Genomic DNA, 55,017 nt, shown 5'->3' on the forward strand with positions numbered 1-55,017 from the left:
AGAGACACTGCTGGACGGCGAGGAAGGCGATCGCCATGCCGGGCGGCAGCACCAGGAACAGTGCGGTCAGGTAGACCACGAAGTGACCGATGAGCAGCGTCCCCTCCAGCCGTCGGTGCTTGAGCGAGCGGTTTGCCAGTGCCCGCACGCCCGACACATGCAGGTTGAACGCCTCCAGGGTGATCAGGGGGAAGAACAGATAGGCCTGCGAGCGGCCGATCAGCCGGGGCAGCCCCTTGGCCGAGCGGGCCTGGTCCTGGGACCAGACGATCAGGTCGGGTTCGATGTCGGGGTCGAGCTCGTCGTGGTTGGGATTGGCGTGGTGGCGGGTGTGTTTCTCCTGCCACCAGCCGTATCCCATGCCGATGCCGACGTTCGCGGCGATCCTCCCGGCGACCTCACTGGCCTTGCGCAGCCGGAACACCTGACGGTGGGCGATGTCATGTGCCAACAAAGCCACTTGGCCGAAGACCATGGCCAGGAAGGCGGCGACCGCCAGGGTCCACCAGCTGGCACCGACGAGGACGAAGGCGGTCCAGCCTCCTGCGTAGAGTGCCGTCACGGCCGCGATGCGGGCCGCGTAGTAGCCGGGACGCCGGACCATCAGACCATGGTCGGCGATCTTCTTCGACAGCCGGGAGAAATCACTCCCGGTCGTCCGCTCGGGGCGGACGAGGACTTCTGCGGTCATGAGCGCGAACCTTTCTCGGCCCGACACCCGGGCATTCCGCTGATGGGCGGTCACCGTGGTTCGGGGGAAAGCCAAGAACGTGACCGGTGTCGATGCGAACGGTGAATTGCGGAGGTGACCGTCTGCCACGCTCCGCGGGTCGGTGAGCTGTTCGTCCGCCGAGCCGACGGAAGAGGCCGTCACCGTTTCTGCGGATTCAGCCCGTCCGGAGCGTTGCGCGGGGATTTGTGAGCCTGGGGGGAGGACCGCTGCTGCTCAGCGTGATCGGTATTCGCTGCTCGGCGTCTTCCGGCTCCCGGGCGACCACGGCGTCCCGCTCGTGTGTCCTGCTCGGAATTGATGAGCTGTCGCACCGGTTCGGCCCCCAAAGAGCGATCGAGCGGCACGCACCGGGGGCTGGGGTGCCGTCGCGTCTGCGAGCGAGTTCGAGAACTCGTACGCGCTGATGTCTGCTTTCCCGCCCGTGGACAGCGGAGTGATGGTCGTCCGTGGTACGGGTAGTCCGTCCACCGTCTCACACGACTGGCCTGGTGACCAGGGAAAAGCGGTGGGTGAGCAGGATTTGTCGCTGTGAGGTGTTCGATCTCCTGGCCGCCGCCGACCACATCTCTACCTGAACGGGCCGGGGGGCGAGGCCGTCCATGACTGGGGGCGTGCGCACGAGCACTTCCACGAGGTCGTGCTCATCGACCGCTCAGCTGGACGGATCACGCTCCTCGTCGCTGCCGCGGTTCTCCGGCGTGCGGAAAGGACGACGTGCGCGGGGCGTATATCCCCATCGGTCCGGCTGCGGGAACACGAAAAAAGGGCCGGGGACCGGGAAAACCGCTTCCCGGCCCCCGGCCCCCGGCCCCGACCGCGAGACCGGCCCGCGCTATGAACAGGGACGCCGGTACTGCCACGAAGGGCAGAACCGCCGCAGTCAGCAGGGCGACGCCCCATCCCAGTGAGGCGGTCGCTCCCTCGGGCATTGTCGCTCGGCCCAGAGCGCTCAGCGTGTGCTGCGCGCCGTTGAACGCGAGGGGAAGTGCCGCGATCAGTCCCGGCAGAAGCGCTGCCCCGACCAGGGCTACTGCTCCGGCGGTGCGGGTCAGCGGACTCGTCGTCGTGCTTCCCACGTTTCTGCTCGTTTCCCGGTATTGCCGATTCGTTACCATCGCGGCGCGTACCAGCTGATGTTGTTGGCGAAAAGGGTCCACATTACTTCGGCGAAGACGTTGTTCGCCTTGGAGCAGGGCTTGTTCCGATTGCACCAGGTGTTGTTGGGTCCCCATGCCTTCACATCCAGCTGGAGTATCCCGTACTTCTTGCCCAGCCAGTTCGCACGTCGGCGGCGTGACGCCGAGTAGTCCCAGCACTCAACAGCCGCCTACCGGCGCATACCGGTTCCCGCCCGGGACGGCTCCCGGGCGGGGACTGCTCGTGCCCGTTCGGTGCTCTGCCGCTGCACGACCGGCCTCGCGCCGGCCGGGCGATTCGTTCAGGCGCCGGCCCGGAGGCGCAACCCTGCGAGGGTCAGGTCCAGCGCGGCGCGGAACTGCTCGATGTCGTCGTGCCCGTCGAACTCGTCGACGATCTCGTGCACGAAGGGGAAGTCGTCGGCGTCGAGCTCCCGCCACGTCGCGGCGAAGCGGCCGAGAAACTCGTCGCGGCCGACGGCACCGTCGAGAACCTCACGAGGCGGTTCCTGCCCCAGGTCGACCGCGGAGCCGACGACGACCGTCGTGATCGCCGAGACGGCGTGGAACCGCTGGCGCGCGGTGAGGTTCAGCCGGAGGATCGGCTGCCCCAGCTTGGCGTACAGGCGCAGGGCGTTGCCCTGGACGTCGGTGTTGCGCATGAAGTAGTTCCCGAGCCAGGGCCGCACCAGGATCGCGTCGAACAGCGTCAGTGACATCGCGCGCAGGTCGTCGATCGGGTCGTCGGCGGGCTTGAGGGCCTCGATGTCGGCGAGGACGCCGCCGATGACGTGATCGGTGGCACGGTCGAGCAGCTCGTCCTTGCTCGCGACGTACCAATAGACGCTGGCGACGCCACCCCCGAGACGCTGCGCGAGCGACCGGAACGTCAGCGCCGAAGGACCCGCCTCGTCGAGCAGCGCGACCGCCTCGGTGAGTACGGACTCCATCGAGTGCGAAGCTCGGCGGCGGCCGTTGGCGGCGGCACGGTTCTGGTGGCGCGGCATGGCCTCTGCCTCTTCGTTTGCATCTCTATCGAACGCTGTTCCATCGCACCGTATGGAACATCGTTCGATAGTCGAGCGGCGTTCGCTAGAAAGGAGCGCCGCCATGACGACCGCGATGCTGAAACCCCCCGCCTCCCGTACCTATCCCTCCCTGCGCGCCGCGTGGATCCCGCTGGCCGCCCTCTGCCTGGCCTTCTTCGTGGAGATGGCCGACAACACCCTGCTGTCGATCGCGCTGCCCACCATCGGACGCGACCTCGGCAGCAGGACCACCGCGCTGCAGTGGGTCACCGGCACGTACTCGCTGACCTTCGGCGGTCTGCTGCTCACCGCGGGTTCCATGGCCGACCGGCTCGGCCGCCGCCGCGTCCTGCTCGTCGGGCTCGCCGTGTTCGGCGCGCTGAGCCTGTGCGTCGTCCGGGTCACCACCGCGGGTGAGCTCATCGCCCTGCGCGCCGCGCTCGGCATCGCCGCCGCGGCGATGGCCCCGATCACGAACTCCCTGGTCTTCCGCCTCTTCGACGACAAGGCGCTGCGGATGCGCCCCATGACGCTGATGATCGTCGTCGGTATGTCCGGCTTCATCCTCGGACCGCTGATCGGCGGCACAGTCCTGGCCCACGTGCGCTGGGAGTGGCTGCTCGTCGTCAACGCCCCGATCGCGGTGATCGCCTGGATCGGGGTCCGACTCGGCGTCCCGGCCGACCGGCCCGAGGACCTGACCCGCGACCGGCTCGACCTACCGGGCGCCGCGCTGAGCCTCGCCGCCATCGGGCTGGCCTGCTATGCCCTGACCAGCGGCGTCGAGAACGGCTGGCTCTCCGTCCTCACCATCGGTTCGGTCGCGGGCGCGGTCGTCGCCACGACCGCCTTCATCCGGAACGAGCGCCGCAGCCCCGCCCCCATGCTGGACCTCTGCCTGTTGTCCAACGGCACGGTCCGCGGCGCCGCCGTGGCGCAGGTCGGTACGTCCATCGCGATGGCCGGCGTGATGTTCGGGCTCATCCTCCACTTCCAGTACGCGTACGGCTGGAGCCCCGTACGGGCCGGCCTCGCCAACCTGCCGCTGATCGTGACCATGCTGCTCGCGACGCCCGTGTCCGAGGGGCTGGCCCGCCGCTACGGCCACCGCGTCGCCTGCCTGGTGGGCGCGGCCTGCCTGGCCGTCGCACTGGCGGGACTGTCCTGGGGTGTCGAGCACGGCTACCTCGTCATCGCGCTCCGCATGGTGCTCATGACGATCGGACTCCGGACCGTCATGACGAACTGTGCGGTCGCGCTCGTCGACGCGATGCCGGCCAACCGCACCTCAATGGGCACCGCGCTCAACGACACCGCGCAGGAGGTCGGCACCAGCGTCGGCACCGCCACCGTCGGCACGCTGACCGCCGCGCTGGTCACCACCCAGCTCCCGGCCGGCGTGTGGAGCAGCGACCTCGTCGACTCCTTCTTCCACGGTGAGCGGATCGCCTACGCCGTGCTGGCCTTCGCCGTCGGCCTGATCGCGACGGCCGGTGCGCTGAGCCTCACGGACTCCCGCAATGTGGAGGAGGCAGCGCCCGCGGAGGCCACCTGACCGGACCACGATCCGTCCGGGCGGGCCGTACGCCTACGGACCGGGGGAATTCGGCGTACCGCAGCGCGGGAGCACAGAGCCGCCCGGCCAACGGCACGCAGCCTTACAGGTGTCCCTTGGTCGGGGTCGCTGATGATAAGTCAGATGGTGCCGACGTCCGGCCCCGGTGTGGTCATGGCGACGCGCACCTTCCGCCGCGCGCTCTCCCTCCGCCGGTGGCCATCGCGCAGACCTGGCCGGGACCCGGACGACGGAGGCTAGGACACCGCCTGGCCCTTGCCGAGGGCGATGACGCCGTTGTGCGAGACGGTGTAAAGCTCGCGGTCCCGTTCGGGGTTGACACCTATCGTCGCCCCGGGCGGGACGTCGACGTTCTTGTCGAGGATCGAGTTCCGCACGACCGCCCCCCTGCCGACGCGCACACCGTGGTGCAGCACGGAGCCCTGGACCACCGCGCCCTGCTCGACGATCACACCGGGCGAGAGCACCGACCCGGTGACCTGGCCACGGATCACGCAGCCCGGACTGACGATCGACTCACCGGCGATGCCTCCGGAGACGAAGCGGGCCGGGGCCTGGTGGCCCGCGTGGGTGTACATGGGCCAGCGTTGGTTGTAGAGGCTGAACAGTGGCTGCTCGGAGATGAGGTCCATGTGGGCCTCGTAGTAACTGTCCAGAGAACCCACGTCCCGCCAGTACCCGTGCTCGCGCTGCGTTTCGCCCGGCACGTGGTTGTCGTCGAAGTCGTAGACGTGCGCGGCCCCGCGCTCGGTGAGCATGGGCAGGATGGATCCGCCCATGTCGTGGACGGAGTCGTCGTCCTCGGCGTCCTGGTGGAGGGCGTCCACGAGAACCTTCGTGGAGAAGAGGTAGTTGCCCATCGAGGCGAAGACCTTGGTCGGGTCGTCGGGCAGGCCGGGCGGGTCGGAGGGCTTCTCCAGGAAGCGTTCCACGCGTGAGCCGTCGGAGGCCGGGGTGATGACGCCGAAGGCAGGGGCTTCCGCACGGGGCACCTTGATGCCGGCGACGGTGACGCCGGCGCCGCTCTCGATGTGCCGCTCCAGCATCTGGCGTGCGTCCATGCGATAGACATGGTCGGCTCCGAACACCGCTATGTAGTCGGGCTGTTCGTCGTGGACCAGGTTGAGCGACTGCAGGATGGCGTCCGCGCTGCCGAGGTACCAGCGCGGGCCGAGGCGCTGCTGGGCCGGGACCGGCGTGACGTAATTGCCGAGCAGGCTGGACATCCGCCAGGTGGTGGTCACATGGCGATCCAGCGAGTGTGACTTGTACTGGGTGAGAACGCAGATCCTCAGGATGTCCGCGTTGACGAGGTTCGACAGGACGAAGTCGACCAGCCGGTAGGTCCCGCCGAACGTCACCGCGGGCTTCGCCCGGTCGGCCGTCAGCGGCATCAGCCGTTTGCCCTCTCCTCCCGCAAGTACGATTCCGAGCACCGAAGGTCCAGCGCGCATGGCCACTCCCCCTCCTGAAACACCGAACCGTTCCCGGCTACACCTTTTTGACGATCTCCTCGTACACCTCGAGAGTCCGCCGGGCAACCATGTCCCAGCCGAACTCCCGCACCGCACGTTCACGTCCCGCCTCACCCATCCGCCGGGCCGCCGGAAGGTCGGCGAGCACCTGGCCGATCGCTTCGGCGAGATCCGCCTCGAACCGGGCCGGTTCGTCGGCCTCGTACGGTACGAGCAGTCCCGTGCCACCGTCGGAGACGACCTCGGGGATGCCGCCGACCGCGGAGGCGACCACCGCGGTGCCGCAGGCCATCGCTTCGAGATTGACGATGCCCAGAGGCTCGTACACGGACGGGCAGACGAACACGGACGCTCTGCTGAGGAGTTGGATGACGTCGGGGCGCGGAAGCATGTCCGGGATCCAGTGGACCCCGTCGCGCGAACGCTTCAGTTCGCCGACGAGTTCGCGGAACTCGGCCTCGATCTCCGGGGTGTCGGGCGCGCCCGCGCAGAGCACCAGCTGTGCAGAGGGATCGAGCCGATGGGCGGCGCGCAGCAGGTGCGGGACACCCTTCTGGCGCGTGATGCGGCCGACGAACAGGACGAAGGGGCGGTCCGGGTCGACACCCAGGCGGCGCAGTACGTCGACTCCGGGAGCGGGCCGGTACAGGCGGGTGTCGATGCCGTTGTGGACGACCCGGACCCGGTCGGGATCCAGCTGCGGGTAGCAGCCGAGGATGTCGGCACGCATTCCGTGCGAGACGGCGATCACCGCGTCGGCGGACTCCACGGCGGTGCGCTCGGCCCAGCTCGACAACGCGTAACCACCGCCGAGCTGTTCGGCCTTCCAGGGCCGCAGGGGCTCCAGCGAATGGGCGGTCACCACATGCGGGATGCCGTAGAGCAGTCCGGCGAGATGGCCCGCGAGGTTGGCGTACCAGGTGTGCGAGTGGACGAGGTCGCGGCCTTCGAGCGCGGCGGCGATGGACAGGTCCACGGAGAAGGCGCGCAGCGCGTCGTTGGCACCGTCCAGCTCCCGGCCGGGCCGGTGCCGGACCAGCCCGTCCGAGGCCCCTTCGCCCCAGGAGTGGACCTGCAGATCGGTGAGCGGGCGCAACTCCCTTGCCAGGAACTCGACATGGACACCGGCGCCCCCGTAGACGTCCGGCGGGTACTCACGACTCAGCAGTCCCACCTTCACGGCTGTCCCCCTCGTGTCGTCGATGACCTTCTTCCCTTGATGGCCACTCACATGCCTCTGCGGAGGAAGAACACAGCGGCGCACGGTCTCCAGGCCCCGCATGGCGCGATAGGCGCAGGGGTTGGTGCGGCACACCGGGCACAACCCGCCGCCGTCACAGCGTCGGTGACAACGGCAGAGCAGATGTGGCGACCACCATTCTGGTGACGCCGCGGCTCGCGCAGCTCGGGCAGCTCGTGGAGATCAGCTTCACGGCCAGGCTGAGGGCGTAGGCGACGGGATCGGCCGCACCCATCGAGGTGGTCGATCCGTGGACCCCCGTGGTGCGCCGGCTCGCGTTGTCCAGGTCTTTCGGGACGCGCCCGCGGTGATCGGCGATCCGCAGTCGGTCGATCCGCACGGCCCGGTCGGTAGCCTGGTCACACAACCGGCAGGCGCAGCGGAGGCGCCCCGGCGGTAGAACGCAGCACACAGTCCGGACGCACCCCGCGCCCGAAGTCAGTGGTGCGAACGGAGAGGCAAGAATGCGGTCCATCATTCCCGACTATCTGGCCGAGGCACTGGGAGATGTGGAGCCGGACGACTCCGGAGAACCTGCGGCCTACATCCCCGAGCTGGCGGCGGCGGACCCCGAGCGCCTGGGCGCGGCCTTCGCCACCGTCGACGGTCAGGTCTACGGCGCCGGTGACATTGATGTCCCGTTCACCATTCAGTCGATCTCCAAGCCGTTCGCGTACGCGCTGGCCCTCGCCGACCGCGGGTTCGCTCCGGTGCTGGCCAAGGTCGGCGTCGAGCCGTCAGGAGAGGCGTTTAACGAGATCTCCCTCGAAGGCGGCACCGGACGACCGTTCAACCCCATGATCAACGCCGGCGCCATCACCGTTCACTCACTGGCCGGCGCGGAGGGATCACGTCCGGCGGAGCGGGTGGAACGCGTAATCGACGGCCTTTCGGCCTTCGCCGGCCGTCGGCTGGTGATGGATGAGGAGGTGTGCGCGTCGGAGATGGCGCACGCGCACCGCAACCTCGCGATAGCGCACATGCTGCGCAGCCACGACGTCCTGACCGAGGACGCCGGGGCGGTCGTGGACGGCTACACGCGGCAGTGCTCCGTGCTCGTCACGACGCGGGATCTGGCCATGATGGCGGCGACGCTGGCCAACCGCGGCGTGAACCCGCTCTCGGGTGAACAGGTGGTGCCGGAACCGGTGGTGCGACAGGTGCTGAGCGTGATGTTGAGCTGCGGAATGTACGACGCGGCCGGTGACTGGACAACCCAGGTCGGCATCCCCGCGAAGAGCGGGGTGGCCGGTGGCCTGATCGGTGCGCTTCCCGGACGCATCGGCATCGCCACGTTCTCGCCGCGTCTGGACCGTCACGGCAACAGCGTACGCGGGGTGTCTCTGTTCGAGCGGTTCTCCTCGGACATGGGCCTGCACGTGATGGAGGTACCCTCCGCCGGACGGGCGGTCCTACGGTCCAACCACGTCGTCGGCAGCGGACCGGGCGCGCTCCGCGTCCTGGAACTCCAGGGCGGCATCGGCTTCGCGGGAGCCGAGCGCGTGGTGCGGGAGGTCCTGGAGACGGCTGCCCCGGAGACGCGGGTGGCCATCGACCTCACACGCGTCCACGCGATCGACGACGTGGCACGGCGGATGGTACTGGAAATCGCGCGCCGACTGACGCTGGACGACCACGAGGTCTATCTCGTCGATCCGGAAGCGGTCATTCCCGACCCCGAACCCGGAGACGGCGGCCAGGTCACTGTCGTCCGCGAGGTGGATCAGGCGATGCTCCCCTCTGCCTGAGCACCTCTCTTTCGGTACGGGCTGCTGCGTGGTTCCGCGCCCCGGGCGTCGGGCCGGCCGTCGCGCGTCGACATATTCGGCACAGCACGTCTCCTGGCGCCCACCGGTGGGTGGTGGGGCAGACCTTCGCCCGGCCGCACGGCTTCCGCCGACCACGCGTGCGCCGGGAAGGCCGGACCCACGTCCACCAAGCCGTCATCGAGCCGGTTCGCTGTCTCACCACCCACCGTCAATTCCGTTCACTGTGTCGGCCGTTGTCCACGGCGGACGCGCCCTAACCTCGGAACGTCTCCAGCAGCCGCAGCCACACCTCACTGATCGTCGGGTACGCCGGAACCGCGTGCCACAGCCGGTCGATGGGGACCTCGCCCGCGACCGCGATCGTCGCGGAGTGCAGGAGTTCGCCGATTCCGGGGCCGACGAACGTCACGCCGAGCAGGATCTCCCGGTCCAGGTCCACGATCATCCGCGCGCGGCCCCGGTAGCCGTCGGCGTACAGGCCGGAGCCGGAGACCGAGGCGAGGTCGTAGTCGACGGCGCGGACGCGGTGGCCCGCATGTTCGGCTTCGGCGAGGGTCAGGCCGACGGATGCGGCCTCGGGATCGGTGAAGACGACCTGGGGGACCGCCGCGTGGTCGGCGGTGGCCGCGTGGGCGCCCCAGCGGTCCGTCTCCAGGAGCGGGACCTTCTGGGCGCGGGCGGCGATCGCGGCTCCCGCGATGCGGGCCTGGTACTTGCCCTGGTGGGTGAGGAGAGCGCGGTGGTTGACGTCCCCGACCGCGTACAGCCAGGTCGTGCCCTCGACCCGGCAGCTGTCGTCCACCGTGAGCCAGGAGCCGGGCTCCAGGCCGACCGTCTCCAGGCCCAGGTCGTCGGTGCGCGGCGCCCGGCCCGTGGCGAAGAGGATCTCGTCGGCCTCGATCCGGCCGCCGTCGTCCAGCTCCACGGTGACGGGTCCGTCCGGTGCGGGCCGGTGCACGGCGGTGACGGAGACGCCGGTACGGATGGTGGCGCCGGCCTCCGTCAGCGCCTCGGCCACCAGCTCGCCCGCGAAGGGCTCCATCTTGGGGAGCAGGCCCTTGCCGCGGATCAGCAGCGTCACCTCGGCGCCGAGCGCCTGCCAGACGGTCGCCATCTCCACGCCGACCACTCCCCCGCCGACGACCACGAGCCGGCCGGGCGCCTCCTTGGCGCTGGTGGCCTCGCGGCTGGTCCAGGGGCGGACGTCGGCGATGCCGGGCAGGCCGGGGACGACGGCCCGGGTGCCGGTGCACACGGCGACGGCGTGCCGGGCGGTGAGCCGGTGCACGGTGCCGTCGGGGGCGGTGACGGCGACCGCGCGGGGGCCGGTGAGGCGTCCCGTACCGCGGTAGATGTCCGCTCCGACGCTCTCCAGCCAGGCGACCTGGCCGTCGTCCTTCCAGTGGGCGGCCTCGTCGTCCCGGTGGGCGAGGACGGCCTGTACGTCCAGGGGGCCCTGCACGGCGGCGCTCAGGCCCGGGACGCGGCGGGCGTCCGCGCGGGCGACCACCGGGCGCAGCAGGGCCTTGCTCGGCATGCACGCCCAGTACGAGCATTCACCGCCGATCAGCTCGGACTCCACCACGGCCGTGCTGAGCCCGGCGGCGCGGGCCCGGTCGGCCACGTTCTCCCCTACCGGACCTGCACCGATGACCACCACGTCGTACTCGGAAACGTCCACCGCGTCAGTCGCTGCATCTGTCATGGAGACAGTGTCCTCGTGAGTGTGCGCCCCGGCCACATGGGCAGGCGGAATAGCGCAAGTGCAGTCACCGTTGTGCCGGAACAGGTCCGAACGGGCACAGGAAGAGGTATCTGAAGCATGAGCACCGTAGAGCTCACCAAGGAAAACTTCGATCAGGTCGTCAGTGACAACGGCTTCGTCCTGATCGACTTCTGGGCTTCCTGGTGCGGCCCCTGCCGACAGTTCGCGCCGGTCTACGACTCGGCGTCCGAGCGCCACCCCGACCTGGTCTTCGCGAAGGTCGACACGGAGGCGCAGCAGGAGCTGGCGGCCGCCTTCGAGATCCGGTCCATCCCGACGCTGATGATCGTCCGGGACAACGTCGCGGTCTTCTCGCAGCCCGGCGCCCTGCCGGAGGCGGCCCTGGAGGACGTCATCGGCCAGGCCCGGAAGCTGGACATGGACGAGGTCCGCAAGTCCGTGGAGGAGCAGAAGCGGGCGGCGGAGGCCGGGCAGGGACAGCCGGAGGCCCAGTAGCCGCCGTACCGGCGCACGGCGCGAGCCGAGGGGCCCTGATCCGACACCGCGGAAGCGGTGGTCGTGCGGTCGGGGCCCTTCCGTCGTGTCCGGGTGCGGCCGTCCGTCATGCCCGGGTAGGGCCGTCCGTTCAGCCGGCCTGGCGGTTCCCCTCGGCTACGTGGACCGACATTCCGGGGTCCAGCTCGTCGCCGTCGATCAGCACGGCCTCGACCGTGCGGGTCTCCGGGTCGATGTCCGCCTCCATGCCCTCGCCCGCGTACCGGGGGTAGCCGGAGGCCCCCGTCTCGCCGGTGGCGGCCACGACCGCCGAGCGGATCGGCCTTCCGGGGGCTCCGGTCCGTGTCCTGCTGTGGTCGGGGATCAGGAGGAGCTCGTAACTCTGCGGATGACTCATGGACCCGACGCTAGACATCCGCCGGTCGCCGCGCATGTCGTCGCGGCGGACCCGCCCTAGCTGGACTCGCGGTGGACGGCGCTGGTGCGCAGCAGGTCGTGGTGGACAGGGGCGTTGCCCGGGTGGTGGACGAGACGGTCGATGGTCTCGGCCAGCGCGTGCTCCATGGCGAGCTCCATCCGGACCGTGCTGAGGCGCGGCCGCAGCAGTCTGCCGAGCAGCAGGTCGTCCGCTCCGACGACGGCCGTGTCCCCGGGTATCGCGACGCCCGCGTCCTGGAGTGCCCGCATCAGGAGCATGGCGTACTCGTCGTTGTACGCGAACACGGCGTCCAGGCCCAGTTCCGGCCAGCGCTCCGCGAGCTCCGCCGCGGACTCCTCGTCGTAGCGGAGCGGGAGGGGCAGGATGTTCGCCCCGGCCGGTTCCGCGGTCTGCCGGGCCCCGGTGAGGCGGGGGCCGGAGAACGGCTCCAGGCCGGGTTCCCGGGGCATGACCACCCCGATGCGGCGGCGGCCCCGGGCCAGCAGGTGCCCGACCGCGCTGGCGCCGACCCGCCGCTGGTCCATGACCAGTCCGTGGGCGCCCCCCACCGGCTCCGGGCCGAGCGTGATCACCGCCTTGGCGCCGGAGCGGGTGAGGACGTCCGTGCCGTGCGGGGTGAGGGTGATGCCGGGAGGGACGACGACGGCGACGGGCCGCAGTTCGGCCCAGGCCCTGACCGCCTCGTCGTCGGCGAGGCCGGCGCTGCCGTACTGGACGACGGTGTAGTCCAGGCGGCGCAGTCCCGCCTGGAGTTCCTGGAAGAAGCGCTGGTGCAGCGGGCCCGCCGGTATGTGGCCGGAGGGCAGCAGCACCAGGCGGCTGTGTCCGGCGCGCAGGCTGCGGGCGGCCGCGTGCGGGACGTAACCGAGTTGTGTGGCGGCCTCCCTGACGCGGTGCCGGGTCGGTTCGCTGATCCGGACGGTGGCGTTGTTGTTCAGGACGTACGACACGGTGGCCCGGGAGACTCCGGCGAGGCGCGCGACATCCGCGCTGGTCGGGACGGAGACTTCGGCGGGCTGCTTGGGTAACTGGCTCATGGCGTCCGGCAGTCTTCCAGATCCGCCGGGCCGGGCCGCGCCCCGGGGGCGCCGGGCCGCGGCGGCTCGCCGCGGCCCCCGTTCGGCGGACCCGCTCCCGGGATCGGGCCGTGCACGTCCTACGGTGTTGCGATGACGTTCCACCACAGCGCACAGCGCACCGACAGCCCGCCCGTACCTCCCGGCAGCACCGGTCCGACCGCCACCGTCCAGGCCGATCCGCACGAGGTCGGCCCGGTCCGATCCTCGTACGCGCCCGACCGTGACGGCGACCCCGATCCGGGCGAGATCGTCTGGACCTGGGTGCCGTTCGAGGAGAACGACGGGCGCGGCAAGGACCGGCCGGTTCTCGTCGTGGCCCGGGAACCGGCGGGGACGCTGCTCGCCGTCCAGCTCTCCAGCAAGCGGCACGACATGGACCACGAGTGGGTGGCGCTGGGTGCCGGTCCCTGGGACAGCTCCGGCCGGCAGTCCTGGGTCGATCTGGACCGGGTGCTGCGGGTCCACGAGGACGGGATGCGGCGCGAGGCGTGCGCGCTGGACCGGGACCGGTTCGATTCCGTCACCGGGCGGTTGCGGGAGCGGTACGGCTGGAGCTGACCGGCGCTCGCCGGTGTGCAGCGTACGGCGCATGCTGGTCGTGGCAGCGGTGCGCCGGCAACCGCTTTCCGGTGGCTCGGGGGCACTCTTGTGCGATCCCGGGGTACGGGTTTGGGTGGTAGGTACGCAACTGAGAAGGAGGCGCCCCATGTCCTCGGACACACCCGGCGGCCCCGGCCCACGCCTGGACACCGCACCCCTCGACGAGGGTGCGGCACAGGATTTGCTGCGCGGCATATGTTTCAAGACGGGTCCCCCTCGCATCGTGGGGGTGGAACTCGAATGGCTCATCCATGACCGGGAACATCCCGCCGTCCCCGTCGGCGGGGATCGGCTCGACAGCGCGGTCGCGGCGCTACGCGAGCTGCCCCTGAGTGCCGCACTGACGTTCGAGCCGGGCGGGCAGCTGGAGCTCAGCTCACAGCCGGCCGGCTCCCTGATGGAGTGCATCGAGACGACCGCGGCGGATCTGGCCGCCGTCCGGGGTTCGCTCGGCCGGGCCGGGCTGGCACCGGTCGGGCTCGGCGTGGACCCGTGGCAGACGCCGCACCGCAGGCTGCGCGAGCCGCGTTACGACGCGATGGAGGCGGCGCTCGACCGGGCGGGCCCGGCCGGGCGGGCGATGATGTGCACCTCCGCCTCCGTGCAGGTCTGTCTGGACGCGGGCGAGGAGGAGCCGGGGCCGCTCGGCTACGGGCGGCGCTGGCAGCTCACCCATCTGCTCGGTGCCGTCCTGGTGGCCGCGTTCGCCAACTCGCCGTTCCGGCAGGGCCGCCGGACCGGCTGGAAGTCCACGCGGCAGGCCCTGTGGGCCGATCTCGACCCCGTACGGACGCTGGCGCCGGGCGGCGGGCTTCCGCCGCGCGAGGCGTGGGCCTCGCACGTGCTGGACACGACCGTGATGTGCGTGCGCCGCGAGGAGGGCCCCTGGGACGTACCGGAGGGTCTCACCTTCCGGGAGTGGATCCGCACGGGTGCGCCCCGCCCGCCGGTCCAGGCCGATCTCGACTACCACATCACCACCCTCTTCCCGCCGGTCCGGCCGCGCGGACACCTCGAACTGCGCATGATCGACGCGCAGAGCGGCACCGACGGGTGGCTGGTGCCGCTCGCCGTCGCCACCGCCCTGTTCGACGACCCGGAGGCCGCCGAGACCGTGTACCGCACCGTGAAGCCCCTGGCCGAGTCGGCGGGTTCCGCAGCCGCGCCGCGCAACCCGCTCTGGACGACGGCCGCCCGTGAGGGCCTGGCCGATCCGGAGCTGCGGGCGGCGGCCGTCGTCTGCTTCGAGACGGCGCTCACCGCGCTGGACCGGATGGGCGCCTGCAAGGCGGTGCAGGACACCGTGGCGGCCTTCAACGACCGGTATGTGGCCCGGGGCCGATGTCCGGCCGACGACCTGCTCCGACCGGGCGCTCTCGCCGGCCTGTCCCTGCTGACCGGCTCCCCGGACGGCCCCGCGAACGGGCCGGCCGCTCCGCCGCACTCCGGAAGGGTGACCTCAGCATGACCGACGACCGCGCCCCCTCCGCGCCCGCCGCGGACGGCTTCCCGCCGGCCCCCGGCAGCCACGACCCCGAGACACTGCGCCGGCGCGCCCTCGACGCGCTGCTGACCGCCCGCGCGCGCACCGCCACCCTGACCGACAGCGTGGAGGACGGCGAACTCAGCGCCCAGCACTCCCCGTTGATGTCCCCGCTCGTCTGGGACCTGGCTCACATCGGCAACCAGGAGGAGCAGTGGCTGCTCCGGGCCGTGGGCGGCCGGCAGGCGCTGCGCCCCGAGATAGACGGGCTGTACGACGCCTTCGAGCACCCACGCTCCGCACGGCCCTCGCTGCCGCTGCTGGCGCCCGCCGAGGCGCGGACGTACGCCTCCGACGTCCGGGGCAGGGCCCTGGACATCCTGGAGGCCGCCCCGCTCCATGAGGGCGGGCGGCCGCTGGAGCGGGCCGGGTTCGCCTTCGGGATGATCGCCCAGCACGAACAGCAGCACGACGAGACCATGCTGATCACCCATCAGCTCCGCTCGGGCCCGGCCGCGCTGACCGCACCCGCGCCGCCCGATCCCACCGACGCCGGGTCCCTGCCCGGTGAAGTCCTCGTCCCGGCGGGCCCGTTCACCATGGGAACCTCCGCCGAGCCGTGGGCACTGGACAACGAACGGCCCGCGCACCGGCGGGAGGTGGCCGCGTTCCATCTGGACACCTCTCCCGTCACGTGCGGCGCGTATCAGCGGTTCATGGCGGACGGCGGGTACACCGACCCCCGCTGGTGGGCGCCCGAGGGCTGGGACATGGTCCGTGAACACGGGCTGAGCGCCCCGCTGTTCTGGCACCGCGACGCCGGGCAGTGGCTGCGCCGCAGGTTCGGGGTGACCGAGCCGGTGCCGGAGGACGAGCCGGTGCTGCACGTCAGCTGGTTCGAGGCGGACGCGTACGCGCGCTGGGCGGGCAGGCGGCTGCCCACCGAGAGCGAGTGGGAGAAGGCCGCCCGGCACGATCCCGCCACGGGGCGTTCGCTGCGCTACCCCTGGGGCGATACGGACCCGACACCCGAGCACGCCAATCTGGGCCAGCGCCATCTGCGCCCGGCCCTGGCCGGCGCGTATCCGGCGGGCCGGGCGCCGTCCGGCGCGGGTCAGCTGATCGGCGATGTGTGGGAGTGGACGTCGAGCGACTTCCTGCCCTATCCGGGCTTCGTGGCGTTCCCCTACCGGGAGTACTCCGACGTGTTCTTCGGGCCGGGCCACAAGGTCCTGCGAGGCGGCTCGTTCGCCGTGGACCAGGTCGCCTGCCGGGGCACGTTCCGCAACTGGGACCTGCCGGTGCGGCGGCAGATCTTCTCCGGATTCCGCACCGCGAGGAACGCCTGATGTGCCGCCATATCGCCTATGTGGGCGATCCGGTGGCCCTCGGGACAGTGCTCTCCGAGCCGCCGCACTCCCTGGTGCGCCAGTCCTGGGCGCCGCGCCGCCAGCGGTACGGCACGGTCAACGCGGACGGCTTCGGGGTCGGCTGGTACGCGGACGGCGACCCGGTGCCCGGCCGCTACCGGCGCCAGGGGCCGATCTGGCACGACCAGACGTTCACCGATCTGGCCCGGGTGGTGCGGTCCACCGCGCTGCTCGCCGCCGTACGGGACGCCACCGAGGCGGGTGCGGACGGGGAGGCCGCGGCCGCGCCCTACGCCGCCGGGCGGCTGCTCTTCAGCCACAACGGCGCGGTACCGGGCTGGCCCGCGTCCCTGGCGGGCCCGGCCGCCGCCCTGCCCGCGGAGGAACTGCTCTCGCTGGCGGCGCGCAACGACTCCGCTCTGGTCTGGGCGCTGATCCTGCACCGCGTCGCCGCCGGGGACGATCTGCCGACAGCGGTGGCGGAGACCGTCCGTGAGGTCGCGGAAGCGGCCCCCGGATCCCGGCTCAACCTGCTGGTCACCGACGGCACCGCCATCGTGGCCACCGCCTGGGGCGACACCCTCTGGCACCTCCACGACCCGGGCCGCTCGACCGCGGTGGCCTCGGAGCCGTACGACGACGATCCGCGCTGGCGCGAGGTCCCCGACCGCACCCTGCTGGTCGCGACCTCCGCAGACGTCACCCCCACACCGCTCAAGGAGCCCGTCGCGTGAGCCCTTTCCTGCTGACCCGCACCCTGCCGGAGGACGCGACGGACGCGGCGCTGCGCGCCGATGTCCTGAGCGGGCTGACCCGGCACCCGAAGACGCTGCCGCCCAAGTGGTTCTACGACGCGCGCGGCAGCGAACTGTTCGAGGAGATCACCCGGCTGCCCGAGTACTACCCGACCCGCGCGGAGCGGGAGATCCTGGAGGAGCGCTCCGAGGAGATCGCCGCGGCCTCGGGGGCCCGGACCGTGATCGAGCTGGGCTCGGGCTCCTCGGAGAAGACCCGTCATCTGCTGGACGCCCTGCCGGAGCTGCACAGTTACGTGCCGGTGGACGTGAGCGAGAGCGCGCTGACGGGGGCGGCCGAGGCGCTGCTCGCCGAGCGCCCCGGGCTCTCCGTGCACGCGCTCATCGCGGACTTCACCGGCGGTCTGGCGCTGCCCGGCACGCCGGGGCCCCGGCTGGTCGCCTTCCTGGGCGGCACGATCGGCAATCTGCTCCCCGACGAGCGGGCCACGTTCCTGCACTCGGTGCGCTCGCTCCTGTCCCCCGGCGACGCGCTGCTGCTCGGCACGGATCTGGTCAAGGACGAGGAGACGCTGGTCGCGGCGTACGACGACGCGTCGGGGGTGACGGCGGCCTTCAACAAGAACGTGCTGAACGTCGTCAACCGGGAGCTGGGCGCGGACTTCCCGCTCGAGGACTTCGAGCATGTCGCCGTGTGGAACCGGGAGCAGCGGTGGATCGAGATGCGGCTGCGCGCCCGCCGGGCGCTGAGCGTGAAGATCCGGGAGCTGGACCTGGTGGTGCCCTTCGAGGCCGGTGAGGAGCTGCGTACGGAGGTCTCGTCGAAGTTCCGCCAGGAGGACGTCCGCGAGGAGCTGGCCGCCGCCGGGCTCGACCTCGCTCAGTGGTGGACGGACGCGGCCGGGCGGTTCGCCCTGTCGCTGGCCACGGCGGTCTGACCCGCCGCTGCCCGGGCCGTCGTCGTCCGGTCGGTACCGACGACGGCGGCCCGGGCGGCGCGGGCCAGTGCGCGGCGGCCGGGATCGCCGCTCGCGGGGACGGACGCCCGAGCGCCTGCGGGGATCGGGGCGAGGACGTCGACCTCGGCGGTGAGCCCGGCCGCCCGCACCACCCGCCAGAGGGAGGCGGCGAGCGGATCGTCCCCGACGAACGCGACGGCGCCCGCGGTGCCGTAGGTGATGCGGACCGGTCGTACGGAGACCTCCGCGTCGATCGCCGCCTGGAACACGGCCGGCCGGAACACCCCGCCGCTCCCCCGCCCGCACCACGTGCTGCCCTCGGGGAACGCCACCACACGGGAGCCCGCGCGCAGCGCCGCGGCGACGGTGCCCACGGCCCCCGGCAGCTCGCGCAGCCGGTCCCGGTCGACGAAGAGCGTGCCGCCGAGCCCGGCGAGCCGTCCGAGCAGGGGCCAGCCCCCGACCTCGCTCTTGGCGAGCATCCGGCCGGGCAGCACGGAGGCGACGAGTGGGATGTCCAGCCAGGAGATGTGGTTGGCGACGACGAGCTCGCCCTCGGAGCCGGGGGCGTACGGATGCACCCGGACCGTCACCCGTACGCCGAAGGCACGCGGTACGCCCCGCGCCCAGCGCCGCACCAGCCACCCGCGCGGGGCCGCCGGGAGCAGCCGGACCGGCAGGGCGCAGGCCACCCCCAGCAGGGTCCACGCGCTCCCCGCGAGGAGCCGCAGGACCGCGGGGAGCGGGGCCCGGACCGCTCCGGTGTGCCGGGCGCAGGCCTGCGGGGTGCAGGGGGCCACGGGCAGCCAGGCGCTCACGCCTGCGGGACGGGCGGCGTTCATGGCTGCGGGACGAGGGAGAGGAAGTGGCGCAGGTAGCGCGGGTCGGTGCGGCGCAGCGAGAGCAGGACGTACAGGTCGGCGACGTTGAACTCGGGGTCGTACGCCGGGGCTCCGCAGACCCAGGCACCGAGCCGCAGATAGCCGCGGAGCAGGGGCGGCAGGTCGGCCCGGGAGCCGGGGCCGGCGTCGGGGTGGGCGGAGGAGTCCCAGAGGCGGTGCGGGGTGACCCAGTACTCCTCGGGGGCCAGATGTGCGGTGCGTACGGTGTTCCAGCTGCGGGCGGCGAGCGTGCCGCCGTCAGCCAGCGGCAGGGAGCAGCAGCCCGCCAGCCAGGTGTGGCCCGAGCGTTCCATGTAGCGGGCGAGTCCGGCCCAGACGAGGGCGATCACGGCGCCGTCGCGGTGGGCGGGGTGGACGCAGGAGCGGCCGACCTCGACGAGGTCGTCGCGGATCGGGGCGAGGCGGGTGAGGTCGAACTCGCTCTCCGCGTAGAGCCGGCCGGCTATCCGGGCACGGTCGGGCGGCAGCAGGCGGTAGGTGGCGACGACCTCGCCGGTCGCGGTCTCGCGGACCAGCAGGTGGTCGCAGTACGCGTCGAACGCGTCGCTGTCGATGCCGGGTTCGGGCCCCTCCAGCCTGGCTCCGAGCTCACCGGCGAACACCTGGTGGCGCAGGCGCTGCGCGGCGCGTACGTCCTCCTGACCGGTGGCGAGGGAGACCCGGTAGGCCGGTTCGGGGAAACGGTGGGCGGAGGAGGCGGGCGGGGCGGACCGGGTGGGTACCGAGGCGGGCGGGGCGGTGGGCAGCACGGTCATGGCAGTCTCCGGGGACGGATCAGCGAGGGCGGCTGCCGGGCCTTCGCGGGGAGCGAAGGCCCGGCCCCTTACTTCTTCCGTCACCGGCTGGATTCGACGTGACCGCTGTGGAGCGCGGGGATGTGCGACGGCTGAATCCCCAGGGCCGCCGCCCGTGCGGGGCGGCCGCCGGATCAGCTGCCGGCGAGCATGGCCGTGATGCGCTCCGACGCCTTCTTAGCCGCCGCGGCCGGGTCGGCGCCCGTGAGCACCGCCGTCATGTACGGCTTGATCGGGTTCTCCGCCTCGACCTTGGCCCACTGCGAGGAGTTGGGCGTGGCGCGTCCCTGGCTCGCCCCTTCGGCCATCGCGGCGGTGCCCTCCTCGCCCTCGACGACATGGGCGAGCCGGGGCTTGTTGGGGACGTAGCTCATGGAGCGGGCGAGTTCGGTCTGCCACTTCTCGCTCGCCAGCGCCTTGACGACGGCGATACCGGCGCTGCGCTGGTCGGCGTTCTTCGGCACGATGAGGTCCGAGCCGCCGGTGAAGACGGAGCCGGGGGCCTTGGCGGTCTTCCCGGGAATGGGGAAGTAGCCGAGCTTTCCCTTGAGTTCGGGATTCTTCTGCTCGATGAGCGCGGCGCTCCCGGGGAGCGAGATGATCTGGGCGACGTCTCCCTCGGCGAATACGTCGTTCTGCGGGGGCTTCTCCTCGTCGGAGTCCATGGGCCCGTCGCCGAGCGCCTGGAGTTCCTTGTAGAAGTTCATTCCGGCGAGCGCCTCGGGGGTGTCCAGCGTGCCCCGCCAGTCACCGCCGCCGCCCTCGGCGAGTTCGCCGCCCTCGTCCCAGATGAATCCGGCCAGCACGTACCAGTTCTGGCCGGCCAGATAAATGCCCTGCTTGCCCTGGGTGTTGAGCTTCTCGGTGGTCTTGAGCCACTCGGCGCGGGTCTTGGGGGTGGCGGCGATGCCCGCGTCCTTGAAGGTCTCCTTGTTGTAGATCACCACGCGGTTGGCCGCGTACCAGGGGATGCCGTACTGCACACCGCTGATCTGGCCGGGCTGGGCGAGGCCGGGCAGCCAGTCCTCGCTGCCGAGGTCGCGCATCGATTCGAGGGTGAGGTCGCGCAGGCCGCCGCTCTCCGCGTACTGCGCCACCTGCGTGTTTCCGACCTCGATCACATCCGGGGCGTCATCGCTCTGCAGCGCGTCCAGGACCTTGGGGCCGATGCCGCCCCATTCCTGAATCTTGAACTCCAGTTCGATGGAAGGGTTCTCCTTCTCGTACGAGCTGGTGAACTTCTCCAGGAATCCCGACGAGACGCTGTCCTTCATCAGCCACACCGTCACCGTGCGGTCACCGCCACCCGAACCGGAGAAGTAGCCACATCCGCTGAGCGTGACGGACGAAACGAGCGCGACGGCTCCGATGAGTATGCGGTTCTTCACGTAGTCACCTTCTGCGAAACGACACGACGAAATCAGGACCCGGTGTGGGGGGATTGCGGGCGACGCTCGCACGGGTGTTTGGCTGAATTTTGGTATGGACCAATGAGTAGGTCAAGACGCGCGCTCGTCCTGATTCGCCCCACTCGCCCTCTCGCGCGACACCCGGGATTGAGGCACCGTGGTCACCAGAGAGGAGACAAAATATGTCCAACCACACCTATCGGGTCACCGAAATTGTAGGAACCTCTGAGGAGGGCATCGACGCGGCGATCCGGAACGGCGTCGCAAGAGCCGCAGAAACGTTGCACAATCTCGACTGGTTCGAGATTAACCAAGTTCGCGGCCATATCGAGGATGGCCGAATCGCGCACTATCAAGTCGGACTGAAGGTGGGCTTCCGGCTCGACGAAAACGCCTGATCAGGTACGCCCGTCGCGCTCCTGTGCATCCTTCAGCGCCTGCGACGGGTCGAACCAGCGGGCCCGCACCACAGGGAATCCGGCCACTTCGGCCGCATCGCAGACCAGCTCGTCGTCGTCGACGAGCATGCGCACCTCACGCGAGCGGCCCAGCCGCCGGAGGATGTCCAGCTTCGTCCGGCGGGCCGGGCGCCGGTCGTCGTTGCGCCGCATGAACAGCTGCCCCTCGGGCAGCCCCTGACGGCTCAGCCACTCCACTGTGGCCCGGCGGCAGCGCTCGGGCCGCCCGGTCAGATAGACGATCTCGCACTCCTCGGCGCTGCCGTGCACGAGCGCCACCCCTTCGGCCAGCGGCGGATCGTCCGGGGCGGCCGCGAAGAAGCCGGACCAGTCGCGCTTCGCGCCCTCCAGGAAGTGCTGCCGGTGGGCCGTGTCGGCGAGCGTGCCGTCGAGGTCGAATACGGCCAGCGGCCGGGCGTCGTTGTTCACCCGGCCAGCTTAGGAAGCCCCGGCGCCTTCCGCCTCGGGAAGCCGCGGCCGTGAAGCTTTTCGTTCGGATCGCGCCACGGGAATCCTCACCGGTCGGGGGCGTTGAAGAGGGTGTGAGCTCTGTGATCGCCTCGACCCGGTTTTCCCTCCTGGACCGCTCCCGCACCCGTGCGGGGCATGACGGCCCCCAGGCACTGCGCGACACCGTGACGCTGGCGCGGGAGGTGGAGGCGCTGGGCTATCACCGCTTCTGGGTCTCCGAACACCACAGCGTGCCGGGCGTCGCGGGGTCGGCGCCGACGGTCCTCGCCGCCGCCGTCGCCGCCGCGACCTCCACCATCCGGGTCGGGACCGGCGGGGTGATGCTCCCCAACCACCAGCCGCTCGTCGTGGCCGAGCAGTTCGGGGTGCTCGCCTCCCTCTTCCCCGGCCGGATCGACATGGGGCTCGGCCGTTCCGTGGGGTTCACCGACGGCGTACGCCGGGCGCTCGGCCACGGCAAGGAGGACGCGGAGGACTTCCCGGGCCGCCTCGCCGAGCTGCTCGGCTGGATCGACGGCACCCAGCACGCCCACCCCCAGGTGCACGCCCGCCCGGCGGAGGGCCTGCGCATCCCCGCGTACGTCCTGGCGATCGGCGAGGGTGCGGCGGTCGCGGCGGCCGCCGGACTCCCCCTCGTCATCGGGGACCTGCGCGGCCGCGAGAAGGTGCTGCGCGCCATCGAGGTGTACCGCAGGGACTTCCGCCCCTCGGCCCGCACCGAACGCCCCGAGGTGATCGTCTCCGGCACCGTCGCCGTCGCCGCCACCCAGAAGGCCGCCCGGCGCCTGCTGGTCCCGGAGGCCTGGGCCATGGCGTACGCCCGTACCCACGGCAGCTTCCCCCCGCTGGCGCCGGCCGAGGAGATCGAGAGCCGCACGATGACCGACAAGGAGCGCGCGCTGTACGAGCGCGGGTTCGACGGCCACATCCACGGCACCGAGGAGCAGGTGACGGAGCAGCTGGAGACGGCGATCAAGGAGACCGGGGCGGACGAGGTGCTCGTCACGACCAGTACGTACGACCGTGAGGCTCTGGTGGATTCGTTGCGGCGGCTGGCCGGGATCGTACGGCAGGGCCGCTGAGCGGTCCGGGCGGGCCCGCACCACCACCCGCGCCTAGAATCGAACCGTTTGTCCCCCCTCATGTACGGAGCCGAGCCCCATGCACTCCGCCCACGATCCGTACGTCCGGGTGCGCGGCGCGCGCGAGCACAACCTCCAGGACGTGAACGTCGACATCCCGCGCGACACCCTCACGGTCTTCACCGGGGTCTCGGGGTCCGGCAAGTCCTCGCTGGCGTTCGGGACCCTCTACGCCGAGGCCCAACGGCGCTACTTCGAGTCGGTCGCCCCTTACGCGCGCCGGCTCATCCACCAGGTGGGCGCACCCGCCGTCGGGGAGATCACCGGGCTGCCGCCCGCGGTCTCCCTGGAGCAGCGGCGCTCCGCACCCGGGGCCCGGTCGTCGGTGGGGACGGTCACCACGCTCTCCAACTCGCTGCGGATGCTGTTCTCCCGGGCCGGGGACTACCGGGCGGGGGCCGAGCGGCTCGACTCCGACGCGTTCTCCCCCAATACGGCGGCCGGGGCCTGCCCCGAGTGCCACGGCCTGGGCCGGATCCACCGGACGGACGAAGAACTGCTCGTCCCCGACCCCTCGCTGTCGATCCGGGACGGCGCGATCGCCGCTTGGCCGGGGGCCTGGCAGGGGAAGAACCTGCGGGATGTGCTGGACACCCTCGGGTACGACGTCGACCGGCCGTGGCGTGAGCTGGCGGCGAAGGACCGGGAGTGGATCCTGTTCACCGACGAGCAGCCGGTGGTGACGGTGCATCCGGTGCGGGACGCGGGGCGGATCCAACGCCAGTACCAGGGAACGTACATGAGCGCCCGGCGCTATGTGCTGCACACCTTCGCCGACACGAAGAGCCGGACGCTGCGGGCGAAGGCCGAGCGTTTCCTGACCAGTGGGCCGTGCCCGGTGTGCGGCGGTAGCCGGCTTCGGCCGGAGGCGATGGCGGTGACCTTCGCCGGGCGGACCATCGCGGAGCTGGCCTCCCTGCCCATCTCCGAGCTGGCCGAGGTGCTCTCCGGCGCCGGTGCGGGCGGTGAGGAGACGGCCCGGGTGCTGACGGCCGATCTGCTGGCCCGGATCGGCACGGTGACGGAGCTGGGCCTCGGCTATCTGAGCGTGGACCGTACGGCTCCGACGCTCTCCTCGGGCGAGTTGCAGCGGCTGCGGCTGGCGACCCAGCTCCGTTCGGGGCTCTTCGGGGTCGTCTACGTACTGGACGAGCCGTCGGCCGGGCTGCACCCCGCCGATACGGAGTCCCTGCTCGCGGTGCTCGGCCGGCTCAGGGAGGCCGGGAACTCGGTCTTCGTGGTGGAGCACCAGATGGATGTGGTGCGGCGGGCGGACTGGCTGGTGGACGTGGGCCCGCTGGCCGGGGAGCACGGCGGGCGGGTGCTGCACAGCGGGCCGCCGGAAGGGCTGGCCCGGGTGCCGGAGTCGGCGACGCGGCGGTTCCTGTTCCCGGAGGAGGACGAGCCCGCGCCCGTACGGGAGCCGCGCACCCCTTCCGGGTGGATCCGGCTCTCCGGCGTGGAACGGCACAACGTGCGCGGGGTCGACGCGGCGTTCCCCCTCGGGGTGTTCACGGCGGTGACCGGTGTGTCCGGTTCGGGCAAGTCGACCCTGGTGGGGCAGGTGCTGGCCGGGGTGCTGGCGGACCGGCAGGCGGGCGAGGAGGCGGGCGCGGGCGAGCAGTTCTGCGCCGAGGCCACCGGGCTGGAGGCGGTGGACCGGCTCGTCCAGGTCGACCAGAAGCCGATCGGGCGGACGCCCCGGTCCAACCTGGCCACGTACACCGGGCTGTTCGACACCGTACGGAAGCTCTTCGCGCAGACGGATACGGCGCGGGAGCGGGGCTACACGGCGGGGCGGTTCTCGTTCAACGTGAGCGGCGGGCGGTGCGAGACCTGCCAGGGCGAGGGGTTCGTCTCGGTGGAGCTGCTCTTCCTGCCGAGCACGTACGCGCCCTGCCCGGACTGCCACGGCGCGCGCTACAACCCGCAGACCCTGGAGGTCACGCTGCGCGGGCTGACGATCTCTCAAGTCCTGGACCTGACCGTGGAGTCGGCGTCGGGTTTCTTCGCCGGGACGCCGGCCGCCGAGCGTGCGCTGACCACCCTGCTGGACGTGGGGCTCGGCTATCTGCGGCTCGGGCAGCCCGCCACCGAGCTGTCCGGCGGCGAGGCTCAGCGGATCAAGCTCGCCTCCGAGCTCCAGCGCACCCGGCGCGGGCACACGCTGTACCTGCTGGACGAGCCGACGACCGGTCTGCATCCGGCCGATGTCGAGGTGCTGATGCGGCAGTTGCACGGTCTGGTCGACGCGCACAACACGGTGGTGGTCGTGGAGCACGACATGGCCGTGGTGGCGGGCGCCGACCATGTGATCGACCTGGGGCCCGGCGGCGGGGACCGGGGCGGCCGGATCGTGGCGACCGGTGCGCCGGACGGGGTGGCGCGGGCGGCGGAGAGCCGTACCGCGCCGTATCTGGCGAAGGCGCTGGGGAGTTGATCCCGTACGGCCCGAAACTCGACACCGTACGGGATCAACTCCCGCTTCAGCGGCGGACCTTGCGGGTCGCGCGCAGCCACTCCTTGTTCATCGCGGCGATCGAGGGCAGCGGGATGCCCTTCGGGCAGGCGGTGGCGCACTCGCCGGTCAGGGTGCAGCCGCCGAACCCCTCCTCGTCCATCTGGGCCACCATGTCCAGGACCCGGGTCTCGCGCTCCGGGGCGCCCTGCGGCAGGACGTTGAGGTGGTTGACCTTGGCGGCGGTGAAGAGCATCGCCGAGCCGTTGGGACAGGCCGCGACACAGGCGCCGCAGCCGATGCACTCGGCGTTCTCGAAGGCCAGCTCGGCGTCGGGCTTGGGCACCGGGGTGGCATGGGCGTCGGGGGCGGTCCCGGTGGGGGCGGAGATGTAGCCGCCGGACTGGATGATCCGGTCGAAGGACGAGCGGTCCACGACCAGGTCCTTGATCACCGGGAAGGCGGAGGCCCGCCACGGTTCGATGTCGATCGTGTCGCCGTCGGCGAAGGACCGCATGTGGAGCTGGCAGGTGGTGGTGCGCTCCGGGCCGTGGGCGTCGCCGTTGATGACGAGGCTGCACGCGCCGCAGATGCCCTCGCGGCAGTCGTGGTCGAAGGCGACGGGTTCGTCCCCGGCGAGGGTGAGCTCCTCGTTGAGGGTGTCGAGCATCTCCAGGAACGACATGTCGGCGGAGATGCCGTCGACCTCGTAGGTGGCCATGGCGCCGGGCGTCTCGGCATCTCGCTGGCGCCAGACGCGCAGGGTGAGCTTCATGCGTAGCTCCGCTGGGTGGGGTGGACGTACTCGAAGACGAGGTCTTCCTTGTGCAGGACGGGGGCACCGCCGGTGACGGTGAACTCCCAGGCGGCGGCGTACGAGAACTCCTCGTCGCGCCGCTCGGCCTCGCCCTCCGGGGTCTGGGACTCGGCGCGGAAGTGGCCGCCGCAGGACTCGGCGCGGTGCAGGGCGTCGAGACACATGAGCTCGGCGAGCTCCAGGTAGTCGACGATGCGATTGGCCTTCTCCAGCGACTGGTTGAACTGCTCGCCGGTGCCGGGGACCTTGATGCGGCGCCAGAACTCCTCGCGGATCTCCGGGATTTTCGCGAGCGCCTTGCGCAGTCCGTCCTCGGTGCGGGCCATCCCGCAGTACTCCCACATGAGTTCACCGATCTCGCGGTGGAAGGAGTCGGGGGTGCGGTCGCCGTCGACGGAGAGCAGCAGGTTGATGCGGTCCTCGGTCTCCGCGACGACCTCGGCGACGGCGGGGTGTCCGGCGTCGACCTTCTCGGTGTGCGGGTTGCGGGCGAGGTAGTCGTTGATCGTGGAGGGCAGGACGAAGTAGCCGTCGGCGAGGCCCTGCATCAGCGCGGAGGCGCCGAGCCGGTTGGCCCCGTGGTCGGAGAAGTTCGCCTCGCCGATCGCGAAGAGGCCGGGGATGGTGGTCGAGAGGTCGTAGTCGACCCAGAGGCCGCCCATCGTGTAGTGCACGGCGGGGTAGATCCGCATCGGGACCGTGTAGGGGTCCTCGTCGGTGATCCGCTGGTACATGTCGAAGAGGTTGCCGTACTTCGCCTCGACGGCCTTGCGGCCCATCCGCCCGATGGCCTCGGCGAAGTCCAGGTAGACGCCCTGCCCGCCGGGGCCGACGCCGCGTCCCTCGTCGCAGACGTTCTTGGCGGCGCGGGAGGCGATGTCGCGGGGCACGAGGTTGCCGAAGGCCGGGTAGATGCGCTCCAGGTAGTAGTCGCGCTCGTCCTCGGGGATCAGGTTGGCCGGGCGGTCGTCGCCCTTGGCCTTGGGGACCCAGATGCGGCCGTCGTTGCGCAGCGACTCGCTCATCAGGGTGAGCTTCGACTGGTGCTCGCCGGTGCGCGGGATGCAGGTGGGGTGGATCTGGGTGAAGCAGGGGTTGGCGAAGTAGGCGCCGCGCCGGTGGGCCCGCCAGATGGCGGTGGCGTTGGAGTTCATGGCGTTGGTCGACAGGTAGAAGACGTTGCCGTAGCCACCGGTGGCCAGGACGACCGCGTCGGCGAAGTAGGTGTCGATCTTCCCGGTGACGAGGTCGCGGGCGACGATCCCGCGGGCCTTTCCGTCGACCACGATCAGGTCCAGCATCTCGGTACGGGCGTGGAGTTCGACGCCGCCCGTGGCGATCTGCCGGGAGAGCGCCTGGTAGGCGCCGAGGAGGAGCTGCTGCCCGGTCTGGCCGCGCGCGTAGAACGTACGGGAGACCTGGACGCCGCCGAAGGAGCGGTTGTCGAGCAGGCCGCCGTACTCGCGGGCGAAGGGGACGCCCTGGGCGACGCACTGATCGATGATCTCCACCGAAATCTGCGCCAGGCGGTGGACGTTGGACTCCCGGGCACGGAAGTCGCCGCCCTTGACGGTGTCGTAGAAGAGCCGGTGGATGGAGTCGCCGTCGTTGCGGTAGTTCTTCGCCGCGTTGATACCGCCCTGCGCGGCGACCGAGTGGGCGCGCCGGGGCGAGTCCTGGAAGCAGAACTGGAGGACGTGGTAACCCTGTTCGGCCAGCGTCGCACCGGCCGATCCGCCGGCCAGTCCGGTGCCGACGACGATGACCGTATGTTTACGCCGGTTGGCGGGGTTCACCAGCTTGGCTTGGAAGCGGCGGGTGTCCCAGCGTTCCGCGACGGGGCCCTCGGGGGCCTTGGTGTCGACGACGGGCTCGCCCGTGGCGTAGTGCGTGTAGTCGGGCATGTCAGCTCACCACTCCGGTCATGACGGCGACGGGTACGGAGACGAAGCCCACCGTCAGCACCGCCGCGAGGACGTTGGCGAGGGTCTTCAGGACGCGGTCGCGGGTCGCGTTGCCGACGCCCAGGGTCTGTGCGGCGCTCCAGAACCCGTGCTGGACGTGGAGGCCCATGGCGAGCACAGCGGTGATGTAGATGACGTTGCCGTACCAGGTGGAGAAGGTGTCGATGACGTTCTGGTACGGGTGTCCGGCCTCGAAGCTCGTGTGGACGGTGCCGGTCGTCAGGTCGAGGACGTGCCACACGATGAACAGCGCGAGGATGATGCCGCCCCAGCGCATGGTCCGGGTGGCGTAGCTGGCCCGGCGCCTCTTGTGGACGTACTTGGCGGGGCGCGCCCGGATGTCGCGGCGGCTCAGTTGGTACGCGGAGACGCCGTGCAGCACGACGGCGGCGACCAGCCCCACGCGGACGATCCACAGCGCCCACTCGTAGTGCAGGATCGGTTCGCCCATGGTCCGCAGCCAGTGGGCGTAGCCGTCGAACTCACCCGGTCCGAAGAAGATCTTCAGGTTCCCGACCATGTGGGCGACGAGGTACCCCAGCATGATCAGACCGGTCACGGCCATGATCGTTTTCTTGCCGACGGTCGAGTCCCAGAGCGTACGCGTCATCGACGGCCGTCGGTCCGTCCGCGTTGCCAATGCCATGGACACGACGGTAAGGGCTCCGAGCCGATCAGTCCAAGACATGGAGTAGCTGATCTTCATAGGCATTACCTATCGACCGACAGTAGCCTCGATGTATGCACTTCCAGCAGCTCACCTATTTCGTGGCCGTCGCCGAGACCCTGCACTTCACCCGGGCCGCCGAGGCCGTGCACGTCTCGCAGCCCTCGCTCTCCCAGCAGATCCGGGCGCTGGAGAGCGAGCTGGGTGCCGAGCTGTTCAGCCGGGCCCGGGGCAACATCGCCCTCACCGACGCGGGTGAGGCGCTGCTGCCGCTGGCCCGGCGGATCCTCGCGGACGCGGAGACCGCGCGCCACGAGGTGCAGGAGCTGGTGCAGTTGCGCAGCGGCCGGGTGCGGCTGGGGGCGACGCCGAGCCTCTGCACGGGGCTGCTGCCCGATGTGCTGCGCGCCTTCCACGACCGCCATCCGGGGGTGCGGCTGCTGCTGGAGGAGGGCGGTTCGCACGATCTCGTACGGCAGCTGGCGCGCGGGGCGCTCGACCTCGCCCTGGTGGTGCTGCCGCTGCCCGCCGCGTCCCCCGCGCTGACCACGGTGGAGCTGCTGCGGGAGGACCTGGTGGTGGTGTCGTCCGCCGCCGGGCCGGCCCCGGGGCGTGGCGGCCGGGTGCGGATCGCCGATCTCGAAGGGGCCCCGCTGGTGATGTTCCGGCACGGGTACAACCTGCGGGAGCTGACGCTCGCCGCCTGCCGCGCGGAGGGATTCGAGCCCTCGTTCACGGTGGAGGGCGGCGAGATGGACGCGGTGCTCGGCTTCGTACGGGCGGGGCTCGGGATCGCGGTGGTGCCGAGCATGGCCGCACACCGGGCGGGCCGCGACCTGCGGCGGACCCCGCTGGCCCGGCCGGGGCTGCGGCGCACGATCGCGCTGGCGCACCGCAGCGATGTGGCCCCGCCCCGGGCGGCCCGGGAGCTCCAGCGGATGCTGCTGGAGCACGGGCCCGGGGGCGGGTGACCGCGGGCCGGGCCCCGGCCGACGCGCGGCGGGGGCCCGCACCGGTCGGCGGCGCATCGGCACCGGGCCCCGTTCAGCCGCGCATCGGCACCCGGCACCGGTCGGGGCGCATCGGTACCGGGCCCCGGCCGGTGGCCGCCTCAGACCGCGTCGGCCAGGAGCAGCGAGTGGATACGGTCCGGGGCGCCGGGCCGGGCGTAGTACCAGCCCTGGGCGGTGTCGCAGCCCAGCAGGCGCAGCTGCTCGGCCTGGGCCCCCGTCTCCACGCCCTCCACCGTGACGGCCAGTTCCAGGCTGTGGGCCAGCGACACGATCCCCTCGACGATCTTCATGTCGACCGGGTCGGCCGGGTGCTGCTGCATGCCCCGGGTGAAGGAGCGGTCCAGCTTGAGGACGCTCACCGGCAGCCGCCGCAGGTTCGCCAGGTTCGAGTAGCCCGTTCCGAAGTCGTCGAGCGCGATGTCGACGCCCATCTCCGCGAGCTGCCGCAGCGGCTTGAGGAGATCGTCGTCGGCACCGATCAGGGCGGACTCGGTCACCTCCAGGCAGAGCGCTCCCGGCTCCAGACCGGAGCGTTCCAGCACGTCGACCGTCTCGGCGACCAGCCGGGGGTGGTGCAGCTGGGTCGGCGAGAGGTTGACGTTGATCCGCAGCGGACCGCCGTCGCTGTGCCGCTCCTGCCAGAATTTGGCCTGCCGGACGGACTCCTCCAGCACCCAGCGCCCGAGCGGCACGATCAGACCGGTGTGCTCGGCGAGCGGGATGAACCGGTCGGGGCCGAGCACGCCGTGCTGCGGATGGCACCACCGTACGAGCGCCTCCGCGCCGTGCACGGTGCCGTCGCCCAGGTGGACGAGCGGCTGGTACTCGATGAAGAACTCGCCCCGGTCCAGCGCGGCGGGCAGTGCGGTGGTCAGCCCGTGGCGGGTGATGGCGCGCGCGTCGGCCTCGGCGTCGGCGAGCTCGAACCGGTTGCCCCCGCGCGCCTTGGCCCGGTACATGGTGATGTCGGCGCTGCGCAGCACCTCGGCGGCGCCGCGCTCTCCGGAGGGGCCCTCGACGACGCCGATCGAGCCGCGGACGGTGAGTTCGCGGCCGTCCAGCCGGATCGGGGTGGCGAGCACGTTGAGGATACGGCCGGCGAGCTCGTCCACCGCGTCGGCGGTCTCCGGGCCGGTGGTCAGGGCCACGAACTCGTCGCCGCCGAGCCGGGCGACCATCTCGCCGGGTGCGGGGGCGCAGCTCTGCAGCCGGTCGGCGACCTCGACCAGGAGCCGGTCGCCGGCCGCGTGGCCGAGGCTGTCGTTGATGGCCTTGAAGCCGTCGAGGTCCAGGTAGCAGAGGCCGAAGCGGGCGCCGTCCTTGGCGGCGAGCACCTTCTCCAGACGCTCGAAGAACAGCGTCCGGTTGGGCAGTCCGGTGAGCGCGTCGTGGGTGGCCTCGTAGCGCAGCCGCAGGTTGAGCAGGCGGCGCTCGGTGGTGTCCTCCATCAGCGCGAGCTGATACTGGGGGCGCCCTTCGGGGTCGCGCAGCAGGGAGACGGTGAGGTTGGTCCACAGGACCGTGCCGTCGTTGCGGTAGTACGCCTTCTCGACCCGGTAGTGGTCGCGCTCCCCCCGTACCAGCTCGTTGTAGTACTTCCACACCTGGGGCGAGTCCTCGGGGTGGACCCACTCGTTGACCCGGTGGCTGCGGACGTGGTGCTCCAGGCCGCCGAACATCTTGGTGAGCGTGTCGTTGATCTCCAGGATGTTGCCGTCCAGGTCGGCGATGCCGATGCCGACGGCGGCGTCCTTGAAGACCGCGCGGAAGCGGGCCTCGGTGGCGTGCAGGGCCTGTTCGGCATCCGAGCGGGCGGTGAGCGCCGAGCGGGCGATGGCCTCCTGCTCGGCGAGGGTGCGCTCGCGCAGTGCCTGGGAGAAGCCGGAGGCGAGGGTGTGCTGGATGCGGGCGCAGCGGGCGCGGGCGTCCTCGGTGGACAGGTTGCCGGGGCCGTTGCCGCCGCAGTACAGGACGAGGTAGGAGTCGACGACGCCGAGCGTGGAGCTGAGGGCGTCCGGGTCGGTGCAGTGCGCGTCGACCAGCGCCGCGCCGATCCGGGCCGCGGGCGAGGCGTCGAACGGGTGGGCGTGCAGGGTGAGGCTGAGCTCGCGGGCCAGCGGCAGCAGGTGCCGCTCGAACTCCGGGCGGGTCAGGGAGGTGGCCGTCAGGGGAAAGATGGCCCGGCTCCAGATCGTGGCGAATCTCCGGAGCCGGCCTTCCGGCCCGTCCGGTTCCGCGTCCTGCTCACCGGAGGCCTGGGCGGGAATACTCACGCCTTTCGCCCGACCCCGCCGAAGCCCGAGAAGGCGTACGGGTCTTCCTGCTCCGGCGCCTGCGGGGTGTCGGGCCGCCACTCGGGCATCGACACGAGGCCCGGTTCGACCATCTCGTACCCCTCGAAGAACGCGCCGATCTCCTCACGCGTGCGCATGATGAGCGGGTTACGGATGTTGCGGTAGACGCCGACCGTGCCGTCCGCCTCCTCCTTGGAGAGCGGGATGCCCTCGTACGAGGCGTGGGTCAGGACGATCAGGCTGCCGGGGGCCAGTGCCTCGCGCAGTTCGGCGACCGCTCCGCGCGGGTCGTCGGCGTCCTCGATGAAGTGGAGCACCGCGACGAGCAGCAGGGCCACCGGGCGGTCCAGGTCGAGGAGTCCGGTGACTGCCGGGTTCGCCAGGATCTCCTTGGGGCGGCGCAGATCGGCGGCGGCGATGACCGCGTGGTCGTTGCCCTCCAGCACGGCCTGGCTGTGCGCGACGGCGACCGGGTCGTGGTCGACGTACGCCACCTTGGCCCGCGGGTCGGCGGCCTGGGCGACCTCATGGACGTTGCCGAAGGTCGGGATGCCGGAGCCGATGTCCAGGAACTGGTCGATCCCCGCGTCGACGGCGTACCGCACGGCCCGGCGCATAAAGGCCCGATTGGCCTGCATGATCTTGGGAAGGCCCGGGAGGAACTCCATGGCCTTCCGCGCGGCTTCCCGGTCCACCTCGAAATTGTGCGATCCGCCCAGATAGAAGTCGTACATGCGGGACACGCTCGGCACCGAGATATCTATGCCTTGCGGTGCCCAGGCGGGACGCTCCATCGATGTCTCCAACAAGTTCGCCACGGCGATCCGGCCATGTTCATGGTCAGTGTTGACCAGAGGCTACTGATCGACCGCCAAGAGAGCGAGTGGAAACGGAAATTGGGGATCCGTTATTGGTCACACTCCGGTGGCAACAACGGCCGGTCCGTCGCTGCGCGTACACACACAGCGACGGACCGGCACTTCACTCACCGATTCCCGGCGGTTCGGGGCCACTTGGGGGCTACTGGGCGGTTACTTCTTGGCGCCGACGAGCTTGGAGTCGGGCGAGACCGCGAACCACGTGCCGCCGACTCCCTGACCGTTCACATCACCCGGCTTCTCGTCCCCGGCGAACGTGTAGATAGGCCAGCAGTCGATGGTCTGCTGCTTGATGCCGTCGGGGCGGTCGAAAGTGACAAATCCCTTCTTGGTGACGCCTTCCACCGAGTTTTTGGACACAGGAGCGACTACCGGCCACTTCTTGAGGCAGTCGCCGGTGCAGGCCGTCTTCATCGGCCATGCGGAGTCCTGTGTGAACCGGTAAACCGTCATACCGCGCTTGTCCACGACGATGTCACCGAGTTCCGCGTCCTTGCGGACCGAAAGCCCCGCCGCGTCGGCCGGTTCGGCCACGGCCGCGCTGTCGGCGTTGGCCGCCGCCTTCTTCCCGTCGGGGGCGGAGGCGAACCAGGTGCCCCCGACACCCTGGCCGTTGGTCTGTCCCGGCGCGGTGTCCTTCGCGTACCGGTACATCGGCCAGCCGTCGACGGTGAGCTGCTTGGAGCCGTCGGTGCGGACGACCTCACCCAGCAGTTCCTCATCGGTTCCGGCGGCGGCGGTGACGTCGCCGGCGGGGACCACGGGCCAGGCCTTCTCGCAGTCGCCGTCGCAGTTCGACTTCGGCGGCTGGGCGGTGTCCTTGTCGAAGCGGTAGAGCGTGAACCCCTCGCTGTCGGTGAGCACCTTTCCGAGCTTCTTGCTCTCCTGCACGCCGAGTTGGCCCGCGGCCTTCGGGGCCGCCACGTCCGCGCCGGAGCCGTATCCGCCGGCCTCGGAGCCGTATCCGCCCTCAGCCGGCTGCTGCGCCGGGGCCGCGTTGCCCACCGACTGTCCGTTGGGCGATGCCGTGCCCTGCTCCTGACCGCACGCCGTCGTCAGCGTCAACAGGGCCGCGGCGGTGACCGCGAGCGAGGCGTTGCGCCAGGTATTCATGTCGACTCCCGTAGTACATCGTCTTGTCGCTCCGATGGCGGCGCGAGTCCGCGCCGTTCATGGCCCTAGGTACGGAGCGTCACGGGGGTGGCGTTCAACGCGGAGCGAGAAGAATTCGGCGGGACGCGCATCGGAGGCGGTGGCCGGGGACCTGGCGAGCCGTCAACCGTGCGCAAACATGAACGGCTCATTGTCCCACCATCAGGCGAATCACCGCGAAGTGCCGCGTGTCGCGGGACGACGTGGATCATGCTCCCGCTCGTGTACGGATCCCGCATCGGGCGGCTCTCGACAGCCGCCGCACTCGTCTGGCTGATAGCCGTACCGCAGCCCGCGACCGCCGACGCCTGCGCGGTGGCCACCATCGGGCAGGGCGACGGCAGCACCTCGGTCGCCGTGGCGGGCGGCGGGGACTGCGTGGCGGTCACCACACCGGAGCCGCCACCTCCACCGCCACCCCCGGAGCCGCCACCGCCCCCTCCCCCGCCACCGCCACCTCCTCCTCCGCCCCCGCCGCCCCCACCGGAGCCGCCACCTCCACCACCGCCTCCTCCGCCGCCCCCGGCGCCGGCACCACCGCCCCCTCCACCACCGGAGCCGCCACCACCGCCACCGCCGCCGCCGCTGAAGGCCGCGCCCGCGCCCAGGCCGGCGCCGAAGCCGTCGCCGACGCCCTCGGTGCGGCCGAAGCCGGCGGAGCCCCGGCCCGTGGCGCTTCCGGCGTACCGCAACTCGACCCGCAAGGAGCCGCGGAGCGGGCTCTCCTTGGTGTCCACGACCCTGCTGATCACCGCCCCGGCGGTGTTCGCCGTCGCCGTGCTGCGGCCGCGGTCATCCCGCTGACGAGGAGATATCCATGTCCGAATGGCTCGTCCTGAGCATTGCCATGGCGTCGGCCTGTGCGGTCGTCCTCACCATCGCGGTGCTCAACAACCGCCGGATCGCCGATGACGACGATCCGTCCGAGACACCCGACGTCATCGAGTACATGACGATGATGATCGGCGTGGTCTACGCGATCGTCCTGGGCCTGGCCATCGCCGGGGTCTGGGAGGGCCGCAGCGCCGCCCAGGAGTCCGTACGACTGGAGGCACAGGCCCTGCACGAGGTGCAGGCCCGGTCCTCCGTCTACCCGGTCGAGGTCCGCGACCGTATCCGCGCGGACGTCGACGCGTACGTCGCCCATGTCATCGACGACGAGTGGCGGGTGATGGCCGATCGGGGCACCCTCACCGAACGCGGCACGGAACTGCTGGACCGGGTGCGGGCGGACGTCACCGGCTACGAGCCGCAGACCGACCACGAGGGGCAGGCGTACCAGCCGCTGGTGGACCAGGTGGCGGCGGCGGACGACGCCCGCAGCTCGCGGGGGCAGAACGCGGGGGCGACGATGCCCGGGGTGGTGTGGTTCGGCCTGATCATCGGGGCGCTGGTGACGGTCGGGCTGATCTTCACCCTCCAGATCCGCAGAACATTCCGGGAACTGCTGCTGGCGGGGCTCTTCAGCGCGCTGATCGCGTTCCTGCTCTTCCTGATCTGGGACTTCGACGCGCCCTTCGGCCGGGGCATCTCGGCCACCGCCGAGCCCTTCCTCGACCTGTTCCCGGAGGCCACCCGCTGATGCTCCGGTCCCCCGGCCGGTGACGCCGCCGGTGAACCCGCCGGTGCGCCGGCCGGGGGACATGACTGACCCATTCGCCGGACCCCGATAGCGGCAGGTGTGTCCCGCTCCTAGCGTGTCGGGCATCGAGGTGCATTTTTCCTGCTATGTGGAAACTCATTCCGCAGCTGCCCCTCGGGGAACCCGGAGGATCCTTCATGCGCGCGATACGTGTCGCACCCCTCGCACTCCTGGGCGCCACCGCGCTCACCCTGCTGGCTCCGTCCGCCGCCCACGCCGCGCCGGACGGGGCCATCAACACGTTCAACCCGACGATCGCCCCCTCGGTCATCGCTCCGGGCGGCCGGGTGACCCTCGGCGCCGGCGGATGCACCGGCGAGACCACCGTCACCTCGGGCATCTTCGACACGACCGTCATCCCCAGCGGCAGCACCACGGCCACCGCCACCGTCGACACGGACGCCCGGCGGGGCGCGGTCTACGCGGTGACGTTCGCCTGCGGCTCCACCGGGACCACCCGCAACGTCAACCTGACCATCGCCGCCGGACCCACCAGCACCCCGACGCCCACGACCGCACCGACCACGGCCCCGACCGTCAGCTCCACGGCCATCGCGCCGAGCGGGGTGCGCGGCGGTCTCGGCGGAAGCTCCGGCACCATGGACACGGTGGAGGTCGCGTCCGGCGCGGCCCTCGTGCTCGCGGCCGCCACCGGCACCCTCTACTTCGTACGCCGCCGCAGCGCCGGCCGCCGGCACTGACGGCACAACGGTGCGGCGGACGGCAGTCGCCCCGGGTCCTGATCCAGGACTCGGGGCGACGGGCGTATCGGGCCGGGCGGGAGGTCTGACGTCCTAGAAGGCCGCATGGCTCGTCCGCCGACGCCGGACGAGGAAGACCGCGCCACCGACGGCCGCGGCGGCCACCAGTCCGCCGCCGACCTGCATCTCCGTGGAGTTCGGTCCCATCGAGCCGCCGAGGCCGCCCTGCGCGCCGTTGCCGGCGAGCACGGTGAACTTGTGCGTCGCGATGCGGTCGTTGTCACTGCACTTCACCGAGAGGTGGTACTGACCCGGCGTGGTGTTGTTCCGGACCCGGGCGTGGGCGTAGTTGGTGCCGTCACCCGCCGAGAGGTGGGCCGTCGGGAAGGCATTCGACCAGACCTTGCCGCCGTGACCGCAGCCCTGCGCGGTGACCTTGAGCGTGCCGCCCTGGTGGACCGACTGAGGGTTGACGGCGACGTTGACCGGACCGTTGGTGGCGGCGGCCATCGGGGCAGCGAGCCCGACAGCCGCGAAAGCGGTCACAGTGACCGCGAGAGCGCGTGAAGCACGCATCGTGTGGACCTCCAGCGGGAAACGCCCCGGAGTCCTGTTCCTCCGGGATTGGATCGACGTGAACGCCTCCCATGACGAACACTCACCAGTCGCCCGGCCGCTCGCACTTCGGCACTGCTCCACCCCGGTGACGCGACACGCCGTACGAAAACCCCTGGATCTGACGGAGCCGCAGGTCACAGGCCGTCAGAAGTTTTATCTGCTCATTACTCCGAAGGGCAGTCACCCCCAGGGGCCCGGATTCGGCCCGCCACCCGTTCGCCTCTCCCTGATCGCCGCCCGGCCGCACCGCCCCTAACGTTCCAAGCGTCGCGACGAAGGGAGCACCATGGGCCGGGACTACGCTGGCGCCGAGCGGACCAGACGCGTGCCGTGGGGAGCCGTCGCCCTGGTCATGCTCACGGGCCTCGCCCTGCTGCGCAACGGGGCGGAGTTCGGGGAGGAGGGCCCGCCGCAGCCCGCGGCCGCGGCCTCGCTGGACCTGAGCGGCGACGCGGCGGGACCGCCGGTGGAGGGCGAGCCGGAACAGCCGCTGCCCTACGCCCCCGCCTCGCGGGTGAAGATCCCGTCCATCAACGTGGACGCCCCGATCATCGACGTCAACCTGGACGCCAACGGCTGGATCGACGCCCCGCCGGCCGAGGACCCCAACCTCGCCGGCTGGTACCAGAACGGCATCGCCCCCGGCCAGCTCGGCACCTCCGTGGTCGTCGGCCATGTCGACAACAACTCCGGGCCCGCGGTCTTCTACGGCCTCGGCTCGCTCCAGAAGGGCCACCGCGTCGAGGTGGAGCGTTACGACGGCCGGGTCGGGATCTTCGAGGTCTACGGGGTGGAGGTCTTCTCCAAGAACGACTTCCCCGGCCCCCGGGTATACGGCGACACGGGCCATGCGGAGCTCCGGGTGATCACCTGCGGCGGGGGGTTCTCGAAGGCGGGCGGCTACGACGGAAACGTGGTGGTCTTCGCCCGCCTCGTCGAGACCCGCTGACGCCACGTCACTGCCGCCCCGGCGGTCCCTTCGGCGCCGCACCGCACGGTTCAGCGGGGGATGCCCTCCCGGTCCAGGAGCGCGGCCATCTCCGCGGGCGGCAGCGCGGGGTTGGCGGCCGCGGCCATCTCCGTGCTGGGGTCCGCCAGCAGTTCCAGCAGCCTGGGCACCGGGACCCGCGGGTCGCGAGCGGCCGTCCGCCGCACCCCGGCGTCCGGGTCCCGGCTCAGCCGTTCGACGAGCTCGGGTGTCGCCGCCGGGTCCCGCAGGGCCAGGGCGCGCTCCCTGGGGTCCGGCGCGTCGGCGAACCGCCGGGCGAGGCCGGCCGCCGGAAACCGCGGCCGGGAGGTAAGCGACCCCACAGGCCGGAAAGCCGGTCCTCGGGCTCGATCCGCCAGTCGATGGCCGCCCGCTCGTCCTCCGAGAGCTCCGGACGGGCCGAGACGGCCAGCCGGGTCCTCGTGGTCCGCGAGCCCCGCGGCCAGGTCGGCGGGGAGGGTCGGGTTGAGGGCGAGCGGAACCAGTACGTGGTCCGGCACGGACGGCGCGTCGACCGTCTCGTACCGGACGTTGTCCCGCTCGTGGTTCAGGAGACGCTCGGACGCCCCGTCCGGCAGCGGCGGCGCCTGGATGCGGTAGGGGTTGGGGCCGATCGCGACCGCCATCGCGTCGGACTCCGGTCCGTCCAGGAGCCGGGCCCGCGGTTCGGGAGCGGCGGTGAAGCTCTCGGCCAGCAGGTGCCGCACCCAGCGCTCGGGGTGGGTGAGCATGGCCTCGGCGACCTCACCGGGCAGCGCGGCGTGGTACGAGAGCCGATGAGTGATCGATCGGTCGTTCAGTGCCAGCAGCCTCAGCAGCACGCCGGCCGGAGCCGCCGGATTGCCCGCCAGGGCTTACGCCCCGTACCACTCGGTCATGGTTCCCCCACAGGTGGTGCGTCGGCGCGCCCGGGGCGGCACCCCGGGCGCGTACCGGAGGCACCGTATCCGGCGGGACCCGCCCCCGGGCGGACCGGCCTCTCAGACCCGCTGCGGCACCGTGATGCGGTAGCCCTCGTCGAGCAGCCTGGGGAGGTAGCGGCGCAGGGCCGCGACGCTCTGGGACCGGTTGCCGCCCGCGTCGTGCGAGAGGACGACGACACCGGGCGCCGCCCCGTCCAGGACCCGGCGGACGATGGTGCCCGTCCCCGGGGTGGTCCAGTCGAGGGTGTCGACGGTCCACGCCATCGGCTCCATGCCCAGGTCGGCGCCGATCTCGAAGGAGTTGCGGTTCCAGGCACCGTAAGGGGCCCGGTACCAGAGCGGTGCGGTGCCGAGCGTTGCCTCGACCACCTCGCTGGTCCGCCCGAGCTCGTCGCGGATCGCGGCGCGGGTGAGCCCGGGGACGAGCGGGTGCGACCAGGAGTGGTTGCCCACGACATGGCCGTCGTCCGCCATCTCGCGCACCAGGTCCCGGTTGGCGTCGGCCATCTCGCCGCAGACGAAGAACATGGCGCGGACGTTGTGCTTGCGCAGGGTGGCCAGGATGTCGGGGGTGTAGAGCGGGTCGGGTCCGTCGTCGAAGCTGAGCACCATCGAGTGACCGAGGCCGGGGAGCTCCTCGAAGGGCCGGGTGCGCACCGGAGGCCTGGCGGGCCGGAAGCGGGGCGGGGTGCCCGCCGTCATGGGCTGCAGGCGGTACGCGGGCGGTCTGCCCGGTACGCCGGCAGGCGGGCCGGCTGCCGCGGCGGGCGGGGTGCCCGCGGCCCGTGCGGGGCGGGTGGGCGTCGACGCCGGATCGGCGGCGATCAGATGCACGGCGGTGGCGGTCCCGAGGCCGAGGGCCACCTTCAGCAGGGCGCGGCGGTCGGGCCGGATGTGATCACTTCTCATGGCCAACTGCTCGCACGACCGGGCGTCCGGTCCGGTGGACGACACCGGGGGTCAACCGTTTTGTACCCATTCGACGCAGCGGCCCGCTCGCGCCGACGGCCCGCCTCCGCGCCTTCCGGGCGAGCCGATAGCCTCGGAACCGTGACAGAGCAGCAGCCCCATCAGTTCGAACGCGGCACGGACGGCCCCAAGGTGATCGTCGCGGGGCTCGACGGCTCCGACTCGTCCATGCGCGCGGCCGCCTATGCCGCCGGTCTCGCCCGGCGGCAGAACGCGACGCTGGCCCTCGTCTACGTCCAGCCCGTGATCGCCTCGGGCGCCGCGCTGGGCGTGCCCGTCGGCGACACGACGGGGGAGGTCGCCCAGGAGCTGGTCGAGGAGATCCGGGAGTCGGCGGAGCGGCTCAAGGACACCTGGGACGTGCGCTGGGAGTTCCACACCTTCCGCGGCGACCCGTACAACGGGCTGGTGACGGCGGCCGACGAACTCACCGCCGACGCCGTGGTGGTGGGGGCGTCGGAGTCGGCGGGACACCGGTTCATCGGTTCGGTGGCCGTCCGGCTGGTGAAGGCGGGCCGCTGGCCGGTCACCGTGGTGCCGTAACCCCCCTCGGCGCTTGCCGCTACTCCCCCATCACGAGCCCGTCGGCCTCGGCGCCCCGGCCGAGGACCACGTCGCGGATGCGGTCGCGGACCGGGCGGTGGTGTTCGGCCCCGCCCGCGATGGCGGTGTTGAGGTTCATGACGCGCCCGGTGGTGGTGTCGTACCACTGCGGGACGAACTCGGCCTTCTTCACCGTCCAGCGCCCGTCCGGCCGCGCGGGCGGCGCGAAGGTGAAGCGGCCCATCGAGCTCTGGTTGCCGCGCGGGTCCTGGACGCCCTGGTAGTTGATCATCGCTCCGGCGATCTGGTCGCCCATGCCGTAGACGACCCAGGTCCCGTTGACCTTCTCGTACGCCTGCGGCACATGGGCGTGGGTGCCGATGATCAGGTCGAGGTCGGGGCGGCCGCCCTCCTGGGAGGCGGTGAGGCGCTCGGCCAGTTCCAGCTGCCTGGCGTCCGGTTCGTCCTGCCATTCGGTGCCCCAGTGCGCGGAGAGCACCACGACGTCGGCGCCCGCCCGCCGGGCCTTCCTCGCTTCCGCCACGATCTTCCGCTCGTCGGTCACGTTGACCGTCCACGGCTTCCCGGCGGGCAGCGGGATGTCGTTGGTGCCGTAGGTGTACGCGAGGTGGGCGACCTTCGCCGCCCGCTCCCCCGGTCCGGCCGGCAGGATCGTGGGGCGGGCGGCCTCGGCGGCGGAGCGGGCGGATCCGGCGTGGCGGATGCCTGCCGCGTCCAGCGCTCCGAGGGTGCGGTCCACGCCTTCGGAGCCGTCGTCCAGCGTGTGGTTGGAGGCGGTGGAGCAGGAGTCGAACCCGGTGGCGCGCAGGGCGGTGGCGACCTCGGGCGGCGACTTGAAGCTCGGGTAGCCGGTGTAGGGGCCGCCCTCCTTCCCGTACACCGTCTCCATGTGGCAGATGGCCAGATCGGCGCGGGAGACGACCGGGGCGACACCCTTGAGCATCGGGGTGAAGTCGTAGCCCCGCCCTCCCGCGTCGGCTCCCGCCCGGTCGATGACGGAGGAGTGCGGCAGGACGTCGCCCGAGGCGAGCAGGGTGAAGGGGCGCGGTCCGTCGGCGTCCTGGCCGCCCGCGCCCCGGGCGGCGGAGGGGGGTGCGCTCGGGGCGGGCGCCGGGGGCTGCTGCCCGGTACAGCCGGTGGCCGCGGCGAGGAGGAGGGCGAGGGCGGCCACGGTGCCCGGTCGGATGCGCTGCGTCATCTGCTCGACTCCATGTTCGGATGATTAGGACCATCCGACTACACATATCTTCATACTGCCGAAGCAAGGAGCATTGCCGCATACCTAGCTGAACTGGTCGTACCGTCCGACCCCGACGGCCCCTTGACCGTTCGCCGCACCATTCGCCGCACTGAGCGACCGCTCGTCGCACGCCTCGGTGTACCGCCTGTTCCTGCGCCGCCGAATGCGTTCGTATACGCCAGGCGGCAGCGAGGCCGTCGGGGGCCTCCCGCGGGAAAGGACGTTCATGAAGACCACGACGACGACCGATGAGCGGGCCATCGCGGAGTTGCAGCGGGAACACGGCCCGGCCCTCTTCCACTTCCTGCTCGGCCTGACCTTCGGGGACCGGCAGCGGGCGGAGGACCTGGTGCAGGAGACCCTGGTGCGCGCCTGGCAGCATCCGGAGGCCTTCGCCGCGCCCTACGACTCGATGCGGCCCTGGCTGTTCACGGTCGGCCGCCGCCTCGCCATCGACGCCCGGCGCTCCCGCCAGGCGCGCCCCGCCGAGGTCGGCGACACGCTGCTGGAGAGCGCCCCGGCGGTCCAGGACACCGCGGACTCGGCCGTCCACGCCCTGGACGTCCGCGAGGCGGTCCGCACCCTCAGCCCCCAACACCGCGCGGTGCTGGTGCAGATCTACTTCCACGGGCTGAGCGTCACCGAGACCGCCGAGGCGCTGGGCATCCCGGCCGGGACCGTCAAGTCGCGTTCGTACTACGCGCTGCGGCTGCTCTCGCGCAATCTGCCCGGCTACTCACTGAGGTCCTCCGCCCGCAACAGGGCCAGCAGGGCCGAGGCCTCCGCCACCTCCACGTAGTCGCGGGCACAGCGGTCGCAGAGCTGGAGATGATCGGCTACCCGGCAGGTCTCCTCCGCGTCCAGCGCGTCCAGGACGTACGCGCCCAGCAGCAGGCGCACATGCGGGTCGTCGCCGGGGTCGGCACTCATTCACAGCCTCGCATCTCCTGGGCGATCCTCCGCTTCTGCCCACGCGGGGCGCCCGCCCCCGGTTCAATGCTGCATGAAGCCCGGTACCGAGCAAGGAAAGAGGCGAGACGGGATGCGTCCCGAGGATACGCGTGGGACCGGCGGGGACGGGCTGCCGGTACCGATGGCCTGGCTGTACACGGAGTACACCGCCGACGAGCTGTTACGCACCGGCGACCTGATGGAACCGACGACGCTGGAGTTCCGGGCCGGGCGGGACGCGCTCGCGCTGACGATCTTCCTCTCCGGCCTCCTGGGGGACGCCCCCGTCTCCCGCGCGCTGTCCGAGGCCCGCGTCGACGAACTGCGGCTGCTCACGGCGTACGGGGCCACCTGGCGGAGCTGGGTCTGCGAGCGGCTCGTGGAGTCGGAGCGGCGGGCCGGGCCCGGCGACCCCGACCTGGCGCTGGCCCGGGCGGCCTGGCGGTGGCTGGAGGAGACCGAGCTGCTCGCCGCGGACCTCGACGCGATCGTGCCCGCGCCCTGGGAGCCGTTGGCCGGGGGCGCGCTCGACGGCGAGGGGGAGGTCCAGGTGTGGACCCCCGCGTGGCAGTTGGGCCTCCCGCTCGGGCATCTGGCCGTGCATCTGTGCTGATCCGGTCCGGGCGGGCCGGCCGGGTACGGCCCGCCGGTCCTCACCGCCGTACGGGACGCAGGAGCCCGGCGGTTAGCGCGGTGACGACCACGAACAGCGCCATGGGGGCCAGGGGCAGCAGACCATAGGCCCGCTCCAGCAGGGCGTCGACGTTCCCCATGACCGTCAGGAACCACCCCACGGCCCCCACCAGCACCATCACGTACACCCGGCGCTCCCGCAGCAGGCGCATGCCCACCCACAGCACCAGAGCCATGGTCAGGGTGGTGTTGACGACCGCCGAGGTGAACGACACGTCCGACGCGTAGCCCGGACCCGCCCCCATGTTGGTGGCCGCCTGTCCCACCAGCGAAACGAACAGCCCGTCGGACAGGATCACGTGCGACAGGGCCACCGCGACGACGGTCACGAGGAACGCCTTCCCGACCCGGACGGCCGGCGTGGACCGGGCGGGCGGGGCAGCCGGGGCGGAGGTGGCGGGAGGGGCGGTGGGACGGGTGGCGGTGGGACGGGTGGCGGTGGGCATGGATCGGCTGCTCCTCGGACCGGGAAGGGAAGATCACTGCGAATCCGCCCCACAGTCTGTCAGGAGCCCGTTCACCCCTGCGCACCAGGTCACAGGGGTCGGGCAGGGCTCACGAACCGTGCACTCCCGCGCGGTACTTGGGCAGCCGGAGCGTGATCCTCATGCCCGCGCCGATCCCGGTCTCGATGACGAGCCCGTACCCGTCCCCGTACACCTGGCGCAGCCTCTCGTCCACGTTGAGCAGGCCGATGCCGGTGGAGGTGGTGGCCTCGCCCCGAAGGATGCCCCGCAGCCGTTCGGGGTCCATGCCGCTCCCGTTGTCCTCGATCACCACCTCGGCCTCCGATCCGGCGTCGAGCGCGCTGATGGTGATCCGGAACGGGGCGGCGTCCTCGGTCCGCGCCCCGGGCAGGGTGACGGCCCCCTCCAGACCGTGCTTGACGGCGTTCTCCACCAGCGGCTGGAGGCAGAGGAACGGCAGGGCGACGGGCAGCACCTCGGGGGCGACCTGCAGGGTGACGGAGAGGCGCTTGCCGAAGCGGGCCCGGACCAGCGCCAAGTACTGGTCGATGGAGTGCAGTTCGTCGGCCAGGGTGGTGAACTCACCGTGCCGCCGGAAGGAGTAGCGGGTGAAGTCGGCGAACTCCAGGAGCAGTTCGCGGGCCTGCTCCGGGTCGGTACGGACGAACGAGGCGATGGCGGCGAGGGAGTTGAAGATGAAGTGCGGGGAGATCTGCGCCCGCAGCGCCTTGATCTCGGCCTCGATGAGCTGCGTACGGGAGCGGTCCAGCTCCGCCAGTTCCAGCTGTACGCAGACCCAGCGCGCGACCTCTCCCGCCGCCCGGGCCAGCACCGCCGACTCGCGCGGTGCGTAGGCGACGAGCGCGCCCAGGACCCGGTTCTCCACGGTGAGCGGCACGGCGACCGCCCAGCGCAGCGGGCAGTCGAGGTCGGCGCAGCCGCTGTCGAAGGCGGTGCCGCGCCCGCCCTCCAGCAGCGCCTCGATGTGGCCCATCACGTCCTTGCCGTGGTGGTGCCCGGCTCCGTCCCAGACCAGGACGCGTTCGCGGTCGGTGAGGCAGAGGGCGTCGGTGCCCAGCAGGGAGCGCAGCCGGCGGGCCGAGCGGCGGGCGCTCTCCTCGGTGAGGCCGGCGCGCAGCGGGGGCGCGGCGAGGGAGGCGGTGTGCAGGGTCTCGAAGGTGGCGTGCTCGACGGGGGTGCCGACGTCGCTCGGGCGCAGCGGGCGGGCGGCGGTGCGGCGGCCCAGCAGGAACCCCGTACCGAGCAGCAGCGCCACCAGGACGGCGACCGAGGCCCCGGTCATCTCTCCCTCCCGGCGGCGCGGGCCGAGGTGAGTGCCTCGGGAAGGTGGAAGCGGGTCATGGCGGCGTTGGTGCCCGGCGGTATCCGCCCCGGCGTCGCGAGAGAGACGAGGATCATCGCGAGGAACCCCACGGGGACGGACCAGACGGCGGGCCAGGCGAGCAGGGCGTGCGGCCAGCCGGGCGGGGTCACGGCCCCGCTCACGGTGATCGCGACGGCGAGGAGCGCGGAGCCGCCGCCGAGCAGGAGTCCGGCGATCGCGCCCGGCGGGGTGAGCCTGCGCCACCAGATGCCGAGGACGAGCAGCGGGCAGAAGGAGGACGCGGAGACGGCGAAGGCCATGCCCACCGCGTCGGCCACCGGTACCCGGCTGACCAGCAGCGAACCGGCGAGCGGCACGGCGATGGCGAGGACGGTGGCGAGCCGGAAGTGGCGTACGCCGCGTGAGGGCAGGACGTCCTGGGTGATGACCCCGGCGACGGCCATGGTGAGCCCGGACGCGGTGGAGAGGAACGCGGCGAACGCCCCGCCCGCGATGAGCGCGCCGAGGAGATCACCGCCGAGCCCGCCGATGACCCGGGCGGGCAGCAGCAGGACGGCGGCGTCCGCGTCGCCGCCGTGCCGCAGCTCGGGGGCGTACAGCCGGCCGAGGGCCCCGTAGATCGGCGGCAGGAGATAGAAGAGGCCGACCAGGGCCAGGACGGCGACGGTGGTGCGGCGGGCGTCGCGGCCGTTGGGGCTGGTGTAGAAGCGGACGACGACGTGCGGCAGACCCATGGTGCCGAGGAAGGTCGCCACGATGAGCCCGTACGTCGCGTAGAGCGGGTGGTCGGCGCGGAAGACGGCGAACTGGTCGTCGAAGCTGACCCGGGGGCGGCCGTCGCCCTGCCAGGCGAGCACGAGGAAGAGGGCGGGGACGAGCAGCGCGGTCAGCTTCAGCCAGTACTGGAAGACCTGGACGAAGGTGATGGAGCGCATCCCGCCCGCCGCCACCGCGACCGTCACCACGGTCGCGACGAGTACGTCGCCGAGCCAGCCGGGCGCCCCGGTGAGGATCTTGAGCGTCAGCCCGGCGCCCTGGAGCTGCGGGACGAGGTAGAGCCAGCCCGCGCCGACCACGAGGATGCTCACCACTCGGCGGACCTGCAGCGATTCGAGGCGCCCCTCGGCGAAGTCCGGCAGGGTGTACGCCCCCGAGCGGCGCAGCGGGGCGGCGACGAAGACCAGCAGCACGAGGTATCCGGCGGTGTAGCCGACCGGGTACCAGAGCATGTCCGGGCCGTGCAGCAGGACCAGCCCGGCGACCCCGAGGAAGGATGCGGCGGAGAGGTACTCCCCGCTGATCGCGGCTGCGTTGAGCCGGGGCCGCACGGTGCGCGAGGCGACGTAGAAGTCGGAGGTCGTACGGGAGATGCGCAGGCCGAAGCCGCCGACGAGGACGGTGGCGAGGACGACGAGGGCGACCGCCACCCAGGACGCCGTGTGGTCGGGGGTGCTCACGGTCGGGGGCGGCCCTCCACCAGCCGGGCGAAGTCGCGCTCGTTGCGCTCCGCCCTGCGCACGTACCACCAGGCGGCCAGGGTGAGCGGCGGGTAGGTGGCGAAGCCGAGCACCGCCCAGACCAGGGCCGCGCTGTTCAGGGCGGCGAACAGCAGCGGCAGGGTGCCCGCGACGAGGGCGAGCACGGCGAAGACGGTGAGCCCGGCGCGGAGCTGGCTGCGCATCAGCGAGCGGACGTAGGCGCCACCGAGGGCGGTCTGCTCCTCGATCTCCGACTGGGTGCGGTAGCGAGGCAGCGGACGCACCCGGCGGGGCTCTCCCGTGACGACTTCGCGCCGGGGTGCGGTCTCCTGTGACATGGGCTCGGAGTGTAGGCGGCGGGGGGTGGTGCTGGGAAGGCTTCAACGGAGGGGCTTCAACGAGGTCGCCCCAGGTCAGCGGCCGCCCTGGCGCATCAGCAGGTCGCGCAGGGCCCGGGTGTGGCGGCGGCTGACGGCCAGCTCGGCCTCCCCGATGCGCACGCTCATGCTCCCCGCGTCGAGCCGCAGCTCGTCGATCCGGCCCAGCGCCACCAGGTGGCGGCGGTGGATCCGCACGAAGCCGCGCGAGCGCCAGCGCTCCTCCAGGGTGGTGAGCGGGATGCGGACGAGGTGGCTGCCGGTGGCGGTGTGCAGCCGGGCGTAGTCGCCCTGCGCCTCGGCGTACGCGATCTCGTCGATCGGGATGAAGCGGATGACACCGCCGAGCTCGACCGGGATCTGGTCGGTGGCGGTGTCGTTCACCGGGGCGGAGCGGTCCCCCACCTGCTCGGCGACCCGGCGCACGGCCTCGGCGAGGCGTTCTCGGCGGACCGGTTTGAGGACGTAGTCGACGGCCTTGAGGTCGAAGGCGTGGACGGCGAAGCCCTCGTGCGCGGTGACGAAGACGATGAGCGGGGGCGAGGCGAATCCGGCGAGGAGCTGGGCGACGTCGAGGCCGGTGAGGCCCGCCATGTGGATGTCGAGGAAGACGACGTCGATCGCGGACGGGTCGTCGGGGCCCGCGTCCACGGCGCTGCCGATGCGGCGCAGCGCCTCGGTCGCTCCGGTGGCACCTTCGGCGCTGCGGATGCGGGGGTCGGCGCGCAGGAGGTAGAGGAGCTCCTCCAGGGCGGGGGGTTCGTCGTCGACGGCGAGTACGCGCAGCATGAGCCCGGAGTTTAGGCCTTGCGGGGGCCGATGGCTTGAGTGAATCCCGGCTTGTTCCCGTACCGCAGTACATGCAGACGACCGAGCCCCACATCCGTGTGGGGGCCTATGCCCTGGGCGTGCTCGGGAGGGCCGACGCCTTCCGGTTCGAGGAGCACCTGGAGGAGTGTCCGCAGTGCCGTGCCCGGGCGCGCGAGCTGGCCCGGGTGACGGCGCGGCTGGCGGTGGCCGGGCCGGTGGTACGGCCGGGTCCCGGGCTCGCGGACCGGCTCATGGAGGCGGTGGCGGCCGGCCGGCGCAGGGCGGGCAGGCGGCGGCTCGCGCTGGTGGCGGCCGTGGTGGTGCTGGCGGTGGGCGGCCCGTGGGCGGCGGCTGATCTCTCGGGCGGCCCCGGCGGCCCGGGGGAGGGGGTGCGGGTGCAGCGGTGGGTGGGGGCGGACCAGGGTTCGGGGTCGGCCGCGGTGGTGACGGCGGCGAGGCACGAGTGGGGTACGGCGGTGGCGCTGGAGGCCGTGCGGGTGCCGGCCGTCGGGGTGTGCTCGCTGATCGCGGTGGGCCGGGACGGCAGCGAGGAGACGGTGACCAGCTGGTCGGCCGGGGTCCCGGGTGACGGGCTGGTGGAGGTGGACGGCGGGGCGGCGCTTCGGCCGGAGGCCATCGACCGTTTCGAGGTGCGGACGGCGGGCGGGCGGCGGCTGGTGACGGTCACGCGGTGAAAGCCTCCGTGCTCACTTCAGGAACTTGGAGAGCCTCCGGTCGGCCAGCGGTTTGCCGCCGGTCTGGCAGGTGGGGCAGTACTGGAGCGAGGAGTCGCTGAAGGAGACCTCCAGGATGGTGTCACCGCAGACCGGACAGGCCTCCCCCGCCCGCCCGTGGACGCGCATCCCGCTCTTCTTCTCGGACTTGAGACTTCCGGCCTCCACTCCGCCGGTCCGTTCCACGGCGTTCTTGAGGGTGGTGCGCAGCGCGGTGTACAGACGGGTGATGTCGTCCTCGTCGAGGTCGGCGGTCCGTTTGAACGGGGACATCTTCGCCACGTGCAGGATCTCGTCGCTGTAGGCGTTGCCGATGCCCGCGATGAGCGACTGGTCGCGCAGGGCGCCCTTGATCTGGCGGCGCGCCCCGCCGACGATTCCGGCGAACGTGTCCCGGTCGAAGGCGTCGGCGAGCGGGTCGGGGCCGAGGCGGGCGATGCCGGGGACGTCCATCGGGTCGCGGACGAGGTGGACGGAGAGCCGCTTCCTGGTGCCCATCTCGGTGAGGTCGAAGCCGTCGCCGTCCGCGGTCACCAGGCGCAGGGCGAGCGGACCTTTACCGGGGCGCGGCGGGGCGGCCGGGAAGGAGTCCTTCCAGCGGAGCCAGCCCGCCCGCGCCAGGTGGGTGCAGAGGTGCAGCCCACCCGCCTCGATGTCGAGGAACTTGCCGTGGCGGGCCACCGAGGTGACAGTGGCGGAGTCGAGGGCGGAGAGCGGCGGGTCGTACGTCTTCAGGACGCTGATCGCCAGCGGGAGGACGCGGGCGATCTCCTTGCCGGCCAGGTGGTCGTCGAGGAAGACCCGCAGGGCTTCGACTTCGGGCAGTTCGGGCATGGCACCAGCCTGCCGCAGGGCGCGTACGGCTGCCTGTCAGGAGACCGGTGCCGCCACCCGGCCGCCGGTCAGCAGCGCCCCGATCCCGGCGAACTCCTCCTGGACCGCCTCGGCCAGCCGGTCCAGGTCCGGCAACGCCTTCCCGTCCGCCACCAGACCCACATGGACCCGGCCGCCGTACGTCGACAGGGCGACGGCCAGCGACTGACCGCGGGCCAGCGGTGCCATCGGGTACAGGGCGCTCAGCGGGCAGCCGCCGAGGGAGAGCGCGGAGCGCGGCAGCGGGACGCTGGTGACGAGCAGGTCGAAGAGCACCCGGGCGGCGTTCGCCGCCAGGGGTGCGCCGAACCGGTGGGCCAGCGGGTGCAGTTGGTCGGCGAGTACGGCGACGGCACCGGCGCCCTTCAGCGGTCCGGCCGCCTTGTTGCGGTCCATCGCTCCCCGGACCGTCCGCAGCCGTTCCCGGGGGTCGGCCGTGCCGACGGGCAGGTCGAGGAGGTAGGCGGAGAGGCGGTTCCCGGTCACCGCGCCGCCGGGCCTGCGCCGTGAGACGGGGACCAGGGCGCGCGGGTCGGTGCCGGTGAGCGCCTCGCCCCGCTCCTCCATCCAGCGGCGCAGGGCCCCGGCGACCACGGCGAGCAGGATGTCGTTGGCGGTGCCGCCCTCGGCCCGCCGGATCCGCTGGAGGGCCGTGGCGTCCAGGTCCGCGGTGGCCAGCCGCCGGGTGCCGCTGGAGGGCGCCGTGAAGGCGGTGTCACCGCGCAGGTCCAGGCGGCCCGCGCGGACGACGGAGGCGCCCACGCCCAGCGCCCGGCCGACCTCGCCGATCCGGCCGAGCGCCATGCCCGCCACCTCGCGGGGGTCGGGGAGCCAGGAGCGGGGCGGCACGGCGGGGCGGCCGCGCACGCCGGGCCGGGCCGCGGTGGCGGCGATCTCGTCGAAGATCCCGGCCCCGATGGCGACCGCCCGCATCCCGTCGGCCAGCGCGTGGTGCAGCTTGACGAGCACGGCGAAGGGCCCGTCGTCGGCGCCGCCGATCAGATACATCTGCCAGGGCGGCAGCCCTCGGCCCAGCGGCTGTTCCATCAGCTCGCCGGCCAGTCGGGTGGCTCCCGCCATGAAGTCGCCGTCGGCCACGGCGACGCGGCGTACATGGCGGTGCACGTCGAAGTCCTTGTCTACGGTCCAGGCCGCCCCGCCGACCGGCAGCAGGACGTCCCGTACGCACATCCGCAGCCTGGGGATCGCGGCGGCCCGGGTGCGGAGCAGTTCCAGGACGTGCAGCGGGGTGACACCGGACGCCGGGGCGAAGACGGCGAGCGCGCCCAGGTGCATGGGGTGGGCGTCGGATTCGAGGTGCCAGAAGGCCAGATCGAGCGGGGCCAGAAGTTCGGTACCCAACAGAGGGCCTCATGTCGTCGGGGGCGGAACGGCCGTACCCCCGCAGTCAATCCTTCGCGGTCGGTTACGGTCAAGTAAGGACATGTTACGTACTGTTACAGCTCCGTTCTCTGCGGAATTCCTGGCACCTCACGACCGGTCGGGGATCAGGAACTCGCACCACACGCACTTTCCGCTGCCCCGGGACTCCACGCCCCAGACGTCGGCCAGCCGGTCGACGAGCATCAGTCCGCGCCCCGAGACCCCCGACTCCCCCGCGTCCCGGCGCCGGGGCAGGGCGCTGGAGCGGTCCTCCACGTCGACGCGCAGCCGCCGCTCGGACCCGGCCATCACCCGGATCGTCACGACGGCCCCGCCGTCGGTGTGCATCAGCGCGTTGGTGATCAGCTCGTCGGCGGCCAGTTCGATCTCGTCGGCCCGCTCCTTCGCCCCCCAGGCGCGTACCGCCGCCCGGATCATGTGCCGGGCGGAGCTGAGCGCCTCGGGGTCGTTCTGGGCGACGTGCTGCCGGAGCCTGCCGCCGGGCTGGGGCGCCTGGGCCGCCCGGCGGCGGAGCAGCAGGAGCGCCACATCGTCCTGGCCGCCGCGCACGTCGACGGCGTCGCAGAGCCCGTCGGCCAGCTTCTGGAGGTTCTGGGGGCCGTTGGAGACCAGCGTGGTCAGCAGCTGCATGCCCTCGTCGAGGTCGGAGCCGGGCAGCTCGACCAGGCCGTCGGTGAACAGGATCATCGTCTGGCCGGGGTCCAGCTCCGCCGTCGTGACCGGGTACTCCAGCCGCCCGAACTCCGCGGAGAGCCCCAGCGGCAGCCCACCATCGGACGGCATGCGGCGGCAGCTGCCGTCCACGTCGCGCACCAGCGGGTCGACATGGCCGGCGCGGACCAACTGGACGACCCCGGTGGTCAGGTCGACCTCGGCGTAGGTGCAGGTGGCGAAGCGGTCGGTGTCCAGCTCGTGGAGGAAGACGGAGGCGCGCGCCATGACGGTGGCGGGGCTGTGCCCCTCGGCCGCGTAGGCCCGCAGCACGATCCTGAGCTGCCCCATGACGGCGGCGGCGTGGGTGTCGTGCCCCTGTACGTCCCCGATGACGGCGCCGACCCGTCCGCCGGGCAGCGGGATCAGGTCGTACCAGTCGCCGCCGATGTCCCGGCCGAGCCGGGCCGAGCGGTAGCGGACGGCGACCTGCGCCCCGGGGACGGCCGGGATCCGGCGCGGCAGCATCGCCTGCTGGAGCCCTTCGGCGAGGTCGTGCTCCTGTTCGTAGAGCATGGCCCGCTGGAGGCTCTGGGCGATCGAGGTGCCGAGCGCCATGAGGAGGTTGCGCTCGTCGGGGGTGAAGCCCGCCTTGTCGCGGTAGAGCAGGCCGAGTGCGCCGATCGGGCGGGCCTGCGCGATCAGCGGCATATAGGCGGCCGCGGTGATCCCCAGGTGGCTGATGTTGGGCCAGAGGACCGGGTAGGAGGTGGCGAAGTCCTCGGCGGACTCGATGAAGCGCGGGGTGAGCGTACGGACGACCTCACTCATCGGGTACTGCTCGTCCACCCGGGTGAACCGGGTGCCGGGGACGTAGGCGCCCTCGGGGCCGTCGGCCACGAGATGGATGCGGCCGGACTCCAGCAGGCCCATGACGAGGCTGGTGGCCCCGAGGTGCGCGAGGCCCTGGGAGTTCTTGAGGACCGCGATGACGTCCTTGACCGTACGGGCGTGCGCCAGGGAGGCGGTGGTGCCCTCCACCAGACTGGTGCGCTGGCGCCGCTCCACGTCCAGTTCCTGCCGGGCGGAGGAGTCGGCCAGCTCCTGGGTCGCGTCGCGGACGATGCCGATGATGCGGCGCGGCCGGCCGGTCCCGTCCCGGCGGACGAAGCCCTGGGTGTGGGTCCAGCGCAGGGTGCCGTCGCGGCGCTGGATACGGAAGTAGGCGCCGTAGTTGGTACGGCCGCTCTTGAGTGCCTGCGAGACCATCCCGTCCAGGCGTACGGCCTCGTCGGTCGGCACGCGCTGGGCGAGCGAGACCGGCCGGTCGTCGTACTCGTCGGCGGTCAGGTCGAACACGTCGAGGGCGGGCTGGTCCATGTGCATGAGGCCGGTGTCCAGATCCCAGTCGAAGCTGCCCATACGGTTCAGGGCGAGGCTGAGGTCCGGGTGGGCGGGCCAGTCGTCCGGGAGTGACAGGGCACCCGCTACCCGATCATCCATGTGGGCCACTTTGCCACCATTTGTCAGATTCTTCGAGTGATCCGTACGCCGACCGGAGCGGTCACCGCACGAGCTGGAGGAGGTCCGGGCGCGGCCCGGTCACCCGGCGAACGGCTCGGGAACGCCGGAGTCCACCGGCTCGTCGAACTCGTCGGGTTCGCCGGGGAAGACCTGGGTCGGCTCCGGTACCGCGCCGGGCTCGTCCTCCAGCTCCCACGGCTCGTCGGTCGGCATGCCGTCGAAGTCGTCCGGCGCCTCGGTGCCGGGGTCGGGCTCCATGGGCGGCGGGCAGCCGGGGGGCAGCTCGGCGGGGGCGTCCGGGGCCGAGGGGTCCGGGCACTGCGGCTCCTCCGGTTCGGCGGGGGCGGGCGCCGACGGGGTGGCCTCGGGGGCCTCGGGCTCGGAGGGGCGGGCCGGCGACGGGAAGAGCAGATCGTCGCTCGGCTCGAAGGGCGGCGGGTCGTCCGGGGTCCGGTCGCGCCCGCCGTCGTCACCGACGGTCCGCTCGATCCAGGTGTTGTCCGCGGTGTTCACGATGACCAGGCCGGTGACCGGCTGCACGCCGGGCTCGATCGCCAGGATCCGCGCGGGTTCGTAACCGGGCCAACGCTCGCCCCGGTGGGTGACCTGCCCCTTCGCGATCACCGGCTCGCCCAGCGGATTGCCGCAGGCGCAGCGGACCCGCGGCAGGCCTCTGCTGTCGACCAGGACGGCGGTGCCCGCCTGGAGCACGGCCTGGAAGGCGGTGCCGGCGCCGGCGCTGTAGCCGTGGTTGGTGACCTGGGCGTCGGCTCGCAGGACCACCGGGGTGAGCGAGCGCAGATAGCCCGGGATCTGCACGGCCTCGATGCCGGCCGTCTCCGCGAAGGCACTCGCCTTGTCCCGGTCGCCGGTCAGCAGGCGGACCTGCTGACCGACGTCGCAGGCGGCCTCGGACCGGACGCCCCCGTAGAGCCCGGGGACGGCGCCCGAGACCCGGTGGACCGTCCGGGTGGCGGAGCCGTCGCCCTTCTCCGGCGAACGGGTGGGGGACGGCGAGGGCGCGGCCCGCACCGTCGACCTGGTGAAGGGTCCGGGGCCCGGCTCGGCGAGCGACTGCAGGAGGACGTCCTTGGCCTCGGCGGTGCCGGTGGTGCCCTTCGTGGTCCTGTCCCCGGCGCTGTCGCAGCCGGCGGCGGCCAGCAGAACCCCGGCGGACAGCGCGGCGAGCGCGGCGTGCCGGAAACGTCTGGGTGAGCGCACGGGGCTCTCCTGCCTGTCCATGGCGAACGGATGGATCGTCACCATCTGTGCCGCACCGGACGCCCGCCCGCAAGCGGACGCCGGGCCGCGAAGTCTCATCTTGAACGTGTTCAAGAAAACCCCTACTCTCACCTCAGGAGTTGAACGTGTTCAAAGACGGGGGTGGGGCTGTGACCGTACTGGTCAACGCGATCGTGATGGCGGGCATGTTCGTCATCGTCCCGGCGGGGCTGCGGCTGACCGGGCTGCGGGAGCTGGACGGCATCCGAAGGCTCTGGCCCCTCTTCGCGGCGCCCGGCGCGGTGGCCCTATGGCTGCCGCGTGGCCCTACCGCCACCGCGCTGGCCTCGTGCTACGCACTGGGCACCGTCCTGCTCGCCCTGCAGGCCACACGCCGGGCGGTCCGCGACCGGGACCTCTCCCCCGCCGGAATCGCCCTCCTCACCGCACTGGTCACCCCGGCCGTCGCCGCGCTCGCCCTGGTCGCGGAGCGGTGGGGCCACGAACTGTTCGGCTTCGAGCTGGGCATCCTCGCCCTGACCGTGCCGCACTTCCACTTCGC

Annotated in this window: 54 protein-coding genes (2 of these 54 only partly in view); 21 read left to right on the forward strand and 33 right to left on the reverse strand. The window is 71.9% G+C overall.

All coding sequences use genetic code 11. The features are described from left to right. On the reverse strand, nt 1-691 hold the 5' portion of the coding sequence (locus ACK8N7_RS03520; RefSeq protein ID WP_500440887.1) for a fatty acid desaturase family protein. It extends 353 nt beyond the left edge of the window; the window shows 691 of its 1,044 coding nt (coding positions 1-691); the start codon lies at nt 689-691; its stop codon lies beyond the left edge, outside the window. Between the two features lie 1,480 nt (nt 692-2,171). Beyond that, nucleotides 2,172-2,819: a TetR/AcrR family transcriptional regulator gene (locus ACK8N7_RS03525; protein ID WP_500445672.1), complete on the reverse strand. Its 648-nt coding sequence runs from the start codon at nt 2,817-2,819 to the stop codon at nt 2,172-2,174. Between the two features lie 160 nt (nt 2,820-2,979). Between ACK8N7_RS03525 and ACK8N7_RS03530 the strand changes: the two genes are divergently transcribed. Next, nucleotides 2,980-4,452: an MFS transporter gene (locus ACK8N7_RS03530; protein ID WP_500440888.1), complete on the forward strand. Its 1,473-nt coding sequence runs from the start codon at nt 2,980-2,982 to the stop codon at nt 4,450-4,452. Between the two features lie 257 nt (nt 4,453-4,709). Here ACK8N7_RS03530 and glgC read toward each other — a convergent pair whose 3' ends face one another. From glgC to ACK8N7_RS03545, 3 genes are all read right to left on the reverse strand, one after another. Next, on the reverse strand, nt 4,710-5,927 hold the full coding sequence (gene glgC / locus ACK8N7_RS03535; protein WP_403210866.1) for a glucose-1-phosphate adenylyltransferase: 1,218 nt from the start codon (nt 5,925-5,927) through the stop codon (nt 4,710-4,712). Nucleotides 5,928-5,964: 37 nt separating this feature from the next. Further along, on the reverse strand, nt 5,965-7,128 hold the full coding sequence (glgA, locus tag ACK8N7_RS03540; protein WP_500440890.1) for a glycogen synthase: 1,164 nt from the start codon (nt 7,126-7,128) through the stop codon (nt 5,965-5,967). Between the two features lie 154 nt (nt 7,129-7,282). After that, entirely contained in the window at nt 7,283-7,528 is a 246-nt protein-coding gene (locus tag ACK8N7_RS03545) for a hypothetical protein (protein ID WP_500440892.1), read from the reverse strand. Nucleotides 7,529-7,652: 124 nt separating this feature from the next. On the opposite strand from ACK8N7_RS03545, the gene ACK8N7_RS03550 reads away from it, so the two are divergent. Next, on the forward strand, nt 7,653-8,936 hold the full coding sequence (locus tag ACK8N7_RS03550) for a glutaminase (protein ID WP_500440894.1): 1,284 nt from the start codon (nt 7,653-7,655) through the stop codon (nt 8,934-8,936). A 274-nt stretch (nt 8,937-9,210) separates the two neighbouring features. Here the strand turns inward: ACK8N7_RS03550 and ACK8N7_RS03555 are convergent, their stop codons facing one another. Further along, nucleotides 9,211-10,662: a dihydrolipoyl dehydrogenase family protein gene (locus ACK8N7_RS03555; protein WP_403210858.1), complete on the reverse strand. Its 1,452-nt coding sequence runs from the start codon at nt 10,660-10,662 to the stop codon at nt 9,211-9,213. 117 nt (nt 10,663-10,779) lie between these two features. On the opposite strand from ACK8N7_RS03555, the gene trxA reads away from it, so the two are divergent. Further along, entirely contained in the window at nt 10,780-11,178 is a 399-nt protein-coding gene (gene trxA / locus ACK8N7_RS03560) for a thioredoxin (RefSeq protein ID WP_403210856.1), read from the forward strand. Between the two features lie 130 nt (nt 11,179-11,308). Here trxA and ACK8N7_RS03565 read toward each other — a convergent pair whose 3' ends face one another. Continuing rightward, a complete protein-coding gene (locus tag ACK8N7_RS03565; protein ID WP_403210854.1) occupies nt 11,309-11,575 on the reverse strand; it encodes a hypothetical protein in 267 nt (88 codons plus the stop codon). 56 nt (nt 11,576-11,631) lie between these two features. Next, nucleotides 11,632-12,654, reverse strand: coding sequence for a LacI family DNA-binding transcriptional regulator (locus ACK8N7_RS03570; RefSeq protein ID WP_403210852.1), 1,023 nt, complete (start codon nt 12,652-12,654; stop codon nt 11,632-11,634). Nucleotides 12,655-12,786: 132 nt separating this feature from the next. Here ACK8N7_RS03570 and ACK8N7_RS03575 point away from each other — a divergent pair, with 132 nt between their 5' ends. The 5 genes from ACK8N7_RS03575 to egtD all read left to right on the forward strand — a co-directional run bounded on the left by ACK8N7_RS03575 (nt 12,787) and on the right by egtD (nt 17,842). Continuing rightward, the gene (locus ACK8N7_RS03575) at nt 12,787-13,254 is read left to right on the forward strand and encodes a type II toxin-antitoxin system PemK/MazF family toxin (RefSeq protein WP_500440897.1); all 468 of its coding nucleotides are present in this window, start codon (nt 12,787-12,789) and stop codon (nt 13,252-13,254) included. 148 nt (nt 13,255-13,402) lie between these two features. Continuing rightward, nucleotides 13,403-14,764, forward strand: a complete 1,362-nt coding sequence (gene egtA / locus ACK8N7_RS03580; RefSeq protein ID WP_403210848.1) for an ergothioneine biosynthesis glutamate--cysteine ligase EgtA — start codon at nt 13,403-13,405, stop codon at nt 14,762-14,764. Continuing rightward, nucleotides 14,761-16,128 (forward strand): ergothioneine biosynthesis protein EgtB, encoded by a 1,368-nt coding sequence (gene egtB, locus ACK8N7_RS03585; protein ID WP_500440899.1) that lies wholly within the window; start codon nt 14,761-14,763, stop codon nt 16,126-16,128. The genes egtA and egtB overlap by 4 nt, the downstream gene beginning before the upstream one ends. Continuing rightward, nucleotides 16,128-16,883: an ergothioneine biosynthesis protein EgtC gene (egtC, locus tag ACK8N7_RS03590; RefSeq protein WP_403210844.1), complete on the forward strand. Its 756-nt coding sequence runs from the start codon at nt 16,128-16,130 to the stop codon at nt 16,881-16,883. The genes egtB and egtC overlap by 1 nt, the downstream gene beginning before the upstream one ends. Beyond that, nucleotides 16,880-17,842 carry an L-histidine N(alpha)-methyltransferase gene (egtD, locus tag ACK8N7_RS03595; protein ID WP_403210842.1) on the forward strand — a complete coding sequence of 321 codons (963 nt, stop codon included), beginning with the start codon at nt 16,880-16,882 and terminating at the stop codon, nt 17,840-17,842. Before egtC ends, egtD begins: the two co-directional genes overlap by 4 nt. Here the strand turns inward: egtD and ACK8N7_RS03600 are convergent. From ACK8N7_RS03600 to ACK8N7_RS03610, 3 genes are all read right to left on the reverse strand, one after another. Continuing rightward, entirely contained in the window at nt 17,785-18,681 is an 897-nt protein-coding gene (locus tag ACK8N7_RS03600) for a lysophospholipid acyltransferase family protein (protein WP_500445674.1), read from the reverse strand. The two genes, egtD and ACK8N7_RS03600, sit on opposite strands and share 58 nt — an antisense overlap. A 20-nt stretch (nt 18,682-18,701) precedes the next feature. Continuing rightward, nucleotides 18,702-19,520: a GNAT family N-acetyltransferase gene (locus ACK8N7_RS03605; RefSeq protein WP_403210840.1), complete on the reverse strand. Its 819-nt coding sequence runs from the start codon at nt 19,518-19,520 to the stop codon at nt 18,702-18,704. 173 nt (nt 19,521-19,693) lie between these two features. Continuing rightward, nucleotides 19,694-20,947, reverse strand: a complete 1,254-nt coding sequence (locus tag ACK8N7_RS03610) for an extracellular solute-binding protein (RefSeq protein WP_403210838.1) — start codon at nt 20,945-20,947, stop codon at nt 19,694-19,696. A gap of 203 nt (nt 20,948-21,150) precedes the next feature. Between ACK8N7_RS03610 and ACK8N7_RS03615 the strand changes: the two genes are divergently transcribed. Further along, nucleotides 21,151-21,366, forward strand: coding sequence for a dodecin (locus tag ACK8N7_RS03615; RefSeq protein WP_018513053.1), 216 nt, complete (start codon nt 21,151-21,153; stop codon nt 21,364-21,366). On the opposite strand, the gene ACK8N7_RS03620 is transcribed toward ACK8N7_RS03615, so the two are convergent. Next, complete coding sequence (locus tag ACK8N7_RS03620; RefSeq protein ID WP_500440903.1) at nt 21,367-21,855, reverse strand: phosphatase domain-containing protein; 489 nt, start codon at nt 21,853-21,855, stop codon at nt 21,367-21,369. Nucleotides 21,856-21,977: 122 nt separating this feature from the next. Here ACK8N7_RS03620 and ACK8N7_RS03625 point away from each other — a divergent pair, with 122 nt between their 5' ends. Together ACK8N7_RS03625 and uvrA are read left to right on the forward strand one after the other, a co-directional pair. Beyond that, on the forward strand, nt 21,978-22,979 hold the full coding sequence (locus tag ACK8N7_RS03625) for an MsnO8 family LLM class oxidoreductase (protein WP_500445676.1): 1,002 nt from the start codon (nt 21,978-21,980) through the stop codon (nt 22,977-22,979). A 79-nt stretch (nt 22,980-23,058) separates the two neighbouring features. Beyond that, nucleotides 23,059-25,479: an excinuclease ABC subunit UvrA gene (gene uvrA / locus ACK8N7_RS03630; RefSeq protein ID WP_500440905.1), complete on the forward strand. Its 2,421-nt coding sequence runs from the start codon at nt 23,059-23,061 to the stop codon at nt 25,477-25,479. A 46-nt stretch (nt 25,480-25,525) separates the two neighbouring features. Here the strand turns inward: uvrA and ACK8N7_RS03635 are convergent, their stop codons facing one another. The 3 genes from ACK8N7_RS03635 to ACK8N7_RS03645 are packed head-to-tail and all read right to left on the reverse strand — an operon-like array spanning nt 25,526 to nt 28,888. Further along, on the reverse strand, nt 25,526-26,272 hold the full coding sequence (locus tag ACK8N7_RS03635) for a succinate dehydrogenase/fumarate reductase iron-sulfur subunit (protein ID WP_403210835.1): 747 nt from the start codon (nt 26,270-26,272) through the stop codon (nt 25,526-25,528). Beyond that, on the reverse strand, nt 26,269-28,218 hold the full coding sequence (locus ACK8N7_RS03640; RefSeq protein ID WP_403210833.1) for a fumarate reductase/succinate dehydrogenase flavoprotein subunit: 1,950 nt from the start codon (nt 28,216-28,218) through the stop codon (nt 26,269-26,271). Before ACK8N7_RS03640 ends, ACK8N7_RS03635 begins: the two co-directional genes overlap by 4 nt. Nucleotide 28,219: 1 nt before the next feature. Next, nucleotides 28,220-28,888, reverse strand: a complete 669-nt coding sequence (locus tag ACK8N7_RS03645) for a succinate dehydrogenase cytochrome b subunit (protein WP_403211015.1) — start codon at nt 28,886-28,888, stop codon at nt 28,220-28,222. 131 nt (nt 28,889-29,019) lie between these two features. On the opposite strand from ACK8N7_RS03645, the gene ACK8N7_RS03650 reads away from it, so the two are divergent. After that, on the forward strand, nt 29,020-29,916 hold the full coding sequence (locus ACK8N7_RS03650; protein WP_403210831.1) for a LysR family transcriptional regulator: 897 nt from the start codon (nt 29,020-29,022) through the stop codon (nt 29,914-29,916). A 140-nt stretch (nt 29,917-30,056) separates the two neighbouring features. Here the strand turns inward: ACK8N7_RS03650 and ACK8N7_RS03655 are convergent, their stop codons facing one another. The 4 genes from ACK8N7_RS03655 to ACK8N7_RS03670 all read right to left on the reverse strand — a co-directional run bounded on the left by ACK8N7_RS03655 (nt 30,057) and on the right by ACK8N7_RS03670 (nt 34,847). Further along, nucleotides 30,057-32,231, reverse strand: a complete 2,175-nt coding sequence (locus tag ACK8N7_RS03655) for a putative bifunctional diguanylate cyclase/phosphodiesterase (protein WP_403210829.1) — start codon at nt 32,229-32,231, stop codon at nt 30,057-30,059. Continuing rightward, a complete protein-coding gene (locus ACK8N7_RS03660) occupies nt 32,228-33,046 on the reverse strand; it encodes an SAM-dependent methyltransferase (RefSeq protein WP_403210827.1) in 819 nt (272 codons plus the stop codon). The genes ACK8N7_RS03655 and ACK8N7_RS03660 overlap by 4 nt, the downstream gene beginning before the upstream one ends. Before the next feature lie 237 nt (nt 33,047-33,283). Beyond that, entirely contained in the window at nt 33,284-34,243 is a 960-nt protein-coding gene (locus tag ACK8N7_RS03665; RefSeq protein WP_403210825.1) for an SCO0930 family lipoprotein, read from the reverse strand. 424 nt (nt 34,244-34,667) lie between these two features. Further along, entirely contained in the window at nt 34,668-34,847 is a 180-nt protein-coding gene (locus ACK8N7_RS03670; protein ID WP_500440909.1) for a hypothetical protein, read from the reverse strand. A 104-nt stretch (nt 34,848-34,951) separates the two neighbouring features. On the opposite strand from ACK8N7_RS03670, the gene ACK8N7_RS03675 reads away from it, so the two are divergent. The 3 genes from ACK8N7_RS03675 to ACK8N7_RS03685 all read left to right on the forward strand — a co-directional run bounded on the left by ACK8N7_RS03675 (nt 34,952) and on the right by ACK8N7_RS03685 (nt 36,625). Then, on the forward strand, nt 34,952-35,086 hold the full coding sequence (locus ACK8N7_RS03675; RefSeq protein WP_403210821.1) for a hypothetical protein: 135 nt from the start codon (nt 34,952-34,954) through the stop codon (nt 35,084-35,086). A gap of 13 nt (nt 35,087-35,099) precedes the next feature. Further along, entirely contained in the window at nt 35,100-35,864 is a 765-nt protein-coding gene (locus tag ACK8N7_RS03680) for a bestrophin-like domain (RefSeq protein WP_403210819.1), read from the forward strand. A 197-nt stretch (nt 35,865-36,061) separates the two neighbouring features. Further along, nucleotides 36,062-36,625, forward strand: coding sequence for a hypothetical protein (locus ACK8N7_RS03685; protein WP_403210817.1), 564 nt, complete (start codon nt 36,062-36,064; stop codon nt 36,623-36,625). A 93-nt stretch (nt 36,626-36,718) separates the two neighbouring features. Here ACK8N7_RS03685 and ACK8N7_RS03690 read toward each other — a convergent pair whose 3' ends face one another. Continuing rightward, nucleotides 36,719-37,201 carry a hypothetical protein gene (locus ACK8N7_RS03690; RefSeq protein ID WP_015612894.1) on the reverse strand — a complete coding sequence of 161 codons (483 nt, stop codon included), beginning with the start codon at nt 37,199-37,201 and terminating at the stop codon, nt 36,719-36,721. A 328-nt stretch (nt 37,202-37,529) separates the two neighbouring features. On the opposite strand from ACK8N7_RS03690, the gene ACK8N7_RS03695 reads away from it, so the two are divergent. After that, the gene (locus tag ACK8N7_RS03695) at nt 37,530-38,192 is read left to right on the forward strand and encodes a class F sortase (RefSeq protein ID WP_403210815.1); all 663 of its coding nucleotides are present in this window, start codon (nt 37,530-37,532) and stop codon (nt 38,190-38,192) included. Between the two features lie 50 nt (nt 38,193-38,242). Here ACK8N7_RS03695 and ACK8N7_RS03700 read toward each other — a convergent pair whose 3' ends face one another. Together ACK8N7_RS03700 and ACK8N7_RS03705 are read right to left on the reverse strand one after the other, a co-directional pair. Continuing rightward, nucleotides 38,243-39,052 (reverse strand): hypothetical protein, encoded by an 810-nt coding sequence (locus ACK8N7_RS03700; RefSeq protein WP_500440912.1) that lies wholly within the window; start codon nt 39,050-39,052, stop codon nt 38,243-38,245. A 159-nt stretch (nt 39,053-39,211) separates the two neighbouring features. Beyond that, on the reverse strand, nt 39,212-40,063 hold the full coding sequence (locus ACK8N7_RS03705) for a polysaccharide deacetylase family protein (RefSeq protein WP_500440914.1): 852 nt from the start codon (nt 40,061-40,063) through the stop codon (nt 39,212-39,214). A gap of 141 nt (nt 40,064-40,204) precedes the next feature. Between ACK8N7_RS03705 and ACK8N7_RS03710 the strand changes: the two genes are divergently transcribed. Then, complete coding sequence (locus ACK8N7_RS03710) at nt 40,205-40,666, forward strand: universal stress protein (protein WP_015612891.1); 462 nt, start codon at nt 40,205-40,207, stop codon at nt 40,664-40,666. Nucleotides 40,667-40,685: 19 nt separating this feature from the next. Here ACK8N7_RS03710 and ACK8N7_RS03715 read toward each other — a convergent pair whose 3' ends face one another. Further along, nucleotides 40,686-41,885: a CapA family protein gene (locus ACK8N7_RS03715; RefSeq protein ID WP_500440916.1), complete on the reverse strand. Its 1,200-nt coding sequence runs from the start codon at nt 41,883-41,885 to the stop codon at nt 40,686-40,688. Between the two features lie 268 nt (nt 41,886-42,153). On the opposite strand from ACK8N7_RS03715, the gene ACK8N7_RS03720 reads away from it, so the two are divergent. Continuing rightward, on the forward strand, nt 42,154-42,726 hold the full coding sequence (locus tag ACK8N7_RS03720; protein WP_403210808.1) for a sigma-70 family RNA polymerase sigma factor: 573 nt from the start codon (nt 42,154-42,156) through the stop codon (nt 42,724-42,726). On the opposite strand, the gene ACK8N7_RS03725 is transcribed toward ACK8N7_RS03720, so the two are convergent. Beyond that, nucleotides 42,660-42,857: a zf-HC2 domain-containing protein gene (locus ACK8N7_RS03725; RefSeq protein ID WP_403210806.1), complete on the reverse strand. Its 198-nt coding sequence runs from the start codon at nt 42,855-42,857 to the stop codon at nt 42,660-42,662. The two genes, ACK8N7_RS03720 and ACK8N7_RS03725, sit on opposite strands and share 67 nt — an antisense overlap. A 112-nt stretch (nt 42,858-42,969) precedes the next feature. Here ACK8N7_RS03725 and ACK8N7_RS03730 point away from each other — a divergent pair, with 112 nt between their 5' ends. Continuing rightward, nucleotides 42,970-43,491, forward strand: coding sequence for a hypothetical protein (locus ACK8N7_RS03730; RefSeq protein WP_500440919.1), 522 nt, complete (start codon nt 42,970-42,972; stop codon nt 43,489-43,491). Nucleotides 43,492-43,531: 40 nt separating this feature from the next. Here the strand turns inward: ACK8N7_RS03730 and ACK8N7_RS03735 are convergent, their stop codons facing one another. The 5 genes from ACK8N7_RS03735 to ACK8N7_RS03755 all read right to left on the reverse strand — a co-directional run bounded on the left by ACK8N7_RS03735 (nt 43,532) and on the right by ACK8N7_RS03755 (nt 48,027). After that, nucleotides 43,532-44,017, reverse strand: coding sequence for a hypothetical protein (locus ACK8N7_RS03735; RefSeq protein WP_500440920.1), 486 nt, complete (start codon nt 44,015-44,017; stop codon nt 43,532-43,534). Between the two features lie 109 nt (nt 44,018-44,126). After that, a complete protein-coding gene (locus tag ACK8N7_RS03740) occupies nt 44,127-45,341 on the reverse strand; it encodes a sensor histidine kinase (RefSeq protein WP_403210800.1) in 1,215 nt (404 codons plus the stop codon). Further along, nucleotides 45,338-46,840 (reverse strand): sodium/solute symporter, encoded by a 1,503-nt coding sequence (locus tag ACK8N7_RS03745; protein ID WP_403210798.1) that lies wholly within the window; start codon nt 46,838-46,840, stop codon nt 45,338-45,340. The genes ACK8N7_RS03740 and ACK8N7_RS03745 overlap by 4 nt, the downstream gene beginning before the upstream one ends. Then, nucleotides 46,837-47,199, reverse strand: a complete 363-nt coding sequence (locus ACK8N7_RS03750) for a hypothetical protein (RefSeq protein WP_015612883.1) — start codon at nt 47,197-47,199, stop codon at nt 46,837-46,839. The genes ACK8N7_RS03745 and ACK8N7_RS03750 overlap by 4 nt, the downstream gene beginning before the upstream one ends. A gap of 75 nt (nt 47,200-47,274) precedes the next feature. After that, entirely contained in the window at nt 47,275-48,027 is a 753-nt protein-coding gene (locus tag ACK8N7_RS03755) for a LytR/AlgR family response regulator transcription factor (RefSeq protein ID WP_015612882.1), read from the reverse strand. Between the two features lie 71 nt (nt 48,028-48,098). Between ACK8N7_RS03755 and ACK8N7_RS03760 the strand changes: the two genes are divergently transcribed. Continuing rightward, the gene (locus ACK8N7_RS03760; RefSeq protein WP_500440923.1) at nt 48,099-48,743 is read left to right on the forward strand and encodes a zf-HC2 domain-containing protein; all 645 of its coding nucleotides are present in this window, start codon (nt 48,099-48,101) and stop codon (nt 48,741-48,743) included. A gap of 12 nt (nt 48,744-48,755) precedes the next feature. On the opposite strand, the gene ACK8N7_RS03765 is transcribed toward ACK8N7_RS03760, so the two are convergent. From ACK8N7_RS03765 to ACK8N7_RS03780, 4 genes are all read right to left on the reverse strand, one after another. Then, entirely contained in the window at nt 48,756-49,616 is an 861-nt protein-coding gene (locus tag ACK8N7_RS03765) for an Fpg/Nei family DNA glycosylase (RefSeq protein ID WP_500440925.1), read from the reverse strand. A 36-nt stretch (nt 49,617-49,652) separates the two neighbouring features. Further along, nucleotides 49,653-51,017, reverse strand: a complete 1,365-nt coding sequence (locus ACK8N7_RS03770) for a wax ester/triacylglycerol synthase family O-acyltransferase (RefSeq protein ID WP_403210792.1) — start codon at nt 51,015-51,017, stop codon at nt 49,653-49,655. A gap of 129 nt (nt 51,018-51,146) precedes the next feature. Further along, nucleotides 51,147-53,213 (reverse strand): SpoIIE family protein phosphatase, encoded by a 2,067-nt coding sequence (locus ACK8N7_RS03775; protein WP_403210790.1) that lies wholly within the window; start codon nt 53,211-53,213, stop codon nt 51,147-51,149. A gap of 99 nt (nt 53,214-53,312) precedes the next feature. Further along, on the reverse strand, nt 53,313-54,455 hold the full coding sequence (locus ACK8N7_RS03780; protein WP_500440927.1) for a DUF6777 domain-containing protein: 1,143 nt from the start codon (nt 54,453-54,455) through the stop codon (nt 53,313-53,315). Between the two features lie 170 nt (nt 54,456-54,625). Here ACK8N7_RS03780 and ACK8N7_RS03785 point away from each other — a divergent pair, with 170 nt between their 5' ends. Continuing rightward, nucleotides 54,626-55,017 carry the start of a YndJ family protein gene (locus ACK8N7_RS03785; protein ID WP_500440929.1) on the forward strand. Its footprint extends 472 nt past the window's final position, so the window shows 392 of its 864 coding nt (coding positions 1-392); it begins with the start codon at nt 54,626-54,628; its stop codon lies off the right edge, out of view.

Source organism: Streptomyces griseobrunneus, assembly GCF_046713465.1.
GTDB classification, from domain to species: Bacteria; Actinomycetota; Actinomycetes; order Streptomycetales; family Streptomycetaceae; genus Streptomyces; species Streptomyces microflavus.

What these genes read in the sequence shown, in the direction of transcription:
- ACK8N7_RS03695 (WP_403210815.1), top strand. Translation starts at nt 37,530, where the DNA reads ATGGGCCGGGACTACGCTGGCGCCGAGCGGACCAGACGCGTGCCGTGG.
- ACK8N7_RS03550 (WP_500440894.1), top strand. Translation starts at nt 7,653, where the DNA reads ATGCGGTCCATCATTCCCGACTATCTGGCCGAGGCACTGGGAGATGTG.
- ACK8N7_RS03740 (WP_403210800.1), bottom strand. Translation starts at nt 45,341, where the DNA reads ATGACCGGGGCCTCGGTCGCCGTCCTGGTGGCGCTGCTGCTCGGTACG.
- ACK8N7_RS03705 (WP_500440914.1), bottom strand. Translation starts at nt 40,063, where the DNA reads ATGAGAAGTGATCACATCCGGCCCGACCGCCGCGCCCTGCTGAAGGTG.
- ACK8N7_RS03755 (WP_015612882.1), bottom strand. Translation starts at nt 48,027, where the DNA reads ATGCTGCGCGTACTCGCCGTCGACGACGAACCCCCCGCCCTGGAGGAG.
- ACK8N7_RS03665 (WP_403210825.1), bottom strand. Translation starts at nt 34,243, where the DNA reads ATGAATACCTGGCGCAACGCCTCGCTCGCGGTCACCGCCGCGGCCCTG.
- ACK8N7_RS03660 (WP_403210827.1), bottom strand. Translation starts at nt 33,046, where the DNA reads ATGGAGCGTCCCGCCTGGGCACCGCAAGGCATAGATATCTCGGTGCCG.
- ACK8N7_RS03760 (WP_500440923.1), top strand. Translation starts at nt 48,099, where the DNA reads ATGCAGACGACCGAGCCCCACATCCGTGTGGGGGCCTATGCCCTGGGC.
- ACK8N7_RS03765 (WP_500440925.1), bottom strand. Translation starts at nt 49,616, where the DNA reads ATGCCCGAACTGCCCGAAGTCGAAGCCCTGCGGGTCTTCCTCGACGAC.
- ACK8N7_RS03730 (WP_500440919.1), top strand. Translation starts at nt 42,970, where the DNA reads ATGCGTCCCGAGGATACGCGTGGGACCGGCGGGGACGGGCTGCCGGTA.
- ACK8N7_RS03635 (WP_403210835.1), bottom strand. Translation starts at nt 26,272, where the DNA reads ATGAAGCTCACCCTGCGCGTCTGGCGCCAGCGAGATGCCGAGACGCCC.
- ACK8N7_RS03565 (WP_403210854.1), bottom strand. Translation starts at nt 11,575, where the DNA reads ATGAGTCATCCGCAGAGTTACGAGCTCCTCCTGATCCCCGACCACAGC.
- ACK8N7_RS03715 (WP_500440916.1), bottom strand. Translation starts at nt 41,885, where the DNA reads ATGACGCAGCGCATCCGACCGGGCACCGTGGCCGCCCTCGCCCTCCTC.
- ACK8N7_RS03575 (WP_500440897.1), top strand. Translation starts at nt 12,787, where the DNA reads ATGACGTTCCACCACAGCGCACAGCGCACCGACAGCCCGCCCGTACCT.
- egtB (WP_500440899.1), top strand. Translation starts at nt 14,761, where the DNA reads ATGACCGACGACCGCGCCCCCTCCGCGCCCGCCGCGGACGGCTTCCCG.
- ACK8N7_RS03680 (WP_403210819.1), top strand. Translation starts at nt 35,100, where the DNA reads ATGTCCGAATGGCTCGTCCTGAGCATTGCCATGGCGTCGGCCTGTGCG.
- ACK8N7_RS03605 (WP_403210840.1), bottom strand. Translation starts at nt 19,520, where the DNA reads ATGACCGTGCTGCCCACCGCCCCGCCCGCCTCGGTACCCACCCGGTCC.
- ACK8N7_RS03750 (WP_015612883.1), bottom strand. Translation starts at nt 47,199, where the DNA reads ATGTCACAGGAGACCGCACCCCGGCGCGAAGTCGTCACGGGAGAGCCC.
- ACK8N7_RS03650 (WP_403210831.1), top strand. Translation starts at nt 29,020, where the DNA reads ATGCACTTCCAGCAGCTCACCTATTTCGTGGCCGTCGCCGAGACCCTG.
- ACK8N7_RS03555 (WP_403210858.1), bottom strand. Translation starts at nt 10,662, where the DNA reads ATGACAGATGCAGCGACTGACGCGGTGGACGTTTCCGAGTACGACGTG.
- uvrA (WP_500440905.1), top strand. Translation starts at nt 23,059, where the DNA reads ATGCACTCCGCCCACGATCCGTACGTCCGGGTGCGCGGCGCGCGCGAG.
- ACK8N7_RS03645 (WP_403211015.1), bottom strand. Translation starts at nt 28,888, where the DNA reads ATGACGCGTACGCTCTGGGACTCGACCGTCGGCAAGAAAACGATCATG.
- ACK8N7_RS03640 (WP_403210833.1), bottom strand. Translation starts at nt 28,218, where the DNA reads ATGCCCGACTACACGCACTACGCCACGGGCGAGCCCGTCGTCGACACC.
- trxA (WP_403210856.1), top strand. Translation starts at nt 10,780, where the DNA reads ATGAGCACCGTAGAGCTCACCAAGGAAAACTTCGATCAGGTCGTCAGT.
- ACK8N7_RS03720 (WP_403210808.1), top strand. Translation starts at nt 42,154, where the DNA reads ATGAAGACCACGACGACGACCGATGAGCGGGCCATCGCGGAGTTGCAG.
- glgC (WP_403210866.1), bottom strand. Translation starts at nt 5,927, where the DNA reads ATGCGCGCTGGACCTTCGGTGCTCGGAATCGTACTTGCGGGAGGAGAG.
- ACK8N7_RS03775 (WP_403210790.1), bottom strand. Translation starts at nt 53,213, where the DNA reads ATGGATGATCGGGTAGCGGGTGCCCTGTCACTCCCGGACGACTGGCCC.
- ACK8N7_RS03690 (WP_015612894.1), bottom strand. Translation starts at nt 37,201, where the DNA reads ATGCGTGCTTCACGCGCTCTCGCGGTCACTGTGACCGCTTTCGCGGCT.
- ACK8N7_RS03735 (WP_500440920.1), bottom strand. Translation starts at nt 44,017, where the DNA reads ATGCCCACCGCCACCCGTCCCACCGCCACCCGTCCCACCGCCCCTCCC.
- egtA (WP_403210848.1), top strand. Translation starts at nt 13,403, where the DNA reads ATGTCCTCGGACACACCCGGCGGCCCCGGCCCACGCCTGGACACCGCA.
- egtC (WP_403210844.1), top strand. Translation starts at nt 16,128, where the DNA reads ATGTGCCGCCATATCGCCTATGTGGGCGATCCGGTGGCCCTCGGGACA.
- ACK8N7_RS03615 (WP_018513053.1), top strand. Translation starts at nt 21,151, where the DNA reads ATGTCCAACCACACCTATCGGGTCACCGAAATTGTAGGAACCTCTGAG.
- ACK8N7_RS03570 (WP_403210852.1), bottom strand. Translation starts at nt 12,654, where the DNA reads ATGAGCCAGTTACCCAAGCAGCCCGCCGAAGTCTCCGTCCCGACCAGC.
- ACK8N7_RS03525 (WP_500445672.1), bottom strand. Translation starts at nt 2,819, where the DNA reads ATGGAGTCCGTACTCACCGAGGCGGTCGCGCTGCTCGACGAGGCGGGT.
- ACK8N7_RS03530 (WP_500440888.1), top strand. Translation starts at nt 2,980, where the DNA reads ATGACGACCGCGATGCTGAAACCCCCCGCCTCCCGTACCTATCCCTCC.
- ACK8N7_RS03725 (WP_403210806.1), bottom strand. Translation starts at nt 42,857, where the DNA reads ATGAGTGCCGACCCCGGCGACGACCCGCATGTGCGCCTGCTGCTGGGC.
- ACK8N7_RS03685 (WP_403210817.1), top strand. Translation starts at nt 36,062, where the DNA reads ATGCGCGCGATACGTGTCGCACCCCTCGCACTCCTGGGCGCCACCGCG.